Raw genomic sequence first — 56,142 nt, forward strand, 5'->3', positions numbered from 1 at the left:
ATCATGCACACGACATGACGCGAGGGAGGAACCACCCCATCACCCACGAACGGGCGACACCACATCACCAGGAACGGGACTTAACGCCCTCTCAGGTCCCGGTGGCCCTGCGGGAGGACGCCATGCCGTTCATACGCGACTACCGGACCGTGCCCCACCAACTCACCCTCGGCGCCACGCTGTCGGGTAAGTCCATGTATCTGCGGCACCTGATTGCCGGACTCGCCCCTCAGCCGGTCGCCCTGGTCGGGATCGACTGCAAGCGCGGTGTGGAGCTGGCGCCGTTCGCCTCCCGCTTCTCCGCGCTGGCGACCGAACCGGAACAGGCAGCCGACCTGCTGCCCGTGCTCGTGAAGGAGATGGAGGACCGCTACGACCTGATCAAGGCCCGGCAGGCATCGCCCCGGACACCCCGGCCGAAGAGATCACCTCCGACGTCTGGGGACTGCCCGAGTCCGAACGCCCTGTCCCCCTCGTGCTGCTCGTGGACGAGGTAGCCGAACTCTTCCTCGTCGCAACAAGGAAGGACGAGGAACGGCGCGACGAGATGGTCACCCAGCTCATCCGGCTCGCCCAGCTCGGCCGTGCGGCCGGCATCTATCTGGAGGTCTGCGGGCAGCGCTTCGGCGCCGAGCTGGGCAAGGGCGCGACCATGCTGCGGGCTCAGTTGACCGGTCGCGTCTGCCACCGAGTGAACGACGAAGCCTCCGCGAAGATGGCGCTCGGCGATATCGCCCCCGAGGCGGTCTCGGCTGCCTGTGCCATCGCACCTGAACGCCCCGGCCTGGCCGTCGCGGGTGACACATCCGGCGGCTGGTCACGCATCCGCACGCCGTACCTGTCCCTCAGCGATGCGGCGGCGGCCTGCCGAAAGTCCGCACACCTGGTGCCGGACGTGCCCGCGCTCAAGCCCTTCCTGCCAGAGGTGGCCGTACGGCCGGTCACATCTCCGGCCCCGGTCGCCGAACCACGCCCGGCTACCGGCTGACCTCCTCCACCAACCCCGGCCGGCGTGACCGCCTCACGCCAAGTCCCTACCCCTCCCATGCCTGAATCCGGAAGGAGCCGCATCATGCGCGCCCAACTGGCCCGCGTTGACGCGGTGCTCATCCAAGCCGTAATCGCTGCCGCGCTGTCCTTCGCCCACCTGCACGACATCGCCTCGGCGGCCGGGCAGGACGGATGGAAAGCCTGGGCCTACCCGATCAGCGTCGACCTGCTGCTCGTCGCAGCCTGGCGCCGACTGCGGTCCGGGGAAGCCAAAGCGGCCGGGTGGTGCTGGTTCGTCATCGCGCTCACCGCCTCCCTCGGAGCCAACGTCGCCACTGCCGGCCTCCTCGACATGAACCACGTCCCTGCCTGGCTGCGCATCCTCGTCGCGGGCTGGCCCGCGGTCGCCTTCCTCGGCGGCACGCTCCTCGCGCACTCCGCGCCGACAACCCTCGACCAGGCCGCCGACCCCGACAAGGACAACGAAGTCCACGACCGCGCGGAGGCACCAGAACTCCGTCCCGAGCCGCCTGCACACCCGGCCGCCGAACAAGTCCCGCCCCACCCGGCCGACGAGCATGAGCCGACCGAGCGTCCCGCCTTGCCCGTACCGGCCGCCCTGGTCGCCCACGCCCGCAAGGTCGCCGCCGAACACCACACCCGCACCGGAACACCCATCGACACCCCGACCCTCCGCACCCGTCTCGGAGTCCCCGCACCCATGGCCGAAGCCATCGCCACCCACCTCTGAAGGAGACCTGCGTGACCGCCAACCGCCGCTTCCGCAACGTCGTCCGCATCGGCCCCATCCGGGTCGGCACGTACTACGACGGCCGGGGCCAGGAGAAGCACACCGCCGCCTGCACCGCCCCGCGCTGCGGCTTCTCCACCGACTACGACGGCCGCGCCGCCGCCGAGCTGGCCGCCCGCACCCACCGCTGCCCTGCCCGCTGAAAGGACCCGCGCTCGTGACCGTCAGCCTGCCGCTCGTCGTAGTCCTCGGCTTCTTCGCCTGGGGAGCAGTCAGGTTCCTCGGCGTCCGCGTCTGGATCGTCGTCCTGATCGCCCTCTTCGGCTTCTGGCTCTCCCGCACCTTCCTCGCACCCGCCATCGAGTCCGGCACGCGCTCCGGCGTGACCGTCATAAACGGCTCACACACCTAGACGAGCAGACAAGGAGACCGCGACCGTGTTCCTCCCGAAGTACCCCGACAGCCCGACCCCGCCGCCCGCGCACATTCCCACCCCGACCGGGACGGCGCCCGTACGACGCTCGCTCCCGTCGGTCTCCATCGATCAGAAGACCGTCGTGGCCCTGGTCGTCGGCGGGGTCGTCCTCACCGCGCTCCTGGCGGCCGTCGCAGTCACGGCCATCTCCGTAGCCGTCACCGCCGTCGTCCTGCGCTCCATACTGCGCGACCACCACCGCCGCTGAACCGAGCTGGCCGCCGGGGCGGCGGCACAGGACCAAGCATTTCGCCGCCCCGGCGCCTTCCTCCCAACCGAGCCAGCCAGAAGGGGAAACGCCATCTTCACCCGCACCACTCCGCCCCCACTTCCGGAACTCGCGAACCTGGCTGCGCAGGGCACGCTGCCGGGTATCCTCCGCCAACTCTCCGGACTCGGCGGCTGCACCAACCCGATCCGCCTCGACGGCCACCGCACCGAGTACGACGTCGACACCACGACCGGCGAGATCGGCAACGTCCTCCACCGCCTCGACTCGACCAGCCTCCCGGCCGGGCAACTCCTCGTCCGCTGCAACAACCGCCGCACGACCCGCTGTGCGGCATGCGCCGAGGTCTACCGCCGCGACACCTTCCACCTGATCACCTCCGGCCTGCGCGGCGGCAAGGGCATCCCCGACCACGTCGCCGCCCACCCCCGCGTCTTCGCCACCTTCACCGCCCCGAGCTTCGGCCCGGTCCACAACCGCCCCTCCAGCGGGCGCCCGTGCCGCTGCGGCACCCATCACGACCAGGACGACGACGTACTCGGCTCCCCACTCGCCCCGGACACCTACGACTACGAAGCGGCCGTGCTGTGGAACGCCCACGCTGGTCCGCTGTGGCGGCGCTTCTCCACCTACCTGCGGCGAGAGGTCGCCAAGCGAGCCGGCCTGTCCCAGCGCCGCTTCCGCGAGCATGCGCGCGTGTCCTTCGCCAAGGTCGCCGAGTACCAGAAGCGCGGCGCGGTCCACTTCCATGCCGTCATTCGCATCGACGGCCCCAGCGGCGGTGACACCTCACCCCCTGCTTGGGCAACCGCCGAGCTGCTCACGGACGCCATCCGGGCTGCCGCTGCCAGGGTTCGCGTGGACGGCCCGGTCATCGAGGGCCGCACCCACACCTTCACCTTCGGCCGTCAACTCGACGTACGCACCATCCGCTCGGCCGACTTCAACGACGGCCAGGAGCTGACCGAACGGGCCGTTGCCGCCTACATCGCCAAGTACGCCACCAAGGGTGCGGAGACCGCGACGGGAGCTCTGGACCGGCCGCTCAAGTTCGCCGCCGAGCTCGCTCAGCTCGACATCAGCGACCACGCCCGCCGCATGATCCGCACCGCATGGTTCCTCGGCGCCCGCAAGGACCTCGAACACCTCCGCCTGCGCGCCTGGGCCCACATGCTCGGATTCCGCGGCCACTTCTCCACCAAGTCCCGCCGCTACTCCACCACCCTCGGCGCCCTCCGCGACGCCCGCGCCGAATGGCGCCGAGCCCAAGCCGCAGCAGCCAACGGCCCCGAGCCCGAGACGACGTACGTCCTCGCGCACTGGGTCTTCGCAGGAACCGGCCTCTCGGACATCGAAGCCTGGCTTGCCGCATCCCTTGAACCTGTCCCCGGAACGGAAGGAGAGCCGACCCATGCATGACGACGAACTGCTGACGGTGCCTGACGTGATGGAGCGGCTCAAGCTCGGCCGCTCCACCGTCTACGACCTCATCCGCTCCCGTCGTCTGCCCTCGATCACCATCGGCCGGTGTCGTCGCATACCCGCGCGGGCCGTTCGGGAGTACATCACCAACGAATTGGAGGCGGCCGCCTGATGGCCCAGCAACGCAAGCGGAACCCCAACGGGGCGGGCACCATCACCAAGCGGAAGGACGGGCGCTTCCAGTGCGCGGTGTACGTCCTCCAGCCGGACGGCACACGTGCCCGTAAGTTCGCCTACGGCAAGACCTGGGCCGAGTGCGACGCCAAGCGCCGCGAGCTGCTCGACAAAGTCGACCAGGGCGTGCCCGTGCCCACAAAGTCGGCCAAGCTCTCGGACTGGCTCCCGTATTGGCTGGACAACGTCATCAAGCCCCGGCGGAAGCTAAGCACGTTCGACAAGTACGAGGCGCACGTCCGGCTCTATCTGGTGCCCCTACTCGGTTCCAAGCGGCTCGAATCGCTCGGCGTCGCCGACGTCCGCCGCTTCCTCGTCCGGCTGGAGAAGGAGACCACCGCCGCAACGGCCAAGGAATCGCACCGAGTTCTGCGTTCGGCGCTGTCCTCAGCCTGCCGCGAGGAACTGATCACGCGTAACGTCGCCAAGCTCGTCGAGCCGCCCCGCACGGATAAGCCCGACCTGAGCCCATGGGCCCTCGACGAGACGCTCGACTTCCTCACGGCCTCCCGCAAGGATCCGCTCTACGCGGCCTTCGTCCTCGCCATCGCCATGGGACTCCGCCGGGGAGAGATCGTGGGCCTGCGCTGGTCGGACGTCGACCTCGACAATCGCGTCCTCTACGTCCGCCACCAGGTCCAGCGCCGCCGTGGTGTCCTGTATGACGACGATCCCAAGAGCCGCCGTCGCCGCGCAGTCCCTCTGCCTGCTCTCTGCATCGCACCCTTGCGCTGGCATCGCCTGCGGCAGGCGGACGCTCGCGCCAAGGCGGGGGAGAGGTGGCAGGAGTCGGACTACGTCTTCGCCACCCGCACCGGTCGGCCTGTCGAGCCGCGCAACCTGTACCGCTCCTTCACCCGCGTCGCCCAGTCCGCCGGCCTCCGTGTGATCCGGCTGCACGACGCTCGCCATGGAACGGCCACCTTGCTCACGGCGGCCGGAGTCGCGCCCCGCGTGGTGATGGAGATCCTCGGCCACTCCCAGATCAGCATCACCATGGACGTCTACACGCACGTCGTGCAGGACACGCAGCGCGAAGCCATGAGCCACATGGATCGCCTGCTCAGGCGACGCCCCATCCGCGAGTGACCGCCCGCGTTGATGTCAGAAGTAGATGTCAAAGGCCCCGGACCATGATCGGTCCGGGGCCGTTTGGCTGGTGCCCCCGGCAGGATTCGAACCTGCGACACCCGCTTTAGGAGAGCGGTGCTCTATCCCCTGAGCTACGAAGGCGGGGATCTGTCGGAAAACGTGTCTAAAACCCGGCGCGAATGGCGGTGGGCTTCAGGCCTGCTGCCGACAGGGCGGACAGACCGGTGAGGTCTGGGCCACCGCCGACAGTGTAGCGGGTCAGGTGAGATCGGCGTCGGTGTCTGATCACTGGCTCCTGTGTTGTGCGGGTCGGGGGCACCGGAGCGTGTGCTGAGCAGATGGGCCCGGGAGGGGCGCGGTTTCAGGTGACAAGAGCCGCCTGGTGGTGCATGACCCGTGTGACGGAGTTTTCAGCCAGGCGTAGCCGATGTAGATGAGGAGGGCCCCATTGGCTCCGTACGCGGGGACCCTTTTATGTGGGTAGCTCTGGTCGAATCGTGAATGTGTGGATTCGCTGTCCTGGCGGAACCCTTTGAGGCGGCGGCCTGCGGGTGTGTCGGGCGGGACCTGCCGGAGATGTTCGGTGCGGTTGAAGCGTTTCTTGCCTGTGGTGGGTTCGAATCTCACCGGTAATTTCATCTACTCGTGCTCGGTGTGGGAGGAGGGCGGGGCGGCGACGGTGGCGTCGCCGTGCAGGACCTGGTGGCGCTCGGGGTAGATGCGGCTGGTGCGCTTGCCGGATTCCCTCATCATTCCCGGGTTGTTCACCAGGTACTCGAACCGCTCGTCCTGGGGGAGCGGAGGTGCTTCGGGGCCTTTGGGCGGTGGTCGGTCGGTCTTGGCGCCGAAGGCGTCGTCGGGAATGGCGCCGTAGATGTACGTGGGCTGGTCCTTCTGCCCTTTTGCCTCGGCTGTGACGGGCCCTTTGGCCGGCGTGGTCTTGTGTCGACTCATGTGGAGGCCTCCCCGTTCTGCCAGGCCAGACCGGCCAGGCCAGACCGGCCAGGCCGGCCGCGGCATCGAGGGAGGACAGACCCAGGCGGCGAGCGCCCTCAGACAACCGGCCGGTCTCGTGCAGGACCTGCCTGGCGACGTAGCGGGTGATGTCGCGGGGCTCGGCCTTGCGCTTACGGGTGGCGAGTCCGGCATTGCGGGCGATGTCGTTGAAGCCAGCGCCGACACTGGCCTGGCGCCGTACCGCGAGGATTTCGTGCTGGTGACCAGCCGGTGCGGACCGTGCCCGGCGCGATCGAGGCGGGCGGCACGCAAGCCCAGGACGTAGACGCCCCACTCATTCAGTGGGCAGGTTCGGTGGTGGGTGCGGGTTCCGCCAGCGGTGCTGACCTCGGCTGCAGGCAGGTCGAGGTCGGTGGTGGTGGCTGCTGCGGTCTCGGCACTGTTCAGTCCCGAAAGGAGAAGTGCGAGGAGGGCGGCGTGCCGGGTCGCGGGCATGCCGCGCTCGGCGTGGAACTGCAGGTTCTCGATGTCCCGTCCCGTGAGTCCGGCGCCGGAGTTGCGAGGGTCGCGCTTGATCGGCGGGGAGTCGAGGAGCGGTGCCGCCCTTGTCATGTCCAAGGCCCGGGTGTGAGCGAAGAGGGAGGCGATCGCGGAGCGGCGCTGGCGGCGGGTGCTGTTCCCAGGGACCATGGTGATGTTGTTGCGGCGGTCAACGTGTGCCTGCCGGATCCGATTCTCAGTGGCCCGCGCGGCCAGAAGTAGCTTGGCGACCAGGCCCTCGCGTGTGACGGGGCCGTGCCCTTGGAGGCCGGCAAGCTGGCCGACCTGGTGGTGATGGACGGTGACCCGTTCGAGGACTTCGAGTCACTGGTGCGGACCGTGTCCGTGATGCGTGGCGGAGTTCTGTACGAGCAGCCAGAGCTGATCGCATCCGTGCCGGCGGTGGCGGCGGAGCAGACGCACTGGGCGGGCACCGGCCGCACGGTGCGAAACGCGTGCTGCGGTCCCGCGCACTGAGCGGCCCTGCATGTTCCGAGTCGCTTCAGAGCGCCATGCGGGCAAGGCCGTCCTGGGTGACGGGACGGATCCGGCCGTGGTCGAGGGTCACGATCTCGTCGGCGGCGGCGAGGCCCCCGCGCTCGTGGGTGACCAGGAGCGTGGTACGGCCGCGGGTGGCGTCCAGGATGTCGGCGAGCACCGCGGCGGCGGTGTCCGGGTCGAGTCCCTCGGTGGGTTCGTCCAGGACGAGGACGGGCGGGTCGGCGAGCAGCGCGCGGGCCAGGAGCAGGCGCCTGCGCTGACCGCCCGACATCGTGGCGCCGTCTCCGCCGAGGAGGGTGTCCCAGCGGTCGGGCAGCGACTCGATCCAGTCCAGGAGCCGCGCCCTGCGGGCCGCTTCGCGCAGGTCGGCGTCCGTGGCGTCGGGGCGGGCCAGGAGCAGGTTGGCGCGGATCGTGGTGTGGAAGACGTGCGCGTCCTGAGTCATGCCGGTGATCGCGCGGCGGACGTCGGCCCCCGCGCAGTCGCGCAGCTCGCGTCCCCCGACGCGGATGCTGCCGGCTTCGTACGGGAGGAACCGCATGAGCGCCGCGATCAACGTCGACTTGCCGGACCCGCTGGCGCCGAGGAGCACGACCCGGCGGCCGGGCGGCAACCGGAGGGTCACGCCGTCCAACGTCCAGGGTCCGTCGGGACGGTGGCGTACCCGCAGGTCGGTGATGTCCACGTCGAGCGGCTCATCGACGGCGAGCGGGGTTGGGGCGGGCGGGTCGGTGACCGGGGGTGGCGTGTCCATGAGGTCGGCCAGCCGGTGTGCGGAGGCCCGCACCGCGGCGAGGCGGCGGGCCGCGCCAGGCAGCGGCGCGAGAGCCTCGAAGGAGACCAGCGCGAGGACGGCGAGGACGGTGAGGTGTACGGCGGGCAGCGCGCCGGCCGCGTGGGCGCGCAGCGCGAGCCAGGTGACACCGACTGTCGCCCCACCCTGGAACAGCAGCACCGCGGCCGTGGCGAGCGAGGTGGTCAAGGCGCCCTGGCGCTCCAGCGCGGCGATCCGGGCAGCGGCGCCGCGGGCCCGCTCGTGGGCGCGGTCCCGGGCGCCGTACGCGGCGAGGTCCGCTGCTCCCTGGGTGAAGTCCACGGTGAGAGAGGCGAGTTCGGCGCGAGCCGTCTTCTCCGCACGGCCCGCGCGGCCGGACAGGGCAAGCACCAGGACGGGCACGAGCAGCCCCGCGACGGCCAGGAGCAGCCCGAGCAGGACACCTGCCTGGGGGAGCAGCACCGTGGCCGTCGCGGTGGCGGTCGCGGTGACCGCGCCGGCTGCCACGACCGGGATCAACACCCGCAGCAGCAGATCCTGGGCGGCGTCGACGTCGTCGACGAGGCGGGTCAGCAGGTCACCGCTGCGAAAGGCGGGGGTGCCCGCCGGGGCGAGCGGCACCAGGGTCTCGTACACCTTGGTACGGAAGCCGGCGACGGCCCGCAGTACTCCGTCGTGGCCGAGGAGCCGGTCGGTGTAGCGCAAGGCTCCGCGCCCCAGGGCCAGGGCTCGTACAGCGACGATCGCGACGCTCACCGAGGCGATCGGCGGCTGCTGCGCGGCGCGGGTGATCAGCCAGGCGGCGGTGGCCATCAGCGCGGCGGCAGCGAGTTCGCTGCCGGCCGCGGCGAGCGCGGCGGGCAGCAGCCTGCGCCAGTACGGCAGGAGGTGACGCAGGAGGCGGACGGTGGGGAGGGGGGCGCGCGCAGGGACGGAGGGGTGGGGGGTCATGAGGCCAACAGCCCTTCCGGGAGCGTGAGTTCGCCCGCTCGTACCGAGACGACCCGGTCGGCGTACGGCAGCAGACTCGTGCGGTGCGCGACCACGACCGCGGTCCGGCCGCGCATGAGGTCGGCCGTGGCGCGCGTGACGGCTGCCTCGCTCTCGGGGTCGAGGTGGGCGGTCGGTTCGTCGAGGAGCAGCACGGGTGCGTCCTTGAGGAAGGCGCGGGCGAGGGCGATCCGCTGACGCTGGCCGGCGGAAAGCCCGGCGCCGTGTTCGCCGAGCACGGTGTCGTACCCGTCCGGCAGTTCCTCGATGAAGCGGTCGGCCGAGGCGGCGCGGGCCGCCGCCCGCACCTCGGCGTGGCCCGCGCCGGGGCGACCGAGGCGGATGTTGTCCGCGACGGACGCCGCGAACAGGTGTGGGCGTTGCGGCACCCAGGCCACCTGGGCGTGCCACGCGTCGGGGTCGATGTCCCTGAGGTCGGTGCCGTCGACGGTGACCCGGCCGGACGTGGGGGCCGTGAAGCCGAGAAGCAGCGAGAGCAGCGTGGACTTGCCCGCGCCGCTCGGGCCGACCAGGGCCACGTGCTCGCCGGGGCGGACGGTGAGGCCGACATCCAGGAGGGCGGGTTCGGCGCGGTCCGGGTGGTGGACCGTGACCCGGTCGAGGCGCAGGAGCGCCGTGCGGGCGTCGGGGGCGGGCGTGCGGCTGGTGCGCGTCGTGGGCACTGCCTCCGCATCGTCCAGGACGGCGAAGACCCGCTCGGCCACCGTGATGCCCTCGGCGCTGTCGTGGAAGGCCGCGCCCGCGGCACGCAGCGGCAGATACGCCTCGGGGGCGAGGAACAGGACGGTCAGGGCCGTACGCAGATCGAGCTCGCCGCCGAGCAGCCGCAGCCCGACGGGGACGGCCACCAGGGCCACGGAGAGGGTGGCGACCGTTTCCAGGACGAAGGAGGACAGGAACGCCACCCGCAAAGTCCGCATGGTGGCCCGCCGGTGCGCGTCGGCCATCTCGCCCACCACCCGGGTCTGGTGTCCTTCGCGGCCGAACGCGCGCAGCGTCGGCAGTCCGGCGACGACATCCAGGAAGTGGCCGCCCAGTCTGGCCAGCAGTCGCCACTGCCGGGCGGTGCGCGTGGCGGTGTGCATGCCGACCAGCGCACCGAACACGGGGATCAACGGCAGCGTCACGACGATGATCAGCGCCGAGGTCCAGTCGGTCCACCACAGCCAGGCCACGACGGTGGGGGGAACCACAGCGGTGGCCGTCATCGTGGGCAGGTAGCCGACGACGTACGGGTCCAGGGCGTCGAGGCCGCGGATGAGCAGTGTGGCCGTTTCGCCGTGGCGGCGGGCCGCCAGGCGCAGCGGGTCGGCGTGCTTCAGCCGACCGGTGATCCGGTCCCGCAGCGTGTGTTTGGCGCCCGCCGCGGCACGTTGGGCGAGGGCCCCGCGCGCCCAGGTCAGCAGCGCGCGCAGCGTCATGACGGCGGCCAGCGCGGCAAGGGGCGCGACCCGCACCGCATGTCCGGCGAAGCCGTCCGCGAGGACCCTCGCCAGCAGGGCCGCTTGAGCGATCACGAGTCCGGCACCCAGCAGGGCCAGCGCCGTCGAGTACGTCATGTGACGCCGCAGCGCCGGGACTTCCCGCAACAGGTGGCGCTCGACCGGCTTCATCTCGGGGTCCCCTCGTACGGCGCGTGTCCGGCTCAGAAGTAGCTGGGATGGCGGTGGCCCGTCCGTCCCCGGAATGCCCACCAGCTCCACGCCTGGTACGCGATGATCGTCGGGATCAGCGCGACGCCGAAGGCGGAAAGGATCTTCAGGGTGGCACCGTCCGCGGCGGCCTGGTCGATCGTCAGTCCCGCCCCGGCCGAACTGATCAGGACGTACGGGTAGTGGCCCGCCCCCACGAGCGCCACGGGCAGCAGCGTCGCGCAGCACGTGGCCGCGAACGCCCGGACGTGGTGCCCCTGGGACAGATACCACCAGGCGCCGGCGAGCGCCGCCACCAACAGGGTGGCGATGATCGCCGAGGTCGCGCGGTTCGTCATCGAGGCGCCCGCTCCGAAGAGGGTCAGCAGCAGCGGAAGGAGACCGATGGCACCGGCCGCGAGCACCAGATCCGCGCCCAGTCGCCGTGCCCTGGCGGAGAGTTCGGGGGCCGAGCGCAGTGCGACGAAGGCGGCCCCGTGCCCGGCGAAGAGCAGCGCGGTGGTGACCCCGCAGGTGAACACGAACGGTGAGAACACCTCGCCGAAGCCGATGTGGAAGCTGCCGTCGGACCGGCGGGGCACGCCGTGCAGCAGCAGGCCCAGGACGAGTCCCCAGCACAGCGCGGGCAGCGCGCCGCCGAACACGATCAGAGCGCCCCACCAGCGGCGGCCGCGGGCGCTCTGCGCGCGGCCGCGCAGCTGGACCGCGGCGTTACCGAGGACGAGTCCGACGAGGATCGCCACGATCAGCGGGTACAGGCCGGACAACAGGGTGCCCTCCAGGTGCGGGAAGGCCCCGAACAGGACACCGGCGAAGGCGACCAGCCAGACCTCGTTGCCCAGGAAGAACGGCGCGATGGCGTCAAGTGCGGCGTTCCGGCCGGCCCGCTCCACCTTCCGGTCGTCCCGGGCGTCGAGAAAGGGGTGCAGCATCTGTACGCCGTAGTCGTAGCCGCCGAGCACGAAGTACCCGGCGAGAAGCAGGCCGAGCAGGCCCAGCCAGAGGGTCTCCAGACTCATGTCGTTCAACTTTCCGTCTCAGCAGGGAGGTTCGTCTGTGCACCAGGCCGGTGGGACCGGCTCAGAAGGCCGGGACCGCCTGCTTGCCGTCGGCGCCGCTGCCGGGGATGTCGTCGGCGAGCGGCTCGGTAGTACCGAGCTGGGTCGCGTCCGGGCCGCGGCGGGCGAAGCGGGCGATCAGGGTCCAGTTCGTCACCGCGAGCGCGACGAAGACGGCGATGAACAGTGCGCAGGACACGGCCAGCGAGGCCCTGCTGACGTGGGAGAGCGCGTCCTCGACCGTCAACTCGCCGTATACGATCCAGGGCTGGCGCCCGACCTCGCGGAAGACCCAGCCGCCCACGGCGGCGATGAAGGGGAACGGGATCATGGCCGTCATCAGGTACGCGAGGGGACGCCAGCGCACCAGCCAGTCCTTCCACAGCAGGAAGACGGCTATGAACGTGATGGTGGACACGCTGTTGCCGATGATGGTCATCGTGTCCATCGAGATCCGCAGCCAGTCGTGCGGGGGTACGTAGTTGCCGGGCCCGTGCTCCCTGACGAACTGCGCCTGCAGATCGGCGACGCCGTCGTTGTTCAGGGCGGCCATCTTCATGGGCTGGGTCCGGTCCAGCACCGGGACCTGCAGCTGGCCGACGATGATGACGAAGAACGAGGCGAGCATGCCCACCCAGACGCCCAGCCGCAGGGATTCGCGGAACAGCTGCGTCTCCTTCGTGCCCCGGGCGAAGTGGAAGGCACTGATGCCGGCGACGAAGACCCCGCCCGTCGTGAACGCGCCAAGGGTGAGGTGGCCGAGGGCCATCAGGGCATTGGGGTTGGTGAGCAGGGCCCCGAAGTCGGTCAGGTAGGCGACGCCGTCGCGCACCTCGTAGCCGACGGGGTGCTGCATGAAGCCGTTGGCGATCAGGATCCAGAAGCCGGAGGCGTACGCGGTCAGCGTGACCAGCCAGATGAGCGTGACGTGCACGCCTGGTCGCATACGTCCCCACCCGAAGATCCACATGCCGAGGAAGGTGGACTCGGCGAAGAAGGCGATGAGGGTTTCCAGTGCCAGCGGGGCGCCGAAGACGTTGCCCGCGAATTTGCTCAGGCCGCTCCAGCTCAGCCCGAACTGGAACTCCATGACGAGGCCGGTGACGATGCCGACCGCGTAGTTGATGACGTAGAGCTGGCCCCAGAAGCGGGTCATACGCTCCCGGACGGCTCTCTTGGCGGGATCACGGGTGAACGCGGCCCGGGTGTGCATGATCGCCACCAGGGGGACGAGCCCCATGGTGAGGATCACGAACAGCCAGTGGACGGTGGTCGTGGCCGCGAACTGGAGTCGGGCCAGTTCCGCAGCGCTCATGGTGCGACCTTCCTGAGGGACGGGTGGCCGGGTGGATGCAGGACGAGTGGGGCGGGTGGATGCAGGACGAGTGGGGCGGGTGCGGGGCCCTCGCTTCGCGTGTGCAGGTGCCGGGCGCCGTTGCCCGTCACCTGTGCGGTGACCCCGAGAAAGACCGTAGAGAAAATCGCTTATGCATTCCAAGACCGGTTTTGCTATGTGTTGATAACCCAGAAGGTATGACCGAAGGTGAACCGTGGATCTGCTCCAGTTGCGCTACTTCCAGTCCGTCGCCCGCTACGAGCACATCAGCCGTGCCGCCGAGGAGCTGCGCATCGCCCAGCCCTCACTCAGCCGTGCCATCGCGCGCCTGGAGGCCGAGCTGGGCTCCCCGCTCTTCGACCGCCAGGGCCGCCGTATCCGGCTGAACCAGTACGGCGCGATCTTCCTGCGGCACGTCGACCGCGCCCTGAGTGAGCTGGACGACGGCCGCAGGGCCCTGCGCGACGCCCGTGACACGGGACTCGGCCGGGTCAGCGTCGCCTCCGAGACGTTGCTGACGATCAGTTCGCTGCTCGGCAGCTTCCGGGCCGCCCACCCCCGTGCGGACGTCCGGCTCTTCCAGTCGGACGCGGACGAGATGGATCGCCAACTGCGGGCCCGCAGGGTCGACTTCTGCGTGGCCTCGCAGCCGCTGACCGGCGCCCACCTGGAGTCGATCGAGCTCGTTCGCGAGGAGGTGCTGCTCGGGGTGCCGCACGGGCACTGGCTCGACGGACGCGACAGCGTGACCATCCCCGAGATCGCCGACGAGCCTTTCGTCACCACCCGGAGCGGCTGGCAACGCGTCCTGCTCGACCGGCTGTTCGCGTCCGAGGGCCTGACGCCGGTGCTGTCCTGCGAGGGTGACGAACCGGGCGCCAGCGGAGACCTGATCAGCGCCGGCCTCGGTATCGGCCTCATCCCGGCGATGTCCCGCCGGGTGGGTACACGCATCCCGCTGGCCTGGGTGCATGTGGATGCGCCCGACTGCCACCGAGTGCTCCGCCTGGTGTGGAACCGCGACGCTCACCTGTCCGAAGCAGCCCTGAAATTCAGGGAGTTCATCACCAGCAAGCCCTTCATGACCCACCGGCTGCCCGTCCGGAGCAGCGCCCGCCATCCGTCCTAGCGCGCCGTAAACTCCTCTGCTACGCTCCAGCGCGCTGCCCTGACTCTGGCCGAGGACGTCGCGTGTCCGAACGGCCCGTGTGAGATGGCGAGTTGGCAGGGGTGTGACGTCCCCCCCATCGACCATCGGTGGCGCCCTCCGCATCTTCCGCTTCCCACTTGACCGGCATCCATGCCACGGCGCCCCTCGCGCACGACCGGATGCCATCGAGGAGTTCCGTCATGCCCAAAATCACGTACGTCGCCGTCGATGGGACCGAGCGTTCGGTCGACGTCCCCTTCGGCACGAGCGTCATGCGCGGCGCCGTCTTCAACGACATCGACGGCATCGTCGCCCAGTGCGGCGGCAACGCGCAGTGCGCCACCTGCCACGTCTACGTGGACGAGACCACCCTCGACAAGCTGGAGCCGGCGCAGCAGAACGAGGACGACCTGCTGGACTTCACCGCCTGCCCGCGCCGGCCCAACAGCCGGCTCAGCTGCCAGCTCAAGGTGACCGAGGCCTTGGACGGCCTGATCGTCCACCTCCCCGAACGGCAGAACTGATGGCGGCCTGCGCACAGCCCACCTCCGTCGTCATCGTGGGCGCCGGCCAGGCCGGCTATGAGACGGCGGCGTCCCTGCGCGAACGCGGCTACCCGGGAGGCATCACGCTCATCAGCGCCGAGGACGCCTTACCGTACGAGCGTCCGCCCCTGTCCAAGGCGCACCTCAAGGGCGAGGGGCACGTCAGCGACGAACAGCTGTGGCTGCGGCCCATGACGTACTACACACGCCAGTCGATCGACCTGGTCAAGGGCACCGTGCGGGTGATCGACCCGGTCACCCGCACCGTCCGCCTCGCCGACGGCTCCGGGTACGACTACGGCCATCTCGTCCTGGCCACCGGGGCTCAGCCGCGCATGCTCGACGTGCCGGGGGCGAGGCTGCGCGGCGTGCACACCCTGCGCACCTTGCGGGACGCCGCCGCGCTGCGGGCGTCGCTCGCCACCGCCCGGCGCGCGGTCGTGGTGGGGGCCGGGTTCATCGGTCTGGAGTTCGCGGCGGCGGCACGTGAGTCGGGTTGCGAGGTGACGGTCGTGGAAGCGCTCGACCGCCCGCTCGCCCGTGTCGTCTCGGCGACCACCGCCGAACACTTCACCCGGCTGCACCGGAGGGCGGGCACGGAGCTGCTGTTCGGCCAGTGCGTCGCGGCCCTGCACGGAGACGGCCGCGAAGGCGTGACGGCCGTGGAACTGGCCGACGGCCGCAGGCTGCCCGCCGACCTGGTCCTCATCGGTGTCGGCGTCGCCCCGCGCACGGAACTGGCCGCCGCGGCCGGCCTCGCGGTGAACGGCGGCATCACGGTCGACTCCCGCCTGCTGACCAGTGATCCGCGTATCTCGGCCATCGGGGACTGCGCGGCGTTCCGGCACATGCGCTACGGCACCCGGCTGCGGCTGGAATCAGTGCAGAACGCCGTCGGTCACGCCAGGCTGGTCGCCGAGCGGCTGACCGGGACGTCCCGTGCCTACGACGAGTTGCCATGGTTCTGGAGTGACCAGTTCGCCACCACCCTGCAGATCGCAGGTCTTGACGAGAAGCACGACACGGAGGTGGTGATCGGAGACGATCCCGACGCGTTCTCGGTACTTCTCTTCCGTGGGGAGGAGCTGCAGGCGGTGGAGTCGGTCAACCGTCCCGCGGACCACCTCGCGGCCCGACGACTCATCGACCGGGGCATCGGCCTGAGCCCGGACGAGGCAGGCGCACCGGGCTTCACGTTGAAGGGCCACCTCTCACGCGGACGGGAAGGCTCGATCGTGCCCGCCGGCTGAGCGCCGCCCGGCCGGACGGACGACCACGCTCCCGCCCCACCGTCCCGTGGGGCGGGGCGTCGTGTGCCTGCACACTTTTCACCTATTACCCCGCGACGTAGTTTTGCGATGCAGTCAACCGCTTTTCTGAGCCGTGATCAAGATTCGGCCAAAACCGCCACGACTTCTCGATGTAAAGACTTCATAAACAGTTCACAGGTTGCTGTTGCGAGAGCTCGCTTTCTGCGTCAGGGTTAGCGGTGATCGCTTGGCGCCGCTGATTCAATCAGCCATAAAAACCACAGACAGGGGGAACGTCGTGTCGGAATCCGTCAATTCTCAGGGATTCAGCGACGAGGTCGAGCTGCGTCGCATCAACCGCGCCACCGTCGAGCGCTACATGAAAACCAGGGGCCAGGACCGGCTGCGCCGGCACGAGCTGTTCACCGAGGATGGCGTCGGTGGCCTGTGGACCACCGACACCGGCGAGCCCGTCGCCACCCACGGCCGTGACCGGCTGGCCGAACACGCGGTCTGGTCACTGAAGTGCTTCCCGGACTGGGAGTGGTACAACATCCAGATCTTCGAGACCCAGGACCCCAATCATTTCTGGGTCGAGTGCGACGGGCGCGGAAAGATTCTCTTCGGCGATTACCCCGAGGGGTACTACGAGAATCACTTCCTGCACTCGTTCGAGCTGGAGAACGGCAAGATCAAGCGGGAGCGGGAGTTCATGAACCCGTTCCAGCAGCTGCGTGCGCTCGGAATTCCGGTTCCGGAAATCAAGCGCACCGGAATACCCACCTGACAAGCAAACAACACCGCTGGATCGGAGTGCGTCTTGGAAGACGTAAAACGGGAGATTCGTATCCGCGGGGCATTGCAGCAGCCCGATTGGAGTGACCTTTTACAGGTCAGTCGGGTAGGTGAGTCACTCGCCGCGCGCCCCACTCTTGTACAGGCCGACGACTTGGCCACACTGCGGACTCTGCTGGGCAAGGTGGCGCTCGATGAAGCCATGGTGCTGCAGTCCGGTGACTGCGCCGAAGATCCGCGGGAATGCACACGCCACCATGTCGCACGGAAGATCGCGTTGCTCGACCTGCTCGCCGGGTCGCTCGGCCTGATCACCGGCAAACCCGTCCTGCGGGCAGGACGTATAGCGGGGCAGTTCGCCAAGCCCCGCTCCCAGCCCACCGAAGTGATCGACGGCGCCGAACTCCCCGTATTCCGGGGACACATGGTCAACGGCCCGGAGCCCGACCCCGAGCGGCGCCGACCTGATCCCCTGCGCATCCTCACCGGTTACATGGCCGCCTGTGACATCGTCGAGCACCTGGGGTGGCGCGACCGCGCCGCGGGACGCGAGGTCGTGGAGCCACTGGTGTGGACCAGCCACGAGGCGCTGCTGCTCGACTACGAGATGCCCATGCTGCGCATGGACGACAAGGGCCGGATGTTCCTGGGCTCGACTCATTGGCCGTGGATCGGTGAGCGCACTCGCCAGGTCGACGGCGCCCACGTGGCCCTGCTCGCGGAGGTGAGCAACCCGGTGGCGTGCAAGGTCGGCCCCACGATCAAGCCCGACGAACTCCTCGCCCTGTGCGAGAAGCTCGACCCGTGGCGCGACCCCGGGCGGCTCACCCTCATCGCACGGATGGGAGCCGACGCCGTCGGCGACCGGCTGCCCCGCCTCGTGGAAGCCGTGCGGGGCGCGGGTCACCCCGTCGTCTGGCTCAGTGACCCCGTGCACGGCAACACCGTCACCGCGCCCGGCGGCTACAAGACCCGGCTGGTGGAGACCGTCTCGCTCGAGGTGTCCCGCTTCGTCCAGGCCGTGCGCGCCGGCGGCGGCGTCCCCGGCGGACTGCACCTGGAGACGACACCGGAAGACGTCACCGAGTGCGCCTTCACCGAGGCCGACCTCGACTCCGTCGGTGACCGCTACACCTCGTTCTGCGATCCCCGCCTCAACCCGTCGCAGGCCCTCTCCGTGGTGTCGGCCTGGACCGCCTGATCCATCTGGTCCGCCTGATCTCACGACTCTCACTCCCTGCTCAGCGCTGCTCACGAAGCACACGCGCACCAAGCCAGGAACTGGAGCCATGACCGGCATTCCCCCCATACAGGCCTACCTGTTACCCACTGAGGGAGACCTCCCCCCGGCCGTCGTGCCCTGGAACGCCGAACCCGAGCGTTCGGTCCTTCTGGTCCACGACATGCAGCGGTACTTCCTCAAGCCCTTCCCCGACAGCGTGCGCCACGAGTTGGTCCGCAACGCGGCACACCTGCGCGACCGCTGCGCCGAACTCGGCATCCCGGTCGCCTACACCGCCCAGCCGGGCGGCATGACCGACGACGAGCGCGGACTGCTCAAGGACTTCTGGGGTCCCGGCATGCGAGCCGAGCCCGCGGACCGTCAAGTGGTCGAGGACCTCGCGCCGGCCGAGCACGACTGGCAGCTCACCAAGTGGCGCTACAGCGCCTTCTTCAAAACCGACCTGCTCCAGCGGATGCGTGCCGAGGGCCGCGACCAACTCGTCCTGTGCGGCGTATACGCCCATGTCGGCGTGCTGGCCACCGCCGTCGACGCCTTCACACACGACATCCAGCCGTTCGTCGTCGCGGACGCCACGGCTGACTTCTCGGAGGAGTACCACCGCTCGGCGCTCACCTACGCCGCCGAGCGCTGTGCCCTCGTCACCACGGCCAAGGCGTTGTTCTCATGACGTACGAGCCGCATCCCGGGCGCGAGACGGCCGCCGACTTGCTCGACCGGGTCCTGAAGGATCCGTCGGAGCCGTTCGCCCTGCTGCACCGTCCTGGCACGATCGGCCCTGACGTCGTGGAGGTCCTGACGGGCTCGGTGTCCCTGCCCGTCACGCTGGCCGACATCCCGCTGCCCCCGGCACGGGACGCCGGTGCCGGTGCCCACCACGAGGTCCTCGTCGTCGTCCCCTACCGGCAGCTCACCGAGCGCGGTTTCGCCTGCGCCGACGACGGGACGCCGATGGTGGCGATGACCCTCACCGGCCAGCAACGGCTGCCGCTCGGCGAGGCACTGGCACGCATCCCCGATGTGCCGACCCCGCTGACGGGCGGAGACTTCGACGTCGACGACGAGGCGTACGAGGACGTGGTGCGCCGCATCGTCAAGGAGATGATCGGTACGGGGGAGGGCGCGAACTTCGTCATCAAACGCACCTTCGTCGCGGACATCACGGACTACGGACCGCACAGCGCCCCCGCGCTGTTCCGCCGGCTCCTCGAGCGCGAGTCGGGTGCCCACTGGACGTTCCTGATCCACACGGGCACCCGGACCCTGGTCGGCGCCTCACCCGAGCGGCACGTCAGCTTCCAGGGCGGCACGGCCGTCATGAACCCCATCAGCGGCACGTACCGGTATCCGCCGTCGGGCCCCACACTGTCGGGCGTACTGGAGTTCCTCGGCGACCGCAAGGAGACCGACGAGCTGTACATGGTCCTCGACGAGGAGCTCAAGATGATGGCCCGGATCTGCGCGACGGGCGGCCGCGTCGTGGGTCCCTACCTCAAGGAAATGGCCAGGGTCGCGCACACCGAGTACTTCATCGAGGGCAGCACCGACCACGACGTGCGCGACATCCTGCGCGAGACGATGTTCGCTCCCACGGTCACCGGCAGCCCGCTGGAAAGCGCCTGCCGCATCATCCAGCAGTACGAGCCCAAAGGCCGCGGCTACTACAGCGGCGTCGCCGCGCTCATCGGGCGGGACGCCGACGGGGAGCGGGTCATGGACTCCGCGATCCTCATCCGCACCGCGGACATCACTTGCGAGGGACGCATCGGCATCGGTGTGGGCGCCACCATCGTGCGCCACTCCGACCCCGCCTCCGAGGCCGCGGAGACCCGCGCGAAGGCGGCCGGACTCGTCGCCGCCCTCAACGGCGACGAGAAGGAACGTTTTTCCGAACATCCGCACGTGCGCCGGGCACTGGAACTGCGCAACGAGTCCATCGCCGGGTTCTGGCTGTCCGACGTGGAGGCACGCGCGTCATCACTGCCGGAACTGGCCGGGCGCAGTGTGCTTGTCGTGGACGCCGAGGACACCTTCACGTCGATGATCGACCAGCAGTTGCGGTCCCTGGGACTGCGGGCGACGGTCCGCCGTTACGACGAGGAATACGACGTCGAGGGCTATGACCTGGTCGTGATGGGGCCGGGGCCGGGGGACCCGCAGGAGACCGCACACCCCAAGATGCGGCACCTGCACACGGCGGTCGGCACCCTCCTGCGTGAACGCAGGCCGTTCCTCGCCGTCTGCCTCAGCCACCAGGTACTCGGGCTCCGGCTCGGGCTGCCCCTGCGCCGCAGGGCGGTGCCCAACCAGGGGGTGCAGAAGAAGATCGACCTGTTCGGCGCCACCGAACGCGTCGGCTTCTACAACACCTTCGCCCTCGTCAGCGGGCGGGACGAGTTCGACGCGGACGGCATCGGCCCGGTCCGCGTGAGCCGGGACCCGGCCACCGGAGAGGTGCACGCGCTGCTCGGTCCGGGCTTCGCCTCCCTGCAGTTCCACCCTGAGTCCGTGCTCACCAGGGAAGGGCCCCGCATCGTGGGCACGACCCTGGCCGGCCTGCTCGCGCCGGCCCGGACCCCCGGCCCGGCCCTGATCCCGGCGGCCGGAATCCGCCCGGCAGGGTCCGGCGGCGCGACGGCCTGATCCGCCCGAGCCGCCGGATCCATCCCCCCCCAGGACCGCCGGGTCGGCGCCTTCCCCCGCGCGCCGGCCCGGCTCTCCCCGCCTGTCCCGGCGCCCGATCCCGGGTGCGGCACGGCGAAGTTCCTACGACGAGTGGGAGAAACCATGCATACGTATGTCGTTGTCGACGCGTTCGCGAGACGACCCCTGACCGGCAACCCGGTCGCGGTGTTCTTCGACGCCGACGACCTGACCACCGAGCAGATGCAGTCCATAGCCCGGGAGATGAATCTCTCGGAGACCACGTTCGTACGCCGCCCGGAGCAGGACGGCGACCACCACGTACGGATCTTCACCCCGGTCAACGAACTTCCCTTCGCCGGGCACCCGTTGCTCGGCACCGCCATCGCACTGGGCGGCCGCACCGACGCCGACCGGCTGAAGATCGAGACCGCCATGGGCCTCATCCCCTTCGCATTGGAACGCGAGGAAGGCAAGGCCGTCTCGGCGCGCATGCGCCAGCCGGTGCCCGTGTGGCAGCCCTTCGACCGCGCCGACGAGCTCCTGGAAGCACTGGGCGTCAGTGAGTCGACGCTTCCGGTGGAGATCTACCGCAACGGCCCCCGGCACGTCCTGGTCGGCTTCGAGAGCGTCGAAGCCCTGTCGAAGGTCGACCCCGACCACCGGGCCCTGGCCCGCTTCCCGGACATGGCGACCAACTGCATCGCCGGGTCCGGGAGTTCCTGGCGCAACCGCATGTTCTCGCCGGCGTACGGGGTCGTGGAGGACGCCGCGACCGGCTCAGCTGCCGGACCCATCGCGATCCACCTGGCCCGCCACGGCCTCGGCACCTACGGGCAGCCCGTAGAGATCACGCAGGGCGTCGAGATGGGCCGCCCCTCTCCCATGGGCGCACTCGTGCACGGAGAGGGCAACCGGGTCGACTCCGTCGAGGTCTTCGGCCATGGAGTCGTCGCACTCGAAGGGGTTCTGCATGTCTGACCTGTCCCAGCTGGACGAAGCTCCGAACAGCCATGGCTCCAGCCGCCGTTCGGAGACGCTCACCGGCACCGTCGAGGTCTCCTTCCCCGAGTTCCTCACGCCGCCCCCCGAGCCGATGGGGCTGCTGAGCTCGTGGCTGGAGAGCAGCGTCGCCCACGGGGTACGGGAGCCACGCGCGCTGGCGCTGGCCACCGCCGACCGCGAAGGCCGCGCATCCTCCCGCATCGTGGCGATCAACTCGGTGACGGATGCCGGGATCGTCTTCATCACCCACGCCGACAGCCAGAAGGGCCGGGAGCTGGCCGAGAATCCCTGGGCAGCCGGCGTCCTGTACTGGAGGGAGACCAGCCAGCAGATCACGCTGGCCGGCCCCGTGCACCGCCTGTCCGACGCCGAGGCGGAGGTCCTCTGGTCCGCGCGGCCCGTCTTCACCCACGCCATGAGCTCCGTCTCCCGACAGAGCCTGCCGCTGGACGGCCTCGACCACGTCGCCGAGCTGCGGGCCAGGGCGCGGCAGCTGGGCGAGTCGCAGCGGCCCCTGCCGCGCCCCGAGTCGTTCGCGGCCTATCGACTCGAGCCCGCGAGCGTCGAGTTCTGGGCCAACGGCACCGACCGGCTGCACGAGCGACTGCGCTACGACCGAGACGGCGACGGCTGGGAGATCAGCCGGCTCCAGCCGTGACCGCCCTCGCCCTCACTCCTGTGGGAGATCTCATGACCCCGCCCCTGTTCACCGAACCGGGCGCCGCCGCCCCCGTGTTCACCGACCACCACGACCTGCGGGAGCGCAACCGGCGCGCCGTGGAGCAGTACATGCAGACCGGTGCCGAGGCCCGGCTGCGCAGGTACACCCTCTACACCGAGGACGGCACCGCGTCCCTGTTCAACACCGACATCGGCCGGCCCATCGTCGTCCAGGGCCAGGAGAAGCTGAAACGGCACGGCCAGCTCTCCCTGGAGGTGCTGCCCGACTGGCAGTGGTTCGACGTGCACGTCTACGAGACGCAGGACCCGTCCGTCATCTGGGTCGAGTGCGACGGCGAAGGCACGATCCGGTTCCCGGGCTACCCCGAGGGCCGCTACCGCAACCACTTCATCCACGGCTTCACGCTGAGCGACGGGCGCATCGTCTCCAGCCGCGAGTACACCAACCCGATCGAACACATGCGCGCCCTCAGCATCGACATACCGCACATCAGGCGGGACTGGATCCCTTCCTGATCGCCCCTCAGGTGACACCGGATCCGCCGGCCTTCGGACAGGGGCAGTCCATCAGCACGCCTGCGCAAGGTGCGCGAGGGTCAACGGCGGCCGCCGGAGCGCACCCCTGCCTCCCGTCGTGATCGAGGAGTCCGCATGTCCCAGCAGCAGCTGACCGAACCACGCGTCATCCATCGCGTGCATGCGTCGGTGACCGCCTTCGTCGGCGACGCCACGGGCCTTCCGCTCGAGCCTGCCTTCGTCCGCAACCCGCGCGAACTCTCCGGGATCGTCCCACCGGGAAAGACCGGCGAGAACGCACCCTCCTTCGTCCGCGACGCTGTGCTCGGCCACTTCCGCAACGGCGGTGGCGGGGCGTGGATCATCGGAACGGCCCGGGACGCGGACCGGGTCACCGCCTACCGGTCCGCGCTTGCCGAGCTGGAGAGCATCTCGGGGATCATCCTCGTGGTCGCTCCGGATCTGTGGCGTATGGAGAGCGACGCCCACGGCGTGGCACAGGCGATCGCCGAGCACTGCGCACACATGGGCGACCGGGTCGCCCTGCTGCACACCCGGCAGGGCCTCGCCCCCGCCGACGTGACCAGCAGGCCGTTCCAACTGGCCGATCCGACCGCCCGGTTCGCCGCCGTCTACTACCCGTGGATCGTCGTCACCGACGCCGACGGGACACAACGGCCGGTGCCGGCGTCGGGTCATGTGTCCGGACTGTGCTGCCGCCGCGATGCCGAGCAGGGCGTGCACACAGCGCCCGTGAGTGCGCTGCTGGGCGTCCTCAAACACGAGCGGGAGCTGTCCGACGCGGAGCAGGAGACTCTGGGCGGCCGGGGGGTGAATTGTCTGCGGTTCTTCCCCGGCGAGGGCACCCGGGTGGTGGGCGCACGCACGCTGTCCACCGACCCGGACTGGATGCACCTCAGCGTACGGCGCCTGGTGAACCACGTCCGCGCAGCACTCGAACAGGAGACCAGGAGAGCCGCCTTCGAGTCGGCCGGCGCCCCGGTGCGGACCAGGGTCCACCGGTCCGCCACCGCGTTCCTGACGGACCTGTGGCACCGGGGAGCGCTGCGCGGCCGGTCCGCAGACGAGGCGTTCCGCGTCGTGTGCGATGCCGACAACGGCACCTCCGAGGACACGGCTCACGACAGGGTGAACCTCGACGTCGGCCTCGCAGCCCTGCGCCCGGCCGAGTTCATCACTTTCCGCATTCAGCAGCCCGTCGGGGACGCTGAAGCATGACGAGGAGACGATTCAATGGACGTCAGGCAGCTGGAACATCGTCTGCGCGCACTTCCCGATCTCCACCAGGAATGCCTGCACCACATCTTGACGACAACTCGGCGGAGGAACCCGACGAAGGTGTCGGGAAGCCGCAAGCGGGATTACCTGAACATGTCCGCGCTCGACGCCAGGAACGACGTACTCGCCATTCTTGAGTCCTGGTCGGACCTCGTCGCGGAAAAACTCGGGGCGGTTGCCCCGGCTCGCTCCGTTCCCCAGCTGGCGCGCTTCCTCGTACGCCACCTGGAGTGGCTCACCGCGCAACCTCCGGCTGCCGAATTCGCTGCCGAGATCGAGGGCCTCCATGGTGAGTTACTGCGTGCCATCGACCATGAGAGTGATCCCAGGTCACCCCTCGTCGAGTGCGTCATGGACGACTGCACGGGCACGATCGACGCCACACCGCAGAAGACCGGAAACGCGGAGAAGAGCAGCATCAGCTGTTCTTCCGGACACACATGGGAGATACGCGAATGGCTTACCCTACGGCACCTCATGAATCGCCGACGAAGGCATGTCGCCTGAACAAACCGCCGCGCCACAGACTGGTGCCGACGAACGTGGCCGCTCTCGCCGTGGGCGTGTCCGAAGCGACCATCCGGAAATGGGTGAGCCGCGGGAAGATAACGCGCTACGGCACACCGGGCCGTTCGGAGTTCGACATAGAAGAACTCACCGAGATCGCGATACAGCGTCGGCCCTGACCCGGCAGTTCCGTCCCCGGTCGTTGTCTGGTGAAACGGCCGGGGACGGAATTCCCGCCGGTGGACCTATTCGCCCACTCCTCCATATGCGGCGAGCAGGACCGCCGGGTCTGGGCCCTCCAGGACGGTCGGCTTGGCGAGCCCGTCCAGGACGATGAAGCGCAGCAGGTCGCCACGGGACTTCTTGTCGACCTTCATCGTCTCCAGCAGCTTGGGCCACTGGTCGTAGCGGTAGTGCAGAGGCAGGCCGACGGCTTCGAGGATCGCGCGGTGCCGGTCGGCCGTCGCGTCGTCCAACCTGCCCGCGAGACGGCCCAGTTCGGCGGCGAAGTGCATGCCGACGGAGACCGCGGCGCCGTGGCGCCACTTGTACCGCTCGTTCCTCTCGATGGCGTGACCGAGCGTGTGCCCGTAGTTGAGGATCTCCCGCACGCCCGCCTCCTTCACATCCGACGAGACGACCTCGGCCTTGATCCGGATCGACCGCTCGACCAGTTCGGCGGTGTGCGGGCCCGCCGGGGTCCTCGCGGCCTCCGGGTCGGCCTCGATCAGCTCCAGGATCACCGGGTCGGCGATGAAACCGGCCTTGATGATCTCCGCGAGACCGGACACGTAGTCGTCGACCGGCAGCGACTCCAGCGCGGCCAGATCGCACAGCACCCCCGCCGGAGGATGGAAGGCACCGACGAGGTTCTTGCCCTCGGCCGTGTTGATGCCGGTCTTGCCACCGACCGCCGCGTCCACCATGGCCAGCACGGTCGTCGGGATCGCGATCCAGCGCACCCCGCGCAGCCAGGTCGCCGCCACGAACCCGGCCAGATCGGTGGTCGCCCCACCGCCCACGCCGACGATGACGTCGGAGCGGGTGAAGTTGGACTGCCCGAGCGCCTTCCAGCAGTAGGCGGCGACCTCGGCGGTCTTGGCCTCCTCGGCGTTCGGCACCTGGATGGCGACCGCGTCGAAGCCCCGCCCGGCCAGGTCGACACAGAGCGCCTCGCCCGTCTCGGCCAACGCTTCGGGGTGGATGACGGCGACCCGCTTGGCGTTGGTGCCGATCAACCCGCTGAGTTTGCCAAGGAGTTGACGGCCCACCAGGACCTCGTAGGGTTCACTGCCCGTGGTACCGACCTGGATCCGCGTCACTGCCTCAGTCATGCGTCCTTCAACTCCAGTGCGTCCAGGGCAGCTTGAGTCGCTTCTGCGGGCGTACGGCCGTCGGTGGCCACGACCACCGTGGCGACCTCCTCGTACAGGTGCCGGCGGGCCTCCATGAGCTCGCGCCACTGCTTGCGCGGGTTGACCGCGAGCAGGGGGCGGGCCGCGTTCAGGCCGGTGCGCTTGACGGCCTCCTCGACGTCCATCGAGAGGTGGACGACCCGCTGCCCGGCGAGCAGCGCCCGCGTATCGGCGTCGAGGATCGCGCCGCCGCCCAGCGCCAGGACGCCGTCGTGCTCGGCCAGTGCCCGGTGCACCGCCCGCTTCTCGATCGCCCGGAACGCGGGCTCACCCTCATCGACGAAGATTTCGGCGATGCTCCGGCCCTGCTCGGCCACGATGTCGTCGTCAGTGTCCCTATAGCCGACACCCAGTCGCTCGGCCAGCAGCCGCCCGACCGTGGACTTGCCCACGCCCATCGGCCCGACCAGCACCACCACAGGCGCCGCACTCCGCCGATCCAGTGCTGCCTGCCCGGCCCTGCGCATCGCCTCCACCGGGGCCGGGCGGCGCCCCGTCATCTGCTCCACCTGCAACACGGCTTGGTGCACGAGCAGGTCGAGCCCGCTCACTACGGCACCGCCGTACGCCGACCAGCGGGCGGCGAGCTCGGTGGGCCACGGGTCGTAGAGCACGTCGAACAGGGTGGCGGGCCGCTCCGGTACGGCGGAGGACAGCGCGTCGGTCGTACCGGCCGGCGTGGTGGCGACGACAAGCGGGGCGTGCAGCGCCCGAGCGGCATCCGCCCAGTCGGCCGTACGGACCTCGACATCGAGGCGCTCGCCCCACTGCCGCATCTCGGCGGCCCGGGCCTCGCTGCGCACATACGCCACGACCTCACCGGTGCAGATCCGGGCGAGAGCGGCCAGCGCGGAGGACGCGGTGGCGCCGGCGCCGAGGATCGCGGCGGAGTCCACCTGTTCGATGCCGCGTTCGCGCAGGGCGGCGACCATGCCTGGGATGTCGGTGTTGTCGCCGACGCGTCGGCCGTCCTCGGTGAAGACGACGGTGTTGACCGCCTCGACCGAGGCCGCCGTCTCGCTGATCTCGTCGAGCAGCGGGATGACGGCCCGCTTAAGCGGCATGGTCAGCGACAACCCGGCCCACTCCGGCCCGAGTTCCGCGAGGAACCCGGGCAGAGCGGCCTCGTTGACCTCGAACCGGTCGTACGACCAGCCCGCGAGCCCCAGTTCCTCGTAGGCGGCTCGGTGCAGCACCGGGGAGAGAGAATGGGCGAGGGGCTTGCCCAGGACAGCCGCCCGACGCTGCCCCCTGATACTCATTGCTCCTCCCTGGCATGCGGACCGGCATGGTCGAGGCAGGCGGTGACACAGAGCCGAGAGCCGCTCATCGGATGGCCAGGTTGCCGAGGTACGACTGCACGTTGCGGCGGGTCTCGACCACGTTGTCGCCGCCGAACTTCTCCGCGACCGCGTCCGCCAGGACCAGGGCCACCATGGCCTCGGCGACGATTCCGGCCGCCGGCACCGCGGAGACGTCGGAGCGCTGGTGGTGCGCCTGCGTCGCCTCGCCGGTCGTCACGTCCACCGTCTGCAGCGCCCGCGGCACGGTCGCGATCGGCTTCATCGCCGCGCGCACCCGCAGCAGCTCACCGGTGGACAGGCCGCCCTCGGTGCCGCCCGAACGGCCGGAGACACGGCGGATGCCCTCATCGGTCCTGACGATCTCGTCGTGCGCCTTCGAGCCCGGCACCCGCGCCAACTCGAAGCCGTCACCGACCTCGACGCCCTTGATCGCCTGGATACCCATGAGCGCACCGGCGAGCCGGGCATCCAGCTTGCGGTCCCAGTGCACATGCGAGCCGAGACCGACCGGCACGCCGTACGCCAGGATCTCGACCACGCCACCGAGGGTGTCGCCGTCCTTGTGGGCCTGGTCGATCTCCGCGACCATCGCCTTCGACGCGTCCGCGTCCAGACAGCGCACCGGGTCGGCGTCCAGCCTCTCCACGTCGGCCGGCGTCGGGTACACACCCTGCGGCGCCTTCGCCGAGGCCAGCTCCACGACGTGGCTGACGATCTCGATGCCGGCCGTCTCCTTGAGGTACGACCGTGCCACCGCACCCAGCGCCACCCGGGCGGCGGTCTCACGCGCGGAGGCGCGTTCCAGGATCGGGCGGGCCTCGTCGAAACCGTACTTCTGCATGCCGGCGAGGTCGGCGTGGCCGGGGCGCGGGCGGGTCAGCGGCGCGTTGCGGGCGAGCCCGGCCAGGATCTCCGGGTCGACCGGGTCAGCCGCCATGACCTGCTCCCACTTCGGCCACTCGGTGTTGCCCACCGTGATCGCGACCGGGGAGCCGAGGCTGAGCCCGTGGCGGACACCGCCGATGAAGGTGACCTCGTCGCGCTCGAACTTCATGCGCGCACCGCGTCCATAGCCGAGCCGCCGTCGCGCGAGATGGTCGGCGACCATCTCCGTGGTGATCGGGACGCCGGCGGGAAGACCCTCCAGCGTCGCGACGAGTGCGGGACCGTGGGACTCGCCCGCGGTCAGCCAGCGCAGCCTGCTCAACGGTGCTCCTCTGCCAACCTGCCGGTGTGCGGCGGGTGTTCATGGTCGGAAAACAAACGCCGCATCTCATCGTGGAACCCCGGGAAGGTCTTCCCGACGCATGCCGGGTCGTCCAACGAGATCGCCCCCGGCACCGCGAGCCCGAGAACCGAGAACGACATCGCGATCCGGTGGTCGCGTCGGCACGCGATGTGGGTACGGCGCGGTACTTTCGGATGGATGGTGATCCAGTCTCGCCCTTCGGCGATCTCGACGCCGCAGGCCCGCAGGTTCGCCGCGACGGCGGCGACACGGTCGGACTCCTTCAGCCGCGCGTGTCCGATGCCCTCGATCGTGATGGGCGCGTCAGCCAGGGGGGCGATCGCGGCGAGGGTCATGAAGGTGTCCGAGATATCACCCATGTCCACGGTGAAGCCCCCATGCGGCCGACCGGTGCCGGACACGGTGGTGGCCGCCCGGCCCACGCTCACCTCCGCCCCGAGCCGCGACAGGACCTTCACGAAGCTCAGGTCGCCCTGCAGACTGCTGGTGCCCAGGCCGGGAACAGTGACCGTGCGTCCGGTGACGGCCGCCGCGGCGAAGACGTACGAAGCCGAGGACGCGTCGGGTTCGACCACGGCGTCGGTAGCGTCGTACCCTCCCGGTTCGACACGCAGAATCCCGTCCTCGCTGTCGTCGACGTCGGCTCCGAAGCGCCGCATCAACGTAACCGTCATGTCGATGTACGGGCGGCTGACCAGGCGTGCGGTCCGGATCACCAGGCCGTGCCGCATCAGGGGTGCCGCCATCAGCAGGCCGCTCAGGTACTGACTGCTCAGGGAAGAGTCCACCGACAGCTCCCCGCCCGTGAGGCCACCAGCACGGATCAGCAGGGGAAGCCCGATGCCCGGGCCCGCCTCCAGGTCGGCGCCCAGCAGGCGCAGCGCTTCGAGCAGGGGGCCCTGGGGGCGGGCGCGCAGCTGTGCCGAGCCGTCGAAGAGGAAGGTGCCCTGGCCGGCGGCGGCGAACGGCGGCAGGAAGCGGGCGGCCGTACCGGCGTCCGCGCACCATGGTCGGCCCGGTCCGACAGGTCCGCGCCCGGTGCCCGTGACCTCCCAGAACCCGTCCTCGGGGCTGCCCTGCACCATGATCCCGCACTCTCGCAGTGCCCCGCGGAACGCCATGGTGTCCTCGCTCACCAGGGGAGCGTGCACTCTGCTGGTGCCGTTGGCGGCAGCGGCGAGGAGCACCATCCGGTTGGTCAGGCTCTTCGAGCCCGGTATCCGGGCGGTCAGGCTCCTCATCACCACTCCACGAGCGCGAAACCGGCCGACATCCCGCCGCCGAAGCCGGCCAGGAGGATCAGCTCCCCCGGGCGGAGGCTCCCCTCGCGGGCGGCCGCGTCCAGGGTGATCGGGATGGAGGCGGCGCCCGTGTTGCCGTAGTGCGTCAGCGTTCGATGTGTGGTGGCGCGGGGCAGGGGCAGATCCGCGGCGACGGCGTCGAGCATGACGCCGTTGGCCTGGTGCGGGACGAAGTGGCTGATGTCGTCGGGCACGACACCGGCCTCGTGGAGGAACTGCTTGGTCAGCTGGGGCAGCTGTTCCATGACGAAGCGGCGCACCTCCCGCCCGTCCATCGCGAAATACTGCAGACCCGCGGCGAGGGCGGGCTCGTCGCAGGGCAGTCGGCTGCCGCCGGCGGGCACCTCGATCAGTCCGGCCAGTTCGCCGAACGTGTGCAGTGCGACGTGCCGCACGCGTGGGCCCCGGGTGCTCGGGCCCAGGACCAGCGCGCCGGCACCGTCACCGAACAGGACGACCGTCTTGCGATCGGCCGGGTTCAGGATGCGCGAGTACAGGTCGGCGCCGATGACCAGCGCATGGCCGCCGCGTCTCGCGAGCACGCCCTCGGCCGCGCAGAGCGCGAACACGCTGCCGGAACAGACGGCGTTGACGTCGAACGCCGCCGCGCCGACCGCGCCGAGTCGATGCTGTACATAAGCCGCCGTCGGCGGCTGGGGCCGGTCCGGTGTGGAGGTCGCCACCACGATCACGGACAGCTGACCGGCGGTGATGCCGGCCGAACGCAGCGCCGCCCGTCCCGCGGCCGTGGCCAGATCCGAGGTGGCCTGCTCGGGCGCGGCCCAGCGTCGTTGCCGGATCGCGGTCTTGCGGGTGATCCAGGCGTCGTCGACCCCGGCTGCCGCACCGACCTCGTCATTGGAGACGACCCGGTCCGGCACATAGGCACCCGTACCGAGGATCCCGATGTCGGTCATACGGCCGTCCGCCCCTGCGGGCGCCGCTCGTAGACGCGCTTGTGACCGCGGAGCCCGGCCATCCGGAAGGGACCGGTGGTCTGCGCCGGGGTGAGGTGCTCGCCTCCGTCGGCCGGGAACGTCCGCTCGTGCAGCTCGCGGTAGCCGGCGTAGTCCACCGGCCGTCGCCGGTCGATCGCCTCGCGGTGCGCCTCGGTCCGCAGGTGCTCCCGGTATCCGGGTACGACGGTCCCGGCGAAGAACTCGGCGACACTGCCGGACCCGTAGCTGAGGAAGCCGATGGACCGGCCGGTCAGGTCCTCCGCCTGGTCGAGCAACGCGGCCAGGGCGAGGTACACCGACGCGGTGTAGCTGTTGCCGACGACCCTGTTGTAGGCCGTGGTCGGCCCGATGGCCCGCGCGATCCGCGCCACGTCGGTGACGTACCCGCAGAAGTTCAGCAGGTGGTGGTGCGCCTTGTAGGCCATCTTCGTGAACGGCTGGTGGTAGCAGAACGCGCTGAACTCCTCCAGGGAGCGGCCCCCCTGCCCCAGGTAGTCCTTCCAGGCGCCCTCCACCGCCTGGAGGTAGGCGGTGATGGACTCCTGCCCGTCGACCAGTGCGGTGTCCCGGTAGTTCGGACGCCAGAAGTCCATGACGTCAGCGGTGAACAGGCCCGAGGGCCCCTCGATGCGCACCAGCGCGGGGTCAGCGCCGACCAGCATGGCCACCGCCGCCGCGCCCTGGGTCGCTTCGCCCGGGCTGTCCAGGTCGTATTTGGAGACGTCGCTCGCGATCACGAGGACCTGCTGGGCGGGGTCGCGGTGGACGAGGCCGATGGCGAACTGCAGGGCCGCCGTCGCCCCGTAGCAGGCCTGCTTCAGTTCGACGACCCGGGTGGCCGACGGCAACCCGAGCAGCGAATGGACGTACACACCGGCCGACTTGGCCTGGTCGATCGAGGACTCCGTCGCGAACACGACCGTCCGGATGCGATCCGTGCCGTGCCGGGCGACAAGCGGCGCTGCCGCGGTCGCACCCATGGTCACGATGTCCTCGTCGGCGGCGGGCACACTCATCGACTGCTGGCCGATGCCCACGTGGTACTTGCCGATGTCGGTGCCGTTGTACTCGGCGAGCGCCGTGTGCGTCAGCACGAACTCGGTCGTCGAGAAGGACAGATCGTGAATTCCTATGGCGGTTTCGCCGGTCATGCCTGAGCACCCACCTTTTCCGTTGTGCTGCCGCGTTCCAGTTGGACGTGGGCGCGCATGAGTTCGCCCGGGTTCGTCTGTGCCGCCAGCAGGGAGAGCTCGCCGCACAGCACGGTCGCCGCCGCGATGACGGCGAGCCTGCGGGCGTTCTCTCCCGGGGCGCGCTCGGCTGTGCAGCCGAGCCGGGCCAGATTGGTCTCCACGAACGGAAGCCCCTTGCCGTTGCCCACCGTGCCCACGATCAGGTTGGGCAGCGTGCAGGCGAAGTAGAGGTCGCCGTCGCGGTCCTCGGCCATGACGACGCCCTGCGACCCCTCGACGATGTTGGCCGCGTCCTGACCCGTCGCCAGGTAGAACCCGAGCAGCATGTTCGCGAAGTGGGCGTTGGCGGAGCGGATGCCACCGGCGAGCAGCGTGCCGAGCATGTTCTTGCGTACGTTCAGCTGGACGATCCGGGCGGCCGTCGTGTGCAGCACGCGCTCCACCACGTCGCGCGGCACGAGAAGCTCCGTGACCACGTTCTTGCCGCGGCCGAGGATGCCGTTGACCGCGGTCGCCTTCTTGTCCGTGCAGTAGTTTCCCGAGATCGATCCATAGGAGATTCCCGGGATGGTCCGCAGCAGATGCTGAAGGAGCGCGTCGGACGCCAGTGTCGCCATGTTGTGCCCGGAGGCGTCGCCGGTGGTGAACTCGAACCGGATGAACAGCAGGTTGGCGTTGATCTCGTGCCGGATGCCGATCAGCTCGGCGAACCTGCTGCAACCGCGGACCACCTCCTTCAGCTCGCCCAGCCGCGCGTCGATGGTCCGTGCGGCCGTGTACGCGGTCTGCGCGTCCGTCGCCTCCACAAGCACCGAACGAGTCATCCGTTCGTCGACGAGGGTGGCGACGATGCCCCGCTCGGCCAGCGTGGAGACCTTCGCCCCACGGCCCACCGAGGGCCACAGCGGCGTCTCGTAGGTGGCGAGCGGGACCTGGGTCTCGACGTCGGCGACGTTCCCCGAGATCCGCAGGGGGCCCACCCACTTCATGGGGACCCCGGCGATCGCGTGTGCCTCGGTCATCGTGTGCTTCCCGTCATCTCGGTGAGGGCGTCGAGGCCGCCGGAGCGCCGGGCGAACGGCCCCGTGTCAATGCCACGATCGGTGCAGAAGTCGCGGAGGGAGCCGTGGATCAGCACGTCGCAGCGGGTCAGCTCGGCCGGGGTGCGTGCGCCCAGCATGGTCATCAGCGCGGTCAGCTGGTCGAGCCACGTCGAGATCTGCGCGATCAGCGCCGACACACCGTCGTCCATCAGCGTGCGGAGGAATCCGCCGGACACTCCGACGCCGGACGCGCCGAGCGCCAGCGCGCGGGCCACGTCGAGCGGATGGCGGGCGCCCCCGGAGGCGAGCACCGGCATGCCGACGCCCTGCGCGTCCAGGAGACAGGCGGCGGTGGACTGGCCCCAGCCCTCGAGGAAGGCGTAGTCGGAGAGTTCCCGCCTGCCGTTCTCGATGCGGGCGAAGTCGGTGCCGCCCCGGCCGCCCAGGTCCGCCACCCGTACGCCCAGTTCCCGCAGCATCAGGACGGTCTCGCGGCTGAGACCGAACCCGACCTCCTTGACGATCACGGGTACGTCGACCGCCGCCGCGATCCGCTCGATCTGCGGGACCCAGGACGAGAAGGAGCGGTCGCCCTCCGGCATCACGGTCTCCTGCGCCGTGTTGACGTGGATCTGCAGGGCGTCGGCCCGCAGCAGGTCGACGGCCCGCTGCGCCTTCTCGACCGAGGCCGTCGCGTTGACGTTCGCCAGGACGAACCCGTCCGGGTTCTTCTCGCGCAGCACGCGGAAGGTGTCCGCGCACGACGGGTCCTTGAAGTACGCGCTCATGGAGCCCGACGCGATGGGCAGGCCGGTCTCGTGGGCGGCGATGGCCAGGTCCCGGTTGATCTCACCGGTCTTGGTGCTGCCGCCGGTCATCGCGTTGATGTACAGCGGCACCTGCCAGGCGATACCGGCAAAGGTCGTGGCCAGCGACACGTCCGGCCGGTCGATGCCGGCCAGGGCGTGGTGGACGAACGACACCTCGTCGAACTGGTTGCGTCCGATGTGACCGTGCTGCTGCTCGACAGCGAGCCGGACGTGGTCGTCCTTGCGTTGAGCGATCATTCCTCGTTCCCTTCCATGACGGGACGGACCGGCAGGGGTTGCACCCCCGCCGTGGCCCACCGTTGCCGTAGCTGAGAGATCCGCGCCGCCGCTTCGGCGTCCAGCAGCGCGATACCGCAGTCGCCGCCCCCCGCACCCGAGGGTTTGGCCGCGCCGCCGACCGCTTCGGCGGCGTCGCACAGTGCCGTCAGACCGCGTGTGAAGATGCCCAGCCCGACCTCGTCGTCCAGCCGGGCCAACGCGCTCCGGGCGTGCCGGATCTGGCGCAGCAGCTCCTCACGGTCGCCTCGCTCGAGTGCGGAGACCGAGGCGCGCACACAGTCGGTGGTGGTCTCCGTGAAGCTCCGGTGGGACGCGGTGCCCCGCCAGGTCCGTCGGTTCAGGTGGGAGACGAGCGATGCAGTGGAGGCGGGTGTGCCGGTCCAGCCGACCTCCAGGGAGAGGCCGTGCGGCGGGGGCAGTCGGCGTACCCCGAAACCGGGCCAGGCGGCGCGCAGCATCTCCTCAACGCCCCGGCGCCGGGCCAGGTCGAGCACGGCGGCCCTGTCGGGTGCCTGATAGGCGATCCAGCCGCCCCACGTGCTGGCGGCGAGATCACCGCCGGAGGCCTTGGCATCGATGCCGGCCGTCGCGAGCATGGCCAGGCGGAACCGGTTGTCGGGCGACAGCCGCAGTCCGCAGAAGGACGCCACGGCCGCGACGGTCGCCACGGTGACCGCGCCACTGGAACCCAGGCCGAACTTGGTGCCATTGTCGTGCAGACGGCTGCTGATCGAAACTTCGCAGGCCGGTGCGGGCAGGCCGCGTTCGCCCAGCAGGCGGCCCACCACCTCGACGGCCGACACCACATGTGCCAGTCCGTCGCGGGCGCGCTGTTCGTCGGTTGCGCCGTATGCGCCGAGCCTGCCGTCCCGCCAGCGCATGGGCACCGGCCGCGCGGCGAGGTCGGAGGAGATCACGACGCCGGTTTCGACGGGGGACACGGTGGCGGTGACATGCCGGTCGACCGCCACCAGGATCGCCGGGTTGCCGGGCTCCACCACCGCGTACTCGCCCGCGACGAACAACTTGCCCGGCGCACGCCGGACGACGGTTCCCGGGCGGGACGTCACAGCGCCTCGTCCAACAGGTGGGCGCCCTGGCCCGGCCCGGCGATGTGCACCGAGCCCCCCGGGGCGGCGGCGCGCATGGCCCCAGCCACCCGGTGCACGTCCGTACGACGGCAGAGCACCTTGACGTTCGGCCCGGCGTCCATGGTCGCGTACGCCGGTACGCCGTCCCGCCTGAGCTGCAGCACGCTGTCGAGCACGGTGAGCGTGGCCGGCGACAGATACCGCACCGCCGGGCGCGCCGCCAGCATCGTCGCGTGCATACCGAGCGCGTTGCGTTCCGCGATTTCCCCGACTGCGTCGAGGTCGGCCCTCAGCAGCGCCCGCTGCATATCGGCGAGGTCGTCCTCGCTGGAGGCGGCCCATGACTCGTACAGCGGCGAGGTGTCCACGGTCCGCCGCATGGCCTCACGGCTGGAGACGGTCTTGGGCCCCGCGTCGACCACCGCGACGACCAGCGCCGGGTCGAGGTCTCCCGCCGGCACCGGCTTGGCGTAGGAGCCGAGGTCCGGGTCGGGGTCCGTGTCCCGGCCGGCGTACCAGATCGCGAAGCCGCCGAAGATCGACCGCGATGCGGACCCGGAGCCTCGCCGGGCCAGGCGGGACAGCGCGGTGGGGTCGAGATCGAGCCCGTACGCGGTGGACGCGGCGACGGCGAGAGCGGCGAACCCGCTGGCCGAGGATGCCAGGCCCGCCCCGGTGGGAACGGTGTTCTCGGTGTCCACGACAGCCCGTTGGGGGAGCCCGGCCCGCTCCCGCACCAGTTCGAGGAAGGCGATGATCCGGCGCCGCGCCTCGCCCTGCGCGGGCACGCCGCCGAACGTCACTTCGTCGTGCAGGGCCTCGGGAGCGAGCCGGACGTGGGTGGTCGTCGGGAAGACGTCCAGGGTCAGCGACAGGCTGTCGGTCCGCGGCAGCACGAGCCGCTCGTCGCGCTTGCCCCAGTACTTGATCAGCGCGATGTTCGGGTGCGCCACGGCGGTGGCGCAGCCCTCGGTCTTCGGTTCCCGGGTCCGGACGGCAGTAATCCGGTGTTCAGAGCGCATGGTCGGCGTGCCCCCTCAGCGGTACGTCCCAGGTCTGGACGGCGCCGGCCTGCCGCAGGCGCCGGGTGACCTCCCTTGCGTGCTCCGGCCGGGTCAGTGCGATCACGCAGCCGCCCATGCCCCCGCCGGTGATCTTGGCTCCGAGGCTGCCTGCCGTGAGCGCTGCTTCGACCAGTGCGTCGATCCGGTCGGTACTGAGGCCGACCGTGCGGAGCAGTTCGTGGTACGCCGTGAGCCGCGCACCGAGCTGTGCCGGCTCGCCGTCGGCAAGGGCCTGCCGGGCCTCCTCGGTCAGTTGCGACGCCCGGCGCACGAATCTCTCCTGCGCCCCGGAATGCCGCTGGAACCCGGTACGCAACAGCTCGACCGCGTCCTTCGTCCTGCCCATCTCGCCGCTGTCCGCGACGATGAACAAGCCGTCGCAGCCGATGGGCAGTTCCTGGGCTTCGCCTGCCTGGAACAGCAGCGGGGCACGGGCACCGACGGCCAGGGCGTCGACGCCGCTGGCCCGGCCGTGCGCCACGTTCTCGGCTGTCTGCACCAGGTCGAACGCCGTGCTCGGCGATACGTCGCGACCGAAGAGATCGGCCAGCGCGAGGACGACCGCGCGGGCACACGCAGCGCTGGAACCGAGCCCTCGGCCGGCCGGGATCGCACAGTCGATGATCAGATCGAGGTGCAGCGGTTCGGTCAGACCCATGGTTGCCCGGAACTCGGCGGTCAGCCGGCGCAAACCGTCGGAGGCCTGTGTTTCCCTCGGCCGCGCCGCGGAACCGGTCGTCGTCAGGGACACATCGCCCGTGTCGTCAGGGGATCGAGCAGACCACCCGGCGCTTGCCGTGACGGTCAGTTGCGGAACCGGAAGAGCGAGCGCCGGGGCACCATACACGACCGCGTGCTCACCCAGCACAATGGCCTTGGCGTGGGCGCGGCCGATCCCGACCGAGCGAGCCAGGCGGCTTTCCGGTATCCCCTCCGCTGAGGTCGGTAGAGTCAACGCACTCAGCCCTCTTTGTCGTTTCTGCGAAAAAAAGAGGGTTTGCAGGGAATCATGTGCTGTGTCCCTGCAAACCCTTGTGTGCGGATTTCTCCGTCTGTGGATTTCTCGCACCGGAAGGCGGTGCTGTCAGGCGTCGACCGGCTCCAGCATCGACACCACCCGGTCGTGCCACTGGTAGTACGACTGAATCTTGTGGAACTCGCCCTTGGGAGTTGCCGAGATGCCGTAGACGAACTGTCGGCCGGCGGTGTCGTAGGGAGCCTCTTTCACGAGCCGCTCGAGGCTCGGGTCGATGTCCACGGGGAGCTCCAGTGGGGCCGTGGTCCTGGCGGCGAAGGTGACCCGCTCGATCTTCGGGGTGTCCCAGCTCATGGTGGTGTAGACGCCGAACGCCTGCTCGGAGAAGCGCAGCAGTTGCTCGCTCGCCTCGGGCATGCCGGCGTCACGGAGGATCGACTGGATGCCCTCCGGCGCGAAGGCTTCCGCCGACGGCCGGGCGAAGTACAGGTTCACCGTTCGCTTCGCGTAGTCGATCCCCACCGTGTTCACCAGGTCGGCCAGGCCGTACTTCGTGAAGAAGCCGAGGTTCTCGGACACGCTGCGTGGCATCGACGGAAGGTCGCCGAGCGCCGCCACTGAGTGCGGGGCTGCCGCGTCGAAGAAGGACCAGGTCTTCTTGAAGCCGCCGGCGACTCCGAAGTCGAAGCCGTAGCCGTTGACGGGGAACTGCCGGTGTATCTCCCCCGGCAGGGTGCCTACGGGGTGGTCCGTCTCCGCGATGAGGTCGCTGGACAGAGCGAGAGCGTACGGATCGAGGTCCTTGGGAAGCATCGTCCAGCGGCAGTCGAGATCTCCGACGCCGCGCGGGCCGGTCTGTGCCCGGAACGAAATCACGGCCTGGGCCATCACATGCTGGTACGAGGTCAGGACAGGCCGAACCTTGGTACGTGAGCTCGCTACGCCCATAACTCGAGCCGTTTCCTCGATGGCCGAGTAAAGGTCCGTCAACTCAGCGGAGTCTGACATTCTTCCTCCATTTGTAGATCTTGGCGTACAGGCGTGGGTGCGAAGTGGGAGCGCAACGCGACGTCGTGGGCGGCGATGGATGCCGGTGCCCGTGACGGGCATGTCACCGGCATCGCGGGAGAAATGGGTCGGCCACGCCTTGAGCTGGCGACAGTCGGCCTGCGCACGCGTTGGTGGGGTCCCGGCCGGGTCGGATCCAGAGCCGCTGGCCGGCCTGCGCTCCAGCCTCCGGCAGCCGCGACGGCGCGTGCGGAGGGGGGAGATGCTCAACCCCAGCATCCAGCAGATTTTGGGCAGGGTTGGCGTGCAGGAATAGTGACACGGGGGGCGCCCCTTCACCAAGAGCCCTTCATAGTGATGTGCGTCACTTGGTGGCGGGTTGTGGGCGGCGGGGGGTCACGAAGTGACAGGCCCTGGTCAAAAACTTCTCAAGCGTCGGGCGCCTTCTCCCACCCGTGATCAGGTCTCTTCCGATGGTCTGTCGATGCCCGTTTGGGAGGACCTGGTGCCAGCACCGACCCGTAGAAGACGATGGCTGACGATCTGCGCCAGCACCGCATCCGCCGGGACTCCTCGCGATACCCGCGAGCGCCGCACCCGGCGGCGACAGCAGCCCCTTCGGGGTCCGCCACTCGCGCAACTCGCGGCCGGACACGAGCAGTCGGTGGGGGCCATGAGCCCCAAGGTGGCGGAGGAGGACGACGGCAACGAGACCGACGAGATAGCCGAGGGCGCGAACCAGTACGCCGAGGCCCGCACCTCACCCGGCATCGTCGCACCGGGCGCGTACGGCGCCGCATGGACCAGCCCGACCAAGCTTCCCGGTAGGGGGGTAGTCGGCGCAGCGTCACCGACCTGCCGTACAACTCCGACGACCCGCGCTACCGCGACATCGACTCCAACTCCAGCGGCGGCTCGGGCAACGTCACCGGTCGGGTGGCCGCGATGGCCGCGATGGCCGCCGATGACGACGGGTACGTGTACGCGGGCAGCGGGGGCGGGGGCGGGGTGGGGTCAGGTCAGGGGGACGTGGGCGAAGCGGGTTGCGGTGTGGAGGTCTGATTCGATGCGGGTGGCTGTTGTCGTCAGTTCGGGGAGCAGGTCCGTCACGCACTCGCCGGGCGTGCGGCGGCTCGCGTGCATCGCTGCGTTCAGGGCCGCGACCACACGGCCCGAGCGGTCGCGGACGGGGGCCGCGATGGAGCGGAGGCCCTCTTCCAGCTCCTCGTCGACAAGGGCGTAGCCCTGGGAGCGGATCGAGGAGAGGGTTTTCTCCAGTGTCTGTCTGTCCGTGATCGTGTGGGGGGTGAGGGGGCGGAGGTCCCCGCGGGGGAGTCGGTGGGCGGGGGCGTCTGCGAGGAGTACGCGTCCGAGGGCCGTCGCGTAGGCCGGCAACCGCGTACCCACCGTGATGTTCACGCTCATCACCCGGCCCGTCGCCACCCGCGCCGTGTACTGGATCTCCTCGCCCGAGTCCGACAGGACCGCGAGTGACGTCGACTCGTGGATGCCGGACGTCAGGTCGGCCAGGTGGGGCTGGGCGATCTCGGGGAGGGTGGTGCGGGACAGGGGTGGGAAGCCGAGCGAGAGGACGCGGGGGGTGAGGCTGAAGGTGCGGCCCGTGGGGGTCACCAGGCCCAGGTGTTCGTAGGTGATCAGGGCCCGGCGGGCCGTTGCCCGGGCCAGGCCCGTTGCCCGGGCCACCTCCGTGAGGGTCTGCTGCGGTCTGGTCTCGCCGAAGGTCGTGAGGACCGTCAGGCCTCGGGCCAACGACTCGATGAACTCGCGGCCGAGTTGTTGTTTGGACGCGCTCGTCCAGAGTGCCAGGTCGGCGGGGGGCGGGCCGGGGTCCGGGGGCGGGGTGTGGTGGAGTGCGCGTTCCATCTCCGTGACCGCCGACCGCAGCCTCGGCAGGAGGGAGGTCCGCAGGCCGCGTGCGGTGTGGCGGCTCGTGTGGCTGACCACGCTCGCCACGCACGCGATCCGCCCGCCCGTGGCGGCGGTCCGGACCGGTACCGAGATCGCCACCAGGCCGGGTTCGATCAGTTGGTCGTCGACGGCCCAGCCGTTCGCCGCCGCTTCTTCCGTGCGGCGTACGAAGGACTCGTCGTCTCGTTCGTCCGCTCCGTACTTGCGTGGGGGTACGGCCGTGAAGGACATGTCCCTGGGATCCGTCGCCCGGCGCTCGCGCCAGCGTTGCCAGTCGGTTCGAGTCCACTCCGTGGCGAACAGCGGGCCCGGTGCCGTGCGTTCGGCGGGGAGCAGATCGCCGATGCGGAAGCTCAGGGCCATCGCGCGGCGGCGGGTCGCCTGGTGGATGAAGCGGATGCCGTCGCGATCGGCGACCGCCAGGGAGACCGACTCGTCCAGTTCGTCGGCCAGGGCGTCCGCCCGGGAAGAGAGCAGGGCGGGGAGGCGAAGGGCGGCCAGGTAGGCGTTGCCCAGTTCCATCAGGCGGGGGGACAGGTGGACGTCCCGGCCGTCGAAACGGACGTAGCCCATGCGGGCGAGTGTGGTGGTGATGCGGTCGACCGTGGAGCGGGCCAGTCCGGTGGCGCGTTCCAGGCCGCTCAGGCTCAGCGCGCCGTCCGCCTCGGTCAGCTCCCGCAGGACCGCGATGCCGCGGATGAGCGGGGTGACTGCCTCGGCGGGCACGGCACTCCCGGTCGAGGCGATTGCCCCCTCGGCCGCCGAGGCGGCTGCCCCCTCGGCCGGCGGGGCGGACCCGTCGGCAGCTCGGGAGGGCCCCTCGGGGGGCTCGGACGTGGGCTTCGCTGGCATCGGCTCTCCGGTACGGCGGTCTCGGCAGGCCCACCGTAATCCGAACGCGGGACCCGTGATCGGGGGCCGCCGATGGGGAGCGCGGGACGCGGGCCGCCGATGCGGGACGCGGGATGCGGAGCCGCCGAAGGGTTCCTCGTACGTGCCCCTTGCGCGGGCCCTTGTACGTGCCCCTTGCGCGGGCCCTTGTACGTGCCCCTTGCGCGGGCCCTCGTACGTGCCCCTTGTACGGGCCCACGTACGCGCGCCCCTCATACGGGCTCTCGTACGCGCCCCTCGTACGGGTCCACTTACGCTCGCTAGTCCCTCGTCACCCGCACCCGGTACCCGCCGTCCGTGTCCGCCTCCGCCACCTCGATCGCGATGCCTCTGCCCGGGTCCCGGAACGTCTTCCCGGGCGTGAAGGGCGCGTCGGACAGTTCCGCGTGGACGTTCGGGGCGCGGGTGCAGCCGCCGCTGTCTCGACGGGAGTCGTGGACCGTGACCGGGCCCATGCCCGTGTCCACCTCGGCGTCGACCCTGTAGATCAGGACGCCCGGGCGGCACACCGTCTCGTCGTTGCCCGCGCGGGTGCGCACTTCCACGGCGTAGCCGGTCCTGGTGTCCAGGGGGACGAAGACCAGCTTGGGGCCGCCGGTCAGGGCGAGTGGTGTGAGGGTGTACTCCGTCGTGCCGGGGGAGGCCGCGCAGTGCACCTGGGTGGCGTCCAGCCAGCCCAGCTTCCACTTGTGCCAGCCGAGGAAGTCGTTGTTGGCGCCCCAGTCCTCGCTCATGATGTCCCAGTGGCCGACCGCGCCCCCGCCCTCGGCGGTGTACAGGTCGGGCAGGCCGAAGACGTGGCCGTTCTCGTGGGGGAGGACGCGGTAGCCGGTGCGGGCGTAGGAGCCGGAGCCGTCGTCCTGGCGGGAGTAGACGAATGAGGCGTTGGCGACGGGGATGCCGTCCGCTCGCGGCGCCTCGGGGTTGCCGGCGAAGGTGACGGACAGAACCGTGTCCAGGGCGGAGGGACCGGCGTTCGGAGTGACCAGGACGTTCAGCAGGTCGTACTGGCGGAAGTCCACCCTCGGGTCGGCCGCGGCGACGAGGTCCTGGACCAGCGCGCGGTAGCCGGGTTCGAACGGAGCGCCGCGCTCTATGCCGTACTCGTGGAAGGACTTCGGCATCCGCAGCCACCCCGGGATCGGGGTCTCGGGGCGGTAGTCGAGGCGGCCGTAGGAGCTGGTGCGGAACCACTGGCGGGTCTGCGGGAAGAACTCCCCGAAGCGGTCCATGGCCCGGCCCTCGCCGGGGGCGTCCGAGAAGTCGATCATCAGAGTGAGGGCGCGGACGGTGCCGGTCGAGCGGGCGTAGCCGGCGGAGGTGGGGATGCCCTCGGACATCTGGACCTCGCGGGCACCGCGTATCAGGCAGGGGGCGTGCGCCGGGGTGCGGGGCAGGGTGGTCGGGCCGGCTCCGGCCGTCATGGTGCCCGGGGCGAGGTGACCTGTGCCGGCCGAGGTGCTGACCGTGAAGGTCAGGGCGGTCACGCAGGCCAGGGCGGCCAGACGGCGCCTGGGTATCCGGTGGCCGGGCGGCCCCGAGCTGCTCGACCGGGGGCGCCGGCGCTGCGGCCGCATGCCACGGACCTGCAAGGGACCTCCCGCGCCACGGCAGCCTCCGGTCTCCGGCTGCACCCTTGCGATCACCCTGCGTCGGGGGGTGTGGGGGCGCTCGCTGGACGAGACCGATCGTGGGTTTCCCGCGGGTAGCCGGGACGGAGGGCACTGGTCATGCCCCCGGCGTTGTGCGGCCGATGGTCATGCCCCGGCCTTGTGCCGCCCCTGGTCACCCCGGTTTCCGCCGGTTTCAGGCCCGGCCTGTCTACGGCCTCCCGGCCCCGGCCTCCTGGCGTGCTGGCTTCAGGCCTTCGGCGGGGGATTGCCGACCGGCGCCTCAGCAGCAACCCGGCGGAGCGGGTGCCGTCGCGCCCACCACCGCGTCCACATACCCCGGCTCTGGGCACCGCCGAGCAGGCAGGGCCCGATCACCCGAGCGGCACGATGTGCCCACCCAGCCGAGCGGATTCCGGGCGCGTGACCCAGGTCACAAATAATTTCCCGGCTCAAGGGAAATACCGGGGACCCACTCCCCGTTTAGCCATGTGTCCGACCGAAACGGGGAACTCCTCCCCGGATCGAAACCGCACACCTCACCAGGAGCGCACCGTGCAGACCGCCACCCCCGTAGAGCGCAAGGCGCCCCGGCCTCGCGCCGACGCCCTGCGCAACCGGGAGCGGATCGTCGCCGCCGCCCGGGAGATGTTCGTCGAGCACGGCCCCGAGGTGCCGCTGGACGAGATCGCCCGCCGGGCCGGTGTCGGCAACGCGACGGTGTACCGCAACTTCCCGGACCGCGACGCACTCGCCCGCGAGGTCGTCTGCTCCGTCATGGACCGTATGGTCCGGGCGGCCGAGCAGGCGCTCGCGGAGTCGCAGGACGCCTTCGAGGCCCTGGAGTGCTTCGCGCACACTGCCGTGGACGAGCGGATCAGTGCGCTGTGTCCGATGGTCTCCAGCACGTTCGACCGGAACCACCCCGACCTGGAGGCCGCACGCGAACGCGTCGAGCGACTCGTCGCGGAGATCATGGACCGCGCCAAGGCGGCCGGACGGCTCCGCACCGACGTCGATCTCGGTGATGTGATGGTCGGCCTGGCCCAGCTCAGCCGGCCCCCGGCCGGCACGGACTGCTTCCGCGCCGACCGCTTCGTCCACCGCCACCTTCAGCTGTTCCTGGACGGAATGCGGGCCCCGGCCCCGTCCGTGCTGCCGGGGACGGCCGTCACCCTGGAGGATCTCCGCCAGTCCTGAGCGATCAGTCCACCGCGGGCGATCACTCCCGCCCGCCCCGCCGGTCTCAAGGACCGCCCACCGGTCTGAGAACCGCCCATCGGCCCGAGGCACCGCCCCACCGGTGCGAAGTACTCACCGCCCGTCCGAGGCACCGCCCCACCGGTGCGAAGTACTCACCGCCCGTCCGAAGCACCGCCCCACCGGTCTGACACGCAGGCGACAGTCCCTACGGCCGCCACGCAGGCGAGTCGTCACCTTTTGGCACTATTCGTCCCATTCATCACCCTTTTCCGTCACGAAGTCCCGAAGTGGGTACCGCCATGTCTGAAACAGCCTCAAAGGCCCTTCACACCCCGGCCGAACCGGATCCGGGCCGCTGGAAAGCGCTCGTCTTCATCGCGCTCGCGCAGCTGATGGTCGTCCTGGACGCCACCATCGTGAACATCGCCCTGCCCTCCGCCCAGCAGGACCTGGGCATCTCCGACGGCAACCGGCAGTGGGTCGTCACGGCCTACGCCCTCGCCTTCGGCGGTCTGCTCCTGTTCGGCGGCCGGATAGCCGACCTGTGGGGCCGCAAGAAGGCCTTCGTCGTGGGCCTGGGCGGCTTCGCCGCGGCCTCCGCGCTCGGCGGCGCCGCCACCAACGAGGCGATGATGTTCGGCGCCCGCGCCCTCCAGGGTGCGTTCGGCGCGCTGCTCGCGCCCGCCGCGCTCTCCCTGCTCGCGGTGATGTTCACCGACGCCAAGGAGCGCGCGAAGGCGTTCGGCATCTACGGCGCGATCGCCGGTGGCGGCGGCGCCGTCGGTCTGATCCTGGGCGGCTTCCTCACCGAGTACCTGGACTGGCGCTGGACGTTCTTCGTGAACATCCCGTTCGCCATCGTCGCCGCGGCCGGCGCCTACTTCGTCATCCGTGAGCCGGAGGGCGGCCGCAACCACTCCCCGCTCGACATCCCCGGCGTGTTCCTGTCCACCCTCGGCCTGGTCGCCCTCGTCTACGGCTTCACCCGCGCCGAGTCGGACGGCTGGAGCGACGCTGTGACCGTCGGCATGTTCGCCGCCTCGGCCGCGCTGCTGCTGGCCTTCGTGTTCGTCGAGTCCAGGGTCAACGCCCCGCTGCTGCCGCTGCGGGTGGTCACCGAGCGCAACCGCGGTGGCATCTACCTCTCCCTCGGTCTCGCGATCATCGCGATGTTCGGCCTGTTCCTCTTCCTGACCTACTACCTGCAGATCGTGAAGGGGTACTCGCCGGTCAAGACCGGGTTCGCGTTCCTGCCGATGATCGCGGGCATGATCACGGGCTCCACCCAGATCGGCACCCGCCTGATGACCCGGGTGGCCCCGCGCCTGCTGATGGGCCCCGGCTTCCTGGTCGCCGCGCTCGGCATGCTGCTGCTGACCCAGCTGGAGATCGGCTCCTCGTACGCCGCCCTGCTGCTGCCGGCGATGCTGCTGCTCGGCCTCGGCATGGGTACGGCGTTCATGCCGGCCATGTCGCTGGCCACCCAGGGCGTGGAGCCGCGGGACGCCGGTGTCGCCTCCGCGATGGTCAACACCTCGCAGCAGGTGGGCGGCGCGATCGGTACGGCCCTGCTGAACACCATCGCCGCCTCGGCGACCACGGCGTACGTCGCCGACCACATCGCCGGGGCGACCAGCCGCTCCCAGCAGCAGCTGGTCCAGCTGGAGGCCATGGTGCAGGGCTACACCAGCGCCATCTGGGTCGCCGTCGGCATCCTCGTGGTGGCCGCGGCGATCGCCCTGACCTTCGTCAACGCCGGCCGCCCGGGTACGACCCCGGTGACCGGCTCCGACGAGGACGCGGCGGACGAGGTGAAGATCCCCGTCGTGGCCCACTGACGGCCGCGCCCCTCACCCCTTCGGGCCATCCGTAGGCACGAGGAAGGGGACGCCTCGCACCTACGGAATCCAGGACCTGCCCCGGCTCAGCGGAGCCAGGGCAGGTCCGCACCCGCTTCGGCCGGCTGGAGTCCCTCGGCGATGATCCGCATGATCTCGCCGAGGGACTTCTGCTGTTGCGGGGAGAGCCGGTCGAAGACCGCCTGGCGTACGGCCTCCACATGGCCCGGCGCGGTCTGCCGCAGCACCTCGTAGCCCTCGTCCGTCAGGACGGCGAACTGGCCCCGCTTGTCGTCGGGGCAGTCCTCGCGGCGCACCCAGCCGTTCTTCTCCAGACGCGCGATGGCGTGCGAGAGGCGGGAGCGGGTGATCTTCGCCAGCATCGCCAGCTCGGTCATCCGCAGTCGCCGCCGCGGCGCCTCGGCGAGCTTGACCAGAAGGCCGTAGTAGACGTGCGGCATGCCCGCGTCGCGCTGGAGCTGACGGTCGAGATGGTCGTCGAGGAGGGTGACGCCCTCCATGAACGAGCGCCAGACGCGCTGCTCCTCGTCGGTGAGCCAGCGCGGTTCCTGGGGCTCCGCGGCGGAGCTCGGTGTCGGTGCGGATGCGGGTGCCTTCATGTGTTCCACTCTACGCGGACCCTCCTTGAACTTTAAACAAGTGGCTCGTACAGTTTGTTAGGGAATCATGTTTTGGAAGGAGTCGCAGCATGTCCGCCGCCACTCAGGAGCGCATGCCCGCTCTGTACCTCAGTCACGGCGCTCCGCCCCTGGCGGACGACCCGGTTTGGCCCGGGGAGCTGGCCGCCTGGTCCGCCGGCCTGCCGCGCCCCAGGGCGATCCTGGTCGTCTCCGCCCACTGGGAGGAGGCCCCGCTCGCCCTCGGTGCCACCGAGGCGGTCCCGCTCGTCTACGACTTCTGGGGCTTCCCGGAGCACTACTACGAGGTGACGTACGGCGCCCCCGGCGCACCGGAGCTCGCCGAGTCCGTACGGAAGCTGCTGCGTGCCCCCGGCATGCCCGTCCAGGACGTCCCCGACCGCGGCCTCGACCACGGTGCGTACGTTCCGCTGGTCGAGATGTACCCGGAGGCCGACATCCCGGTCCTCCAGGTGTCCATGCCGACGCTCGACCCGGTCCGGCTCATGGAGATCGGCCGCCGGCTCGCCCCGCTGCGCGACGAGGGCGTACTGATCGTCGGCTCCGGCTTCTTCACCCACAACCTGGCAGCGCTCCGGCAGGGCGGCGTCCCGGCCTGGTCGGCGGAGTTCGACGACTGGGGTCGGCGGGCGCTGGAGGCGCGGGACGTGGATGCCCTGCTCGACTTCACCCGCAAGTCCCCCGCGGGGCAGCTGGCCCACCCGCGCACCGAGCACTTCGCCCCGCTGTTCGTGACCATGGGCGCGGCCGACGCCGCCGGGGAGCTGGACGCGCAGAAGTCGGTGATCGACGGGTTCTGGATGGGGCTGGCGAAGCGGTCGGTGCAGTTCGGCTGAGAGCGGGACCCTACGTGAGGTCCTTCTCGTACCAGGCCACGTCCCAGTAGCGGCCGAACTTGCGGCCGACCTCGCGGTACGTGCCCACGTGACGGAAGTCGAAGCGCTCGTGCAGCCGGGCCGACGCCTCGTTCGGCTGAGCGATGCCGGCGTAGGCGCGGTGCAGGTCCTCGCCGGACAGGGCCTCGAAGAGCGCCTTGTAGAGGAGCGTGCCGATGCCTCGGCGGCCGGCGTCCGGGGCGACGTACACGGTCGTCTCCACGGAGGTCGCGTAGGCGGGCTTCGCCCGGAACGGGCTGGATGTGGCGTAGCCCAGAATCCGCTGTGTCTCCGGCTCCGCGGCAACCATCAGGCGGTACGGCCCGTCTTCAGGGTGGGAGAGCAGCCAAGGGCGGCGCTCCTCCGGAGTGAAGATCGCGGTATCGAATGTGATCGCCGTCTCACGTACATAGTGGTTGTAGAGGGTGGTGAGGGCTGCGAGGTCAGCCTCGACTCCCGGCCTGACCTGCACCTCTGTGCGTTCCGACGGCATCGTGCCTCCCCATGTGGCCGGACAGGGTACTGCAAGATCAGAAAAATTGGGTGCCCGGTTGGGAATTCTGTCCTGATTCCAGTCGTTGTTTCCATCGGATGCGGGGCACCCGAGGAGAGTCCGGAAGGGTCCCGGAGACGGAGTCCGGCGTCCGAAGGACCACCCGCTGACCTCATCATCGCAAGGGAGCACGCATGGCAACCCGTGCCGTCGCCCGTCGTCAGTCCGCCACCGGCGAGACGGCCGACGCGGCAAGCAGTGTTCGCGCCCATGGCGGAGAGATCGCCGACCGCGACCTGGTCGGCATGTACCTCGACGAGATCGCGCGCACGCCGCTGCTCGACGCCGCAAAGGAAGTCGAGCTGTCCCAGGTCATCGAGGCGGGTGTGTTCGCGAGGCAGATCCTCGACGGGTTCGAGGAGACCAAGACGGACGCCACCCGTGAGGAGCTCGAGTCCCTGGTCGCCGGTGCGGAGCGGGCCAAGGACATCTTCATCCGCTCCAACCTGCGCCTGGTCGTCGCCGTCGCCCGCCGTTACCCCCGCAGCGGTCTGCCGCTGCTGGACCTGATCCAGGAGGGCAACGCCGGCCTGGTCCGCGCGGTCGAGAAGTTCGACTACCGCAAGGGCTTCAAGTTCTCCACGTACGCGACGTGGTGGATCCGCCAGGCCATCACCCGCTCCATAGCCGACCAGTCCCGTACGATCCGCCTGCCCGTCCACCTCGTGGAGGAGCTCGGCCGGATCCGCCGTGTGCAGCGCGAGTTCAACCGTGAGCAGGGCCGGGACCCGGAGCCCGCGGAGATCGCCGCCGAGCTGGGCTCGACGCCGGAGCGCGTCACCGACGTGCTCGACTGGGCCCGCGACCCGGTCTCGCTGAACATGTCGGTGGACGACGAGGGCGAGACCCAGTTCGGCGACCTCCTGGAGGACACCTCGGCGGTGTCGCCCGAGCAGTCGGTGCTCACGCTGCTGCGCAGCGAGGAGCTCGACGACCTCATCGGCCGCCTCGACCAGCGCACGGCCTCGATCATCAAGATGCGCTACGGCATCGAGGACGGCCGGGAGCGCACGCTGACCGAGGTCGGCAAGGAGCACGGCCTGACCCGCGAGCGCATCCGCCAGATCGAGAAGCACGCGTTGCTGGAGCTGAAGAAGCTCGCCCGCAGCACCGGGTTCGACGCGGCCGCGTGACGCGCGTGACGGTGAGCGTCCGGGCGGACGGTGCGCCTCCCGCGGCCAGTGGGTGACGGACCGTGTGCGCCCGGAGGTCCCCGCGTACGCCGGGTGGCGAAAGACCGCGCAAACATGGCGTTGTAACGCCGCTTCAACCCGCGGGCGCAGGGAACAAGACTCCTGGGTCCACCAATTCGGGCCCGGGTCACACCCCCTGACCCCCAGGAGCCAATGTCCCGGCGCACTCCCCCCGGCGCCGGGACATTCCACAGGCCGGGCTCCCGGCGTCCCTCCCCCCGGACGCCGGAGCCCGGCTTTTGTCATGCCCGGGGTGCTGGAAAGCGGGCCACCCCGTACCTGAACCACGGGGTGGCCCGCCAGATGGCAGATTGTGTCACATGGGCATAGCCTGCCGGGCGTGAGCAGCACCACCCCCACCCCGCCTCCGTCCTCGCTGACCGAGCGGCGGAAGGCCGAGACGCGGATGGAGATCGCCCGGGCGGCGGCCGGTCTCTTCGCACGGCACGGCCTGCGCGCCACCCGCGCTGAGGACATCGCCCAGGCGGCCGGTATCGCCCCGCGCACCTTCTACCGGTACTTCGCCACCAAGGAGGAGGCCGTCGCCCCGCTGTACGCGGCCGGCTCCCAGCGCTGGGCCGAGGCGGTGCGCGCCGCTCCCGCCGACGTGAGCGTGCTCCAAGCCCTGGAGCACGGGGTGCGCCACACCCTCACCCCGGGCGCAGGCGTCTCGGCGGCCTCCTGGGAGCGGGTCCGCACGCTCCTGCGCCTGGCCGACGCGAACCCGTCCCTGCGCAGGGTGTGGGCGGAAGTGTGCCAGGCGTCGGAACGGCTGCTGGCGGAGGTGCTGGCGGGGCGGGTGACACGTGCCGGGACGCCCGGGGACCCCGTCGGCCCGGACGGGCCGGACCACCCCCTCGCTGACCCGGGCACCCACCGCGCCGACGACCGCCGGGGCCTCGACAACGTTGCCGCCGGACCTGATCTGCGCTTCGCCGCCGCCGTCGCCAGTACCGCGGTGCGCGCCGCGCTGGAGGCCTGGGCCGAGGGCGACGGACCCGCGGAGGGGCCGGGCGGTCCGGCGGAACTCGCCCTGCGCAATCTCGCGGCGCTGCGGGACTTCCCGTGGGGGCCGTGACCATACGGCTCACGTCCCGTCGGCACCGCCGCCCCCGGCTGCCGCCCTGCTCAGCCGCGCCCCCAACTCGCGTACAGCAATGACGAGTTCGTCCGGACGGTGCACGACGAAGTCGCAGTCGAGCATCGCCAGCCGGAACGCCACCCACTGCGCCGCGTCCCCCACGGAGCCCCGCAACCGGCAGCTGCCGTCGTCCAACGGCTCGGGCGTGCCCAGCCAGTTGGGCACGCGTGCGGCGACGAAGTCCGCCGGCGCGGCGAACGTGACCTCGAACGCGTAGGTCGCCTGCTGCCGTTGCATCGACCGCCGCAGGTACTCCGCCGCGCTCCCCGTCGGCAGCTCGCGCGGCACGAACCGCGCACCGGTGGCGAACGGCTCGCTCGCCCGGTCGACGCGGAACGTGCGCCAGTCGTCCCGGTCGATGTCGTACGCCACCAGGTACCAGCGGCGGCCGGTCGACACCAGCCGGTACGGCTCCGTCAGCCGGCGCGACTCGGTGCCGTCCGCAGCCCGGTAGGCGAACCGCAGCCGCTCGTGCCCGGTCGCCGTCGAGGCCATGACGGTCAGCGTCTGGGGTGCGATGCTCGGCCCGTCCCCGCTGGTCAGTGGCGTGGTCGCGGCCTGCAGCGTGGTCACGCGATGGCGCAGCCGGCCCGGCAGGACCTGCTCCAGCTTGGCCAGTGCCCGTACCGACGCCTCGTCCAGGCCCTCCACGGCGTGCCCGGCCCCGGCGCGCAGCCCGACCGCGATGGCGACGGCCTCCTCGTCGTCGAGCACGAGCGGCGGCATGGCCTTCCCGGCGACCAGCCGGTAGCCGCCGTCGGAACCCTTGGTCGCCTGCACGGGGTAGCCGAGCTCGCGCAGCCGGTCGATGTCCCGCCGGACCGTGCGGCGGGAGACCCGGAGCCGGTCGGCGAGCTCGCCGCCGGGCCATTCGCGGGGCGTCTGGAGGAGGGAGAGGAGCGTCAGCAGCCGTGCCGGGGTGTCCGTCGTCATGCCTGGAGCATGCCGTACCACTAGGACACGATCTGTCCTAGTGGGGGCCTAGCTTCGACGCATGACCTCCACCGACACCACCCTCGGCACCGCGGGCGGCGGGACCGACCGCCGCCGCTGGTTCGCCCTCGCGATCGTGATGACCGCGGCTTTCATGGACCTCGTCGACGTCACGATCGTCAACATCGCCGTACCGTCGATCCAGCGGGAGGAGGGCGCGTCCTTCAGCCAGATCCAGTGGATCACCGCCGGGTACGCCCTCGCCTTCGCCGCCGGGCTGATCACCGGCGGACGGCTCGGCGACATCCACGGCCGCAAGCGGGTCTTCCTCGTCGGCATCGGCGGATTCACCGTCGCCTCCGCGCTCTGCGGCCTCGCGGTGAACCCGGAGATGCTGGTCGCCTCGCGGTTCCTGCAGGGCGGCATGGCGGCGTTGATGGTGCCGCAGGTGCTGTCGATCGTGCACGCGACCTTCCCGGCACACGAGCGGGGCAAGGTGTTCGGACTGTTCGGCGCGGTCGTGGGCCTCGGGGCCGTGTCCGGTCCGGTGCTCGGCGCGCTGCTGACCGAGTGGGACCTGTTCGGGTGGGGATGGCGGTCGATCTTCCTCATCAACCTGCCCGTGGGTGTCGCGGGCCTGATCCTCGGCAGCCGCTTCATCACCGAGTCCAAGGCGCCGCGGGCGCTGAGGCTGGACGTCGTCGGCGTGGCACTGGTGACGCTGGGCCTGCTGATGCTGATCTACCCCCTCATCCGCGGGCGCGAGCTGGGCTGGCCGCTGTGGGGGTACGTCTCGATGGCCGGCGCGCTCGTCGTCCTCGCGGTGCTGGTGGCGTACGAGAAGCGGAAGGCCGTGCGGGACGGGTCCCCGCTGATCGAGCTGTCGTTGTTCCGGGTCAAGAGCTTCGCGGCCGGGATCGCCGTGCAGACCGTCTTCGGGCTGGGACTCGGCGTGTTCTTCCTGGTGTGGACGCTCTACATGCAGGTGGGTCTCGGCTGGAGCCCGCTGAAGGCCGGGCTGACCGGGGTGCCGTTCTCGATCGCCGTGTCGGTGGCCGCCGGGATGTCGGTGCAGAATCTGGTGCCGCGCTTCGGGCGCAAGGTGCTCCAGGCCGGTGCGCTGGTGATGGCGGCCGGGGTGCTGCTCTACATCTGGGAGGCCGGGCACTACGGCCTCGCCGTCTCCCCCTGGCAGATGGCCCTCCCGCTCGTGGTGATGGGCGTCGGCATGGGCCTGATCGTCGCGCCGCTGACCGACGCGATCCTCTCCGAGGTGCCGCGCGAGCACGCCGGTTCGGCATCGGGGCTCATCAACACCGTGCAGCAGATGGGCAACGCGCTCGGGCTGGGGCTGGTGTCGGTGGTGTTCTTCGGCACGATCTCCGACCACCTGAGCCGGGACCGGATCGGCCCGGCCTTCACCGACGCCTTCCAGAACGCGCTGGGCTGGGTGGCCGGCGTGATGGGCGTCATCTTCCTGCTGATGTTCGCACTGCCGGAGCGGCCGGCCCAGCACGTCGAGGGCGAGCAGGCGCCGGTGGAGGACGGGGAACCGGCGCTGGTCTGAGCGCGGGAGCCGGGCTCGGCACCGAGGGTGCCGGGCCCGTTTCGCGTTTCTGATCATGCCCGATTAGGTCCGAACCTGTTTACTTCGCTGAAATCTCGGCGTAGCCTCCCGCTGAAACCACACGTTCGGGCACGAGGCGGAGGCGAACAGACATGTACGCACCGGAGCGGCAGCAGGAGATCCTCCGGCTCGCCCGTGACGGCGGCCGAGTGGATGTCGTGTCGCTGGCCGAGGAGTTCCAGGTGACGGCGGAGACGATCCGCCGCGACCTGAAGGCCCTCGACCGCGCCGGCCTGGTCCGCCGCGTGCACGGTGGGGCCATCCCGTCCGGGCGCCTCGACTTCGAGCCGGACCTCGCCGAGCGCGAGGGCACCGCGGCCGACGAGAAGGACCGCATCGCCAAGGCGGCCCTCGCGGAACTGCCGAGCGAGGGCACGATGATCCTCGACGCGGGTACGACCGTGGCCCGGATGGCCGCAGCCCTCCCGCTGGAGGCCTCCCTCACCGTCGTCACGCACAGCCTGCCCATCGCGGCCCGCCTCGCCGACCACCCCGGCATCCAGCTCCACCTCATCGGAGGGCGCGTACGGCACCGCACGCGCGCCGCCGTGGACGCCTGGGCGCTCAGGGCATACGGCGAGATCCGCGCCGACGTGCTGTTCGTGGCCGCCAACGGCTTCTCCGCCGAGCACGGCCTGACCACCCCCGACCTCGCCGAGGCAGCGGTGAAGCGCGCGGCCGTGGCCGCCGCCCGCCGCGTGGTGCTGCTCGCCGACTCCTCCAAGCACGGCCAGGAGCATTTCGCCCGCTTCGGCGACCTGAGCGACGTGGACCTGCTGATCACCGACAGCGGGCTGAGCCCCGAGGACGCCGTCGCGATCGAGCGCGGCGGCACGGAAGTAGTGCGCGCATGATCCTCACCGTCACCCCCAACCCCTCCCTGGACCGCACCTACGAGGTGCCGTCCCTCGACCGCGGCGAGGTCATCCGCGCCACCGGCGAGCGGATGGACCCGGGCGGCAAGGGCGTGAACGTCTCGCGCGCGGTCGCCGCGGCCGGACAGCGCACGGTGGCGATCCTGCCCCTGGGCGGCGCCCCCGGCGCCCTCGTCGCCGACCTGCTCGACAAGCAGGGCATCGAGGTCGCCCCGGTCCCGGTCGCCGGGGCCACCCGCTCCAACATCGCCCTCGCCGAGTCCGACGGCGTCCTGACGAAGATCAACGCGCCGGGCCCGGAACTGTCCGAAGCCGAACGCGAACTGCTCCTGGAGACCGTACGGCAGCACTCCCGCGACGCCTCCTGGATCGCCTGCTGCGGCAGCCTCCCGCGCGGCCTCGCCCCCTCCTGGTACGCCGACCTGGTCGCCCGCACGCACGCCGCCGGGGCCCGGATCGCCTTGGACACCTCCGGTCCGGCGCTGCTCGCGGCCCTGCGCGAGCGGCCCGACGTGGTCAAGCCGAACGTCGAGGAACTGTCCGAGGCCGTCGGCCGCCCCCTCACCACCGTCGGCGACGCCGTCAAGGCCGCCGAGGAACTGCGCGAGATGGGTGCCCGGGCCGTCCTCGCCAGCCTCGGCGCCGACGGGCAGCTGCTCGTGTCCGAGGAGGGCGCCTGGTTCGGCAGCGCCCGCGTCGACGCCGTCCGCAGCAACGTCGGCGCCGGAGACTCCTCCCTCGCCGGCTTCCTGATCGCCGGCGGCAGCGGCCCCGAGGCCCTCGCCTCCGCGGTCGCCCACGGCGCGGCTGCCGTCCAGCTGCCCGGCAGCGTCATGCCGACGCCGGGCGACCTGGACCCGGCGGCGGTGACGGTCACCTCCGAGGTCCCGGCGGACCGTGTGCTGAAGGAGCCGGCGTCATGACGTACGACGAGCAGGACGCACGGACTCGTGAACGGCGGCCCTCCCAGTTACTCCCCGCCTCCACCCCCCTCACCCCTCACCGCACCCCCGTACCCCTCCCCGCCCACCTCACCGACCGGGCGATACGCGTGCTAAGGAGCCCGCGATGAGCGACATGATCACCGCGGATCTGGTCGATCTCGACCTGTCCGCCGATACCAAGGAAGCGGCGGCGCGCGCCCTCGCCGAGCGCATGGTGGCCCTGGGCCGGGTGACCGACCTGGACGGCTTCCTCGCCGACGTGGCCGCCCGCGAGGCCCAGATGCCGACCGGCCTCGACGGCGGCATCGGCATCCCGCACTGCCGCAGCGAGCACGTCACCGAGCCGACCCTCGCCTTCGGGCGCAGCTCCGCCGGCATCGACTTCGGCGCGGCGGACGGCCCCGCCGACCTGATCTTCCTGATCGCGGCGCCGGCCGGTGCCGACGACGCCCATCTGACGATCCTGTCGTCGTTGGCCAGGCAGCTGATGAACAGCGAGTTCACCGACGCGCTGCGCTCGGCGGGTGACGCGGCGGCCGCGGCGGCGCTGATCCGCGGCGACGAGCCCGCCGAGTCCGCCGAGGCGGGCTCCGAAGACCCCGTGGCGTCGGCGGGAGCGGCCTCTCCCGCCGCCGCCACGGTCACCGACGACGACGCCGCCGATGCGGGGGAGCGCCCGTTCCGCATCGTCGCCGTCACCTCCTGCCCCACCGGCATCGCCCACACCTACATGGCGGCCGAGTCGCTGGAGACCGCCGGCCGTGAGGCGGGCGTCGAACTCACCGTCGAGACCCAGGGCTCGGCCGGCTTCACCCGGCTCGACCCGGCGGTCATCGCGGCGGCGGACGCCGTGATCTTCGCCCATGACGTGCCCGTACGGGAGAAGGAGCGCTTCGCCGGGAAGCCGACCGTCGACGTCGGCGTGAAGGCGGGCATCAACCGCCCCGCGGAACTCATCACCGAAGTCCGCCAGAAGGCCGCCCGCGGTGAGGTCACCTCCGGGTCGGCGCCGGCCACTCCGGTGGAGCGCTCCGGCGAATCCGACGAGGGGTACGGCACCAAGCTGCGCAAGTGGCTGATGTCCGGCGTCAGTTACATGGTGCCGTTCGTCGCGGCGGGCGGTCTGCTCATCGCCCTCGGCTTCGCGATCGGCGGCTACGAGATCAACAAGGCCCCGTCGGTGATGGACCACTTCCTGTGGACGCAGGCCGACAGCTGGGCGGCCCTGCTCTTCCAGATCGGCGGCGTGGCCTTCGGCTTCCTGGTCCCGGTGCTCGCGGGCTACATCGCCTACGGCATGGCGGACCGGCCCGGTATCGTCCCCGGGTTCGTCGGTGGCATGATCGCGTTCAACATCAACGCGGGCTTCCTCGGCGGTCTCGCGGCCGGTCTGATCGCCGGTGGCGTGGTGCTGGCGATCCAGAAGGTGAACATCCCGGCGGCGCTGCGCGGCATCATGCCGGTGGTGGTGATCCCGCTGATCTCCTCGGCGATCGTCGGGT

At 70.5% G+C, this 56,142-nt stretch carries 51 protein-coding genes, 1 tRNA gene and 3 pseudogenes (1 of these 55 only partly in view); 31 read left to right on the plus strand and 24 right to left on the minus strand.

The features are described 5' to 3' along the window. The 8 genes and pseudogenes from ACWD1U_RS34845 to ACWD1U_RS34880 all read left to right on the plus strand — a co-directional run. Nucleotides 1-988, plus strand: a pseudogene (locus ACWD1U_RS34845) (FtsK/SpoIIIE domain-containing protein); the annotation flags it as partial. Nucleotides 989-1,072: 84 nt separating this feature from the next. Continuing rightward, complete coding sequence (locus tag ACWD1U_RS34850) at nucleotides 1,073-1,741, plus strand: DUF2637 domain-containing protein (RefSeq protein WP_451113368.1); 669 nt, start codon at nucleotides 1,073-1,075, stop codon at nucleotides 1,739-1,741. 11 nt (nucleotides 1,742-1,752) lie between these two features. Next, on the plus strand, nucleotides 1,753-1,944 hold the full coding sequence (locus ACWD1U_RS34855) for a mobile element transfer protein (RefSeq protein WP_451113369.1): 192 nt from the start codon (nucleotides 1,753-1,755) through the stop codon (nucleotides 1,942-1,944). 14 nt (nucleotides 1,945-1,958) lie between these two features. Beyond that, nucleotides 1,959-2,153 (plus strand): hypothetical protein, encoded by a 195-nt coding sequence (locus tag ACWD1U_RS34860; protein WP_053670608.1) that lies wholly within the window; start codon nucleotides 1,959-1,961, stop codon nucleotides 2,151-2,153. Nucleotides 2,154-2,178: 25 nt separating this feature from the next. Beyond that, nucleotides 2,179-2,424, plus strand: a complete 246-nt coding sequence (locus ACWD1U_RS34865; RefSeq protein WP_451113370.1) for a SpdD protein — start codon at nucleotides 2,179-2,181, stop codon at nucleotides 2,422-2,424. A 138-nt stretch (nucleotides 2,425-2,562) separates the two neighbouring features. Continuing rightward, on the plus strand, nucleotides 2,563-3,864 hold the full coding sequence (locus tag ACWD1U_RS34870; protein ID WP_451113437.1) for a replication initiator: 1,302 nt from the start codon (nucleotides 2,563-2,565) through the stop codon (nucleotides 3,862-3,864). Next, the gene (locus ACWD1U_RS34875; RefSeq protein WP_086602848.1) at nucleotides 3,857-4,039 is read left to right on the plus strand and encodes a helix-turn-helix domain-containing protein; all 183 of its coding nucleotides are present in this window, start codon (nucleotides 3,857-3,859) and stop codon (nucleotides 4,037-4,039) included. Before ACWD1U_RS34870 ends, ACWD1U_RS34875 begins: the two co-directional genes overlap by 8 nt. Further along, complete coding sequence (locus ACWD1U_RS34880) at nucleotides 4,039-5,190, plus strand: tyrosine-type recombinase/integrase (protein ID WP_451113371.1); 1,152 nt, start codon at nucleotides 4,039-4,041, stop codon at nucleotides 5,188-5,190. The genes ACWD1U_RS34875 and ACWD1U_RS34880 overlap by 1 nt, the downstream gene beginning before the upstream one ends. A gap of 68 nt (nucleotides 5,191-5,258) precedes the next feature. On the opposite strand, the gene ACWD1U_RS34885 is transcribed toward ACWD1U_RS34880, so the two are convergent. Together ACWD1U_RS34885 and ACWD1U_RS34890 are read right to left on the minus strand one after the other, a co-directional pair. Then, nucleotides 5,259-5,334: transfer RNA gene (locus ACWD1U_RS34885), tRNA-Arg, on the minus strand. A 498-nt stretch (nucleotides 5,335-5,832) separates the two neighbouring features. Next, nucleotides 5,833-6,147 (minus strand): hypothetical protein, encoded by a 315-nt coding sequence (locus ACWD1U_RS34890; protein WP_451113372.1) that lies wholly within the window; start codon nucleotides 6,145-6,147, stop codon nucleotides 5,833-5,835. A gap of 798 nt (nucleotides 6,148-6,945) precedes the next feature. Between ACWD1U_RS34890 and ACWD1U_RS34895 the strand changes: the two genes are divergently transcribed. Further along, nucleotides 6,946-7,167 carry a hypothetical protein gene (locus ACWD1U_RS34895; RefSeq protein WP_451113373.1) on the plus strand — a complete coding sequence of 74 codons (222 nt, stop codon included), beginning with the start codon at nucleotides 6,946-6,948 and terminating at the stop codon, nucleotides 7,165-7,167. 25 nt (nucleotides 7,168-7,192) lie between these two features. On the opposite strand, the gene cydC is transcribed toward ACWD1U_RS34895, so the two are convergent. The 4 genes from cydC to ACWD1U_RS34915 form a co-directional block, all read right to left on the minus strand. Beyond that, entirely contained in the window at nucleotides 7,193-8,917 is a 1,725-nt protein-coding gene (gene cydC, locus ACWD1U_RS34900) for a thiol reductant ABC exporter subunit CydC (protein ID WP_451113374.1), read from the minus strand. Continuing rightward, nucleotides 8,914-10,590, minus strand: a complete 1,677-nt coding sequence (gene cydD, locus ACWD1U_RS34905; protein WP_451113375.1) for a thiol reductant ABC exporter subunit CydD — start codon at nucleotides 10,588-10,590, stop codon at nucleotides 8,914-8,916. Before cydD ends, cydC begins: the two co-directional genes overlap by 4 nt. A 32-nt stretch (nucleotides 10,591-10,622) precedes the next feature. Continuing rightward, nucleotides 10,623-11,648 carry a cytochrome d ubiquinol oxidase subunit II gene (cydB, locus tag ACWD1U_RS34910; RefSeq protein ID WP_451113376.1) on the minus strand — a complete coding sequence of 342 codons (1,026 nt, stop codon included), beginning with the start codon at nucleotides 11,646-11,648 and terminating at the stop codon, nucleotides 10,623-10,625. Nucleotides 11,649-11,709: 61 nt separating this feature from the next. After that, entirely contained in the window at nucleotides 11,710-13,002 is a 1,293-nt protein-coding gene (locus tag ACWD1U_RS34915; RefSeq protein WP_451113377.1) for a cytochrome ubiquinol oxidase subunit I, read from the minus strand. A gap of 235 nt (nucleotides 13,003-13,237) precedes the next feature. On the opposite strand from ACWD1U_RS34915, the gene ACWD1U_RS34920 reads away from it, so the two are divergent. The 12 genes from ACWD1U_RS34920 to ACWD1U_RS34975 all read left to right on the plus strand — a co-directional run bounded on the left by ACWD1U_RS34920 (nucleotide 13,238) and on the right by ACWD1U_RS34975 (nucleotide 24,657). Next, on the plus strand, nucleotides 13,238-14,152 hold the full coding sequence (locus tag ACWD1U_RS34920) for a LysR family transcriptional regulator (protein ID WP_451113378.1): 915 nt from the start codon (nucleotides 13,238-13,240) through the stop codon (nucleotides 14,150-14,152). Between the two features lie 221 nt (nucleotides 14,153-14,373). After that, a complete protein-coding gene (locus ACWD1U_RS34925) occupies nucleotides 14,374-14,697 on the plus strand; it encodes a 2Fe-2S iron-sulfur cluster-binding protein (RefSeq protein WP_451113379.1) in 324 nt (107 codons plus the stop codon). Further along, entirely contained in the window at nucleotides 14,697-15,968 is a 1,272-nt protein-coding gene (locus ACWD1U_RS34930) for an NAD(P)/FAD-dependent oxidoreductase (protein WP_451113380.1), read from the plus strand. Before ACWD1U_RS34925 ends, ACWD1U_RS34930 begins: the two co-directional genes overlap by 1 nt. A 298-nt stretch (nucleotides 15,969-16,266) precedes the next feature. Next, a complete protein-coding gene (locus ACWD1U_RS34935; protein WP_451113381.1) occupies nucleotides 16,267-16,755 on the plus strand; it encodes a PhzA/PhzB family protein in 489 nt (162 codons plus the stop codon). A 33-nt stretch (nucleotides 16,756-16,788) separates the two neighbouring features. Continuing rightward, nucleotides 16,789-17,964, plus strand: coding sequence for a 3-deoxy-7-phosphoheptulonate synthase (locus ACWD1U_RS34940; protein ID WP_451113382.1), 1,176 nt, complete (start codon nucleotides 16,789-16,791; stop codon nucleotides 17,962-17,964). 88 nt (nucleotides 17,965-18,052) lie between these two features. Continuing rightward, nucleotides 18,053-18,676, plus strand: coding sequence for an isochorismatase family protein (locus ACWD1U_RS34945; RefSeq protein WP_451113383.1), 624 nt, complete (start codon nucleotides 18,053-18,055; stop codon nucleotides 18,674-18,676). Then, nucleotides 18,673-20,649 carry an anthranilate synthase family protein gene (locus ACWD1U_RS34950; RefSeq protein WP_451113384.1) on the plus strand — a complete coding sequence of 659 codons (1,977 nt, stop codon included), beginning with the start codon at nucleotides 18,673-18,675 and terminating at the stop codon, nucleotides 20,647-20,649. Before ACWD1U_RS34945 ends, ACWD1U_RS34950 begins: the two co-directional genes overlap by 4 nt. Nucleotides 20,650-20,793: 144 nt before the next feature. Continuing rightward, complete coding sequence (locus tag ACWD1U_RS34955) at nucleotides 20,794-21,630, plus strand: PhzF family phenazine biosynthesis protein (RefSeq protein WP_451113385.1); 837 nt, start codon at nucleotides 20,794-20,796, stop codon at nucleotides 21,628-21,630. Next, entirely contained in the window at nucleotides 21,623-22,312 is a 690-nt protein-coding gene (phzG, locus tag ACWD1U_RS34960; protein ID WP_451113386.1) for a phenazine biosynthesis FMN-dependent oxidase PhzG, read from the plus strand. Before ACWD1U_RS34955 ends, phzG begins: the two co-directional genes overlap by 8 nt. A 32-nt stretch (nucleotides 22,313-22,344) precedes the next feature. Further along, a complete protein-coding gene (locus tag ACWD1U_RS34965) occupies nucleotides 22,345-22,851 on the plus strand; it encodes a PhzA/PhzB family protein (protein WP_451113387.1) in 507 nt (168 codons plus the stop codon). A gap of 135 nt (nucleotides 22,852-22,986) precedes the next feature. Next, complete coding sequence (locus tag ACWD1U_RS34970) at nucleotides 22,987-24,090, plus strand: phage tail sheath family protein (RefSeq protein ID WP_451113388.1); 1,104 nt, start codon at nucleotides 22,987-22,989, stop codon at nucleotides 24,088-24,090. A 15-nt stretch (nucleotides 24,091-24,105) separates the two neighbouring features. Next, entirely contained in the window at nucleotides 24,106-24,657 is a 552-nt protein-coding gene (locus tag ACWD1U_RS34975) for a hypothetical protein (protein ID WP_451113389.1), read from the plus strand. A 245-nt stretch (nucleotides 24,658-24,902) separates the two neighbouring features. On the opposite strand, the gene aroB is transcribed toward ACWD1U_RS34975, so the two are convergent. From aroB to ACWD1U_RS35040, 13 genes and pseudogenes are all read right to left on the minus strand, one after another. Beyond that, nucleotides 24,903-25,991: a 3-dehydroquinate synthase gene (gene aroB, locus ACWD1U_RS34980; RefSeq protein WP_451113390.1), complete on the minus strand. Its 1,089-nt coding sequence runs from the start codon at nucleotides 25,989-25,991 to the stop codon at nucleotides 24,903-24,905. Continuing rightward, the gene (locus ACWD1U_RS34985; protein ID WP_451113438.1) at nucleotides 25,988-26,470 is read right to left on the minus strand and encodes a shikimate kinase; all 483 of its coding nucleotides are present in this window, start codon (nucleotides 26,468-26,470) and stop codon (nucleotides 25,988-25,990) included. The genes aroB and ACWD1U_RS34985 overlap by 4 nt, the downstream gene beginning before the upstream one ends. 33 nt (nucleotides 26,471-26,503) lie before the next feature. Next, a pseudogene (locus tag ACWD1U_RS34990) lies at nucleotides 26,504-27,334 on the minus strand (shikimate dehydrogenase); the annotation flags it as partial. A gap of 64 nt (nucleotides 27,335-27,398) precedes the next feature. Then, complete coding sequence (gene aroC / locus ACWD1U_RS34995; protein WP_451113391.1) at nucleotides 27,399-28,583, minus strand: chorismate synthase; 1,185 nt, start codon at nucleotides 28,581-28,583, stop codon at nucleotides 27,399-27,401. Beyond that, nucleotides 28,580-29,866, minus strand: coding sequence for a 3-phosphoshikimate 1-carboxyvinyltransferase (gene aroA / locus ACWD1U_RS35000; RefSeq protein ID WP_451113392.1), 1,287 nt, complete (start codon nucleotides 29,864-29,866; stop codon nucleotides 28,580-28,582). Before aroA ends, aroC begins: the two co-directional genes overlap by 4 nt. Then, nucleotides 29,866-30,843, minus strand: coding sequence for a 3-oxoacyl-ACP synthase III family protein (locus ACWD1U_RS35005; RefSeq protein ID WP_451113393.1), 978 nt, complete (start codon nucleotides 30,841-30,843; stop codon nucleotides 29,866-29,868). Before ACWD1U_RS35005 ends, aroA begins: the two co-directional genes overlap by 1 nt. Beyond that, entirely contained in the window at nucleotides 30,840-32,036 is a 1,197-nt protein-coding gene (locus ACWD1U_RS35010; protein ID WP_451113394.1) for a hydroxymethylglutaryl-CoA synthase, read from the minus strand. The genes ACWD1U_RS35005 and ACWD1U_RS35010 overlap by 4 nt, the downstream gene beginning before the upstream one ends. Continuing rightward, nucleotides 32,033-33,100, minus strand: coding sequence for a hydroxymethylglutaryl-CoA reductase (locus ACWD1U_RS35015; RefSeq protein WP_451113395.1), 1,068 nt, complete (start codon nucleotides 33,098-33,100; stop codon nucleotides 32,033-32,035). The genes ACWD1U_RS35010 and ACWD1U_RS35015 overlap by 4 nt, the downstream gene beginning before the upstream one ends. Then, nucleotides 33,097-34,188, minus strand: a complete 1,092-nt coding sequence (fni, locus tag ACWD1U_RS35020) for a type 2 isopentenyl-diphosphate Delta-isomerase (protein ID WP_451113396.1) — start codon at nucleotides 34,186-34,188, stop codon at nucleotides 33,097-33,099. Before fni ends, ACWD1U_RS35015 begins: the two co-directional genes overlap by 4 nt. Further along, nucleotides 34,185-35,300: a phosphomevalonate kinase gene (locus ACWD1U_RS35025; protein WP_451113397.1), complete on the minus strand. Its 1,116-nt coding sequence runs from the start codon at nucleotides 35,298-35,300 to the stop codon at nucleotides 34,185-34,187. Before ACWD1U_RS35025 ends, fni begins: the two co-directional genes overlap by 4 nt. Beyond that, the gene (gene mvaD / locus ACWD1U_RS35030; protein WP_451113398.1) at nucleotides 35,297-36,343 is read right to left on the minus strand and encodes a diphosphomevalonate decarboxylase; all 1,047 of its coding nucleotides are present in this window, start codon (nucleotides 36,341-36,343) and stop codon (nucleotides 35,297-35,299) included. The genes ACWD1U_RS35025 and mvaD overlap by 4 nt, the downstream gene beginning before the upstream one ends. Beyond that, on the minus strand, nucleotides 36,333-37,340 hold the full coding sequence (gene mvk, locus ACWD1U_RS35035) for a mevalonate kinase (protein ID WP_451113399.1): 1,008 nt from the start codon (nucleotides 37,338-37,340) through the stop codon (nucleotides 36,333-36,335). Before mvk ends, mvaD begins: the two co-directional genes overlap by 11 nt. Nucleotides 37,341-37,469: 129 nt before the next feature. Further along, a complete protein-coding gene (locus ACWD1U_RS35040; protein ID WP_451113400.1) occupies nucleotides 37,470-38,648 on the minus strand; it encodes an aromatic prenyltransferase in 1,179 nt (392 codons plus the stop codon). Between the two features lie 226 nt (nucleotides 38,649-38,874). Between ACWD1U_RS35040 and ACWD1U_RS35045 the strand changes: the two are divergent. Next, nucleotides 38,875-39,374, plus strand: a pseudogene (locus ACWD1U_RS35045) (glycosyl hydrolase); the annotation flags it as partial. Between the two features lie 9 nt (nucleotides 39,375-39,383). Here ACWD1U_RS35045 and ACWD1U_RS35050 read toward each other — a convergent pair. Further along, on the minus strand, nucleotides 39,384-41,150 hold the full coding sequence (locus ACWD1U_RS35050) for an IclR family transcriptional regulator domain-containing protein (RefSeq protein ID WP_451113401.1): 1,767 nt from the start codon (nucleotides 41,148-41,150) through the stop codon (nucleotides 39,384-39,386). A 299-nt stretch (nucleotides 41,151-41,449) separates the two neighbouring features. Continuing rightward, the gene (locus ACWD1U_RS35055; RefSeq protein WP_451113402.1) at nucleotides 41,450-42,766 is read right to left on the minus strand and encodes a M6 family metalloprotease domain-containing protein; all 1,317 of its coding nucleotides are present in this window, start codon (nucleotides 42,764-42,766) and stop codon (nucleotides 41,450-41,452) included. 588 nt (nucleotides 42,767-43,354) lie between these two features. Between ACWD1U_RS35055 and ACWD1U_RS35060 the strand changes: the two genes are divergently transcribed. Together ACWD1U_RS35060 and ACWD1U_RS35065 are read left to right on the plus strand one after the other, a co-directional pair. Next, entirely contained in the window at nucleotides 43,355-43,999 is a 645-nt protein-coding gene (locus ACWD1U_RS35060; protein ID WP_451113403.1) for a TetR/AcrR family transcriptional regulator, read from the plus strand. 302 nt (nucleotides 44,000-44,301) lie between these two features. Next, nucleotides 44,302-45,840: an MFS transporter gene (locus ACWD1U_RS35065; protein WP_451113404.1), complete on the plus strand. Its 1,539-nt coding sequence runs from the start codon at nucleotides 44,302-44,304 to the stop codon at nucleotides 45,838-45,840. 86 nt (nucleotides 45,841-45,926) lie between these two features. Here the strand turns inward: ACWD1U_RS35065 and ACWD1U_RS35070 are convergent, their stop codons facing one another. After that, nucleotides 45,927-46,460, minus strand: coding sequence for a MarR family winged helix-turn-helix transcriptional regulator (locus ACWD1U_RS35070; protein WP_451113405.1), 534 nt, complete (start codon nucleotides 46,458-46,460; stop codon nucleotides 45,927-45,929). An 89-nt stretch (nucleotides 46,461-46,549) separates the two neighbouring features. On the opposite strand from ACWD1U_RS35070, the gene ACWD1U_RS35075 reads away from it, so the two are divergent. Further along, nucleotides 46,550-47,335: a dioxygenase family protein gene (locus ACWD1U_RS35075; protein ID WP_451113406.1), complete on the plus strand. Its 786-nt coding sequence runs from the start codon at nucleotides 46,550-46,552 to the stop codon at nucleotides 47,333-47,335. Nucleotides 47,336-47,345: 10 nt separating this feature from the next. Here the strand turns inward: ACWD1U_RS35075 and ACWD1U_RS35080 are convergent, their stop codons facing one another. After that, nucleotides 47,346-47,867, minus strand: coding sequence for an N-acetyltransferase family protein (locus ACWD1U_RS35080; RefSeq protein ID WP_451113407.1), 522 nt, complete (start codon nucleotides 47,865-47,867; stop codon nucleotides 47,346-47,348). 194 nt (nucleotides 47,868-48,061) lie between these two features. On the opposite strand from ACWD1U_RS35080, the gene ACWD1U_RS35085 reads away from it, so the two are divergent. Together ACWD1U_RS35085 and ACWD1U_RS35090 are read left to right on the plus strand one after the other, a co-directional pair. Beyond that, entirely contained in the window at nucleotides 48,062-49,060 is a 999-nt protein-coding gene (locus ACWD1U_RS35085) for a sigma-70 family RNA polymerase sigma factor (RefSeq protein WP_451113408.1), read from the plus strand. Between the two features lie 400 nt (nucleotides 49,061-49,460). Next, nucleotides 49,461-50,198 (plus strand): TetR/AcrR family transcriptional regulator, encoded by a 738-nt coding sequence (locus ACWD1U_RS35090; RefSeq protein ID WP_451113409.1) that lies wholly within the window; start codon nucleotides 49,461-49,463, stop codon nucleotides 50,196-50,198. 9 nt (nucleotides 50,199-50,207) lie between these two features. Here the strand turns inward: ACWD1U_RS35090 and ACWD1U_RS35095 are convergent, their stop codons facing one another. Then, on the minus strand, nucleotides 50,208-51,194 hold the full coding sequence (locus tag ACWD1U_RS35095) for a helix-turn-helix transcriptional regulator (RefSeq protein WP_451113410.1): 987 nt from the start codon (nucleotides 51,192-51,194) through the stop codon (nucleotides 50,208-50,210). A gap of 61 nt (nucleotides 51,195-51,255) precedes the next feature. Here ACWD1U_RS35095 and ACWD1U_RS35100 point away from each other — a divergent pair, with 61 nt between their 5' ends. The 4 genes from ACWD1U_RS35100 to ACWD1U_RS35115 all read left to right on the plus strand — a co-directional run. Beyond that, complete coding sequence (locus ACWD1U_RS35100) at nucleotides 51,256-52,761, plus strand: MFS transporter (protein WP_451113411.1); 1,506 nt, start codon at nucleotides 51,256-51,258, stop codon at nucleotides 52,759-52,761. Nucleotides 52,762-52,913: 152 nt separating this feature from the next. Then, nucleotides 52,914-53,675 carry a DeoR/GlpR family DNA-binding transcription regulator gene (locus tag ACWD1U_RS35105; protein ID WP_451113412.1) on the plus strand — a complete coding sequence of 254 codons (762 nt, stop codon included), beginning with the start codon at nucleotides 52,914-52,916 and terminating at the stop codon, nucleotides 53,673-53,675. After that, nucleotides 53,672-54,619, plus strand: a complete 948-nt coding sequence (gene pfkB / locus ACWD1U_RS35110) for a 1-phosphofructokinase (RefSeq protein ID WP_451113413.1) — start codon at nucleotides 53,672-53,674, stop codon at nucleotides 54,617-54,619. Before ACWD1U_RS35105 ends, pfkB begins: the two co-directional genes overlap by 4 nt. Nucleotides 54,620-54,764: 145 nt before the next feature. Continuing rightward, nucleotides 54,765-56,142, plus strand: the 5' portion of a protein-coding gene (locus tag ACWD1U_RS35115; protein WP_451113414.1) for a PTS fructose transporter subunit IIABC. The gene runs 671 nt beyond the window's last position; 1,378 of the gene's 2,049 nt are visible here — the first part of the coding sequence; the start codon lies at nucleotides 54,765-54,767; its stop codon lies beyond the right edge, outside the window.

The sequence above is a fragment of the Streptomyces sp. NPDC002788 genome (assembly GCF_053592115.1).

What these genes read in the sequence shown, in the direction of transcription:
- ACWD1U_RS34850 (WP_451113368.1), top strand. Translation starts at nt 1,073, where the DNA reads ATGCGCGCCCAACTGGCCCGCGTTGACGCGGTGCTCATCCAAGCCGTA.
- ACWD1U_RS34875 (WP_086602848.1), top strand. Translation starts at nt 3,857, where the DNA reads ATGCATGACGACGAACTGCTGACGGTGCCTGACGTGATGGAGCGGCTC.
- ACWD1U_RS34880 (WP_451113371.1), top strand. Translation starts at nt 4,039, where the DNA reads ATGGCCCAGCAACGCAAGCGGAACCCCAACGGGGCGGGCACCATCACC.
- ACWD1U_RS34890 (WP_451113372.1), bottom strand. Translation starts at nt 6,147, where the DNA reads ATGAGTCGACACAAGACCACGCCGGCCAAAGGGCCCGTCACAGCCGAG.
- cydC (WP_451113374.1), bottom strand. Translation starts at nt 8,917, where the DNA reads ATGACCCCCCACCCCTCCGTCCCTGCGCGCGCCCCCCTCCCCACCGTC.
- cydD (WP_451113375.1), bottom strand. Translation starts at nt 10,590, where the DNA reads ATGAAGCCGGTCGAGCGCCACCTGTTGCGGGAAGTCCCGGCGCTGCGG.
- cydB (WP_451113376.1), bottom strand. Translation starts at nt 11,648, where the DNA reads ATGAGTCTGGAGACCCTCTGGCTGGGCCTGCTCGGCCTGCTTCTCGCC.
- ACWD1U_RS34915 (WP_451113377.1), bottom strand. Translation starts at nt 13,002, where the DNA reads ATGAGCGCTGCGGAACTGGCCCGACTCCAGTTCGCGGCCACGACCACC.
- ACWD1U_RS34925 (WP_451113379.1), top strand. Translation starts at nt 14,374, where the DNA reads ATGCCCAAAATCACGTACGTCGCCGTCGATGGGACCGAGCGTTCGGTC.
- ACWD1U_RS34930 (WP_451113380.1), top strand. Translation starts at nt 14,697, where the DNA reads ATGGCGGCCTGCGCACAGCCCACCTCCGTCGTCATCGTGGGCGCCGGC.
- ACWD1U_RS34945 (WP_451113383.1), top strand. Translation starts at nt 18,053, where the DNA reads ATGACCGGCATTCCCCCCATACAGGCCTACCTGTTACCCACTGAGGGA.
- ACWD1U_RS34950 (WP_451113384.1), top strand. Translation starts at nt 18,673, where the DNA reads ATGACGTACGAGCCGCATCCCGGGCGCGAGACGGCCGCCGACTTGCTC.
- ACWD1U_RS34955 (WP_451113385.1), top strand. Translation starts at nt 20,794, where the DNA reads ATGCATACGTATGTCGTTGTCGACGCGTTCGCGAGACGACCCCTGACC.
- phzG (WP_451113386.1), top strand. Translation starts at nt 21,623, where the DNA reads ATGTCTGACCTGTCCCAGCTGGACGAAGCTCCGAACAGCCATGGCTCC.
- ACWD1U_RS34965 (WP_451113387.1), top strand. Translation starts at nt 22,345, where the DNA reads ATGACCCCGCCCCTGTTCACCGAACCGGGCGCCGCCGCCCCCGTGTTC.
- ACWD1U_RS34970 (WP_451113388.1), top strand. Translation starts at nt 22,987, where the DNA reads ATGTCCCAGCAGCAGCTGACCGAACCACGCGTCATCCATCGCGTGCAT.
- ACWD1U_RS34975 (WP_451113389.1), top strand. Translation starts at nt 24,106, where the DNA reads ATGGACGTCAGGCAGCTGGAACATCGTCTGCGCGCACTTCCCGATCTC.
- aroB (WP_451113390.1), bottom strand. Translation starts at nt 25,991, where the DNA reads ATGACTGAGGCAGTGACGCGGATCCAGGTCGGTACCACGGGCAGTGAA.
- ACWD1U_RS34985 (WP_451113438.1), bottom strand. Translation starts at nt 26,470, where the DNA reads ATGGGCGTGGGCAAGTCCACGGTCGGGCGGCTGCTGGCCGAGCGACTG.
- aroA (WP_451113392.1), bottom strand. Translation starts at nt 29,866, where the DNA reads ATGAGGAGCCTGACCGCCCGGATACCGGGCTCGAAGAGCCTGACCAAC.
- ACWD1U_RS35005 (WP_451113393.1), bottom strand. Translation starts at nt 30,843, where the DNA reads ATGACCGACATCGGGATCCTCGGTACGGGTGCCTATGTGCCGGACCGG.
- ACWD1U_RS35010 (WP_451113394.1), bottom strand. Translation starts at nt 32,036, where the DNA reads ATGACCGGCGAAACCGCCATAGGAATTCACGATCTGTCCTTCTCGACG.
- ACWD1U_RS35015 (WP_451113395.1), bottom strand. Translation starts at nt 33,100, where the DNA reads ATGACCGAGGCACACGCGATCGCCGGGGTCCCCATGAAGTGGGTGGGC.
- fni (WP_451113396.1), bottom strand. Translation starts at nt 34,188, where the DNA reads ATGATCGCTCAACGCAAGGACGACCACGTCCGGCTCGCTGTCGAGCAG.
- mvaD (WP_451113398.1), bottom strand. Translation starts at nt 36,343, where the DNA reads ATGCGCTCTGAACACCGGATTACTGCCGTCCGGACCCGGGAACCGAAG.
- ACWD1U_RS35040 (WP_451113400.1), bottom strand. Translation starts at nt 38,648, where the DNA reads ATGCTGGGGTTGAGCATCTCCCCCCTCCGCACGCGCCGTCGCGGCTGC.
- ACWD1U_RS35050 (WP_451113401.1), bottom strand. Translation starts at nt 41,150, where the DNA reads ATGCCAGCGAAGCCCACGTCCGAGCCCCCCGAGGGGCCCTCCCGAGCT.
- ACWD1U_RS35055 (WP_451113402.1), bottom strand. Translation starts at nt 42,766, where the DNA reads ATGCGGCCGCAGCGCCGGCGCCCCCGGTCGAGCAGCTCGGGGCCGCCC.
- ACWD1U_RS35065 (WP_451113404.1), top strand. Translation starts at nt 44,302, where the DNA reads ATGTCTGAAACAGCCTCAAAGGCCCTTCACACCCCGGCCGAACCGGAT.
- ACWD1U_RS35070 (WP_451113405.1), bottom strand. Translation starts at nt 46,460, where the DNA reads ATGAAGGCACCCGCATCCGCACCGACACCGAGCTCCGCCGCGGAGCCC.
- ACWD1U_RS35075 (WP_451113406.1), top strand. Translation starts at nt 46,550, where the DNA reads ATGTCCGCCGCCACTCAGGAGCGCATGCCCGCTCTGTACCTCAGTCAC.
- ACWD1U_RS35080 (WP_451113407.1), bottom strand. Translation starts at nt 47,867, where the DNA reads ATGCCGTCGGAACGCACAGAGGTGCAGGTCAGGCCGGGAGTCGAGGCT.
- ACWD1U_RS35085 (WP_451113408.1), top strand. Translation starts at nt 48,062, where the DNA reads ATGGCAACCCGTGCCGTCGCCCGTCGTCAGTCCGCCACCGGCGAGACG.
- ACWD1U_RS35095 (WP_451113410.1), bottom strand. Translation starts at nt 51,194, where the DNA reads ATGACGACGGACACCCCGGCACGGCTGCTGACGCTCCTCTCCCTCCTC.
- ACWD1U_RS35100 (WP_451113411.1), top strand. Translation starts at nt 51,256, where the DNA reads ATGACCTCCACCGACACCACCCTCGGCACCGCGGGCGGCGGGACCGAC.
- ACWD1U_RS35105 (WP_451113412.1), top strand. Translation starts at nt 52,914, where the DNA reads ATGTACGCACCGGAGCGGCAGCAGGAGATCCTCCGGCTCGCCCGTGAC.
- pfkB (WP_451113413.1), top strand. Translation starts at nt 53,672, where the DNA reads ATGATCCTCACCGTCACCCCCAACCCCTCCCTGGACCGCACCTACGAG.